Source organism: Cypionkella sp. PAMC25878 (assembly GCF_058135695.1).
Map to the genome: position 1 here is coordinate 1,547,634 of NZ_CM176871.1, position 56,093 is coordinate 1,603,726.

Consider the following 56,093-nt stretch of genomic DNA (forward strand, 5'->3'; position numbering starts at 1 on the left):
CAGCGCAGCCAAGTGGAGGGCACGTCCCATGCCGGGCGGGCGGCTTCGGTTGCGGCTTGGCGCGGCGTGATGCCGATATCGGCCAGCATATTGTCGTCAAGGCGGGCCAGTTGGGCGCGCTGACGGCGGGCGGTCATCGCCAAACGCAGACGTTTGGTGAGATCAGCAAGAGTGCCGCGCGACTGCACATGAGCAACAGCCAATGTGGAGGTGTGGAGCGAGGCGAACATGGTGGTATCCTTTCAGAGTTCATCGGCGTCGGTGATGTGAGTCGTTTGTTTCATCACAACACTTGATCCTTATGCCCGAATAGGTGACATTATGAAAATGAATGGTTTTGACTTCACGCATCAAGGATTGTGATATGTCTCGGAATCTCGACCTCACTTCATTGCGCTCTTTCGTGGCGATTGCTGATGCGGGCGGCGTCACCCGCGCGGCGGGGTTTTTGAACCTGACGCAATCAGCGGTGTCGATGCAGATCAAGCGGCTGGAGGAGATGCTGGACACCCAGCTTCTGGATCGCTCGGCGCGGCAGGTGGGGTTGACCGCCTCGGGCGAGCAGTTGCTGGGCTATGCGCGGCGGATGCTGGCGCTGAATGATGAGGTGTTCGGGCGGTTGACGCAGGATCAGCACGAGGGCGAGATCGTGCTGGGGGTGCCGCATGATATTGTCTATCCGGCTATTCCCCAGGTGCTGCGGCGGTTTGCCAAAGAATATCCGAAGATGAAGGTGTCGCTGACATCGTCGTTTACGCGGGTGTTGAAGGCGCAGTTCGCGCGTGGCGAATGTGATGTGATCCTGACCACCGAGGAATCGGTCGATCCAGATGGGCAGACTTTGGCGGAATTGCCGTTGGTTTGGGTGGGGGCACCAGATGGCGCGGCGTGGAAGGGGCGGCCGTTGCGGTTGGCCTTCGCGCATAACTGCATCTTCCGCCAAGGCGTGCAGGCAGCGTTGAACGCAGCGGGGATGCCGTGGGAGATGGCGGTGGAAAGCGATGACACGCGCGGAATTGAGGCTTCGGTCTCGGCGGACCTCGCGGTACATGCGGTGCTGGCGGGATCAGAGCCGCCGTTTGTGGAACGCATCGCGCATGGTGGGACGCTGCCGGAACTGGCGGTGATCAAGGTCAATATGTATGTCGCCGATCCGGTACATTCCGAGGCGGTCTCGGCACTGGCGGCGATGATCCGGCAGGTGTATCTGTCGCGCGCGATTAGGTCGGCGGCGTGACCCCATTCTCCTCGCCGCCCCGGCTCAAGGCCGGGGCGGCGAGGAGTGGGTGCTAAAGGGTGATCACAACTTTTCCGGTGGCGGCGCGGGTGCGCAGGAGGTCTAGTCCTTTGGGGTAATCCTCGAAAGGGAGTTCGTGGCTGATGTGGGGGCGCAGGCCACCTTCCGCGAACCATTGGAATAGAATGCGCAGGCTGTCGGTCAGCACTTGCGGCGCGAAAGTCAGATAGCCGCCCCAATACAGGCCCATCACGCTGAGGTTTTTCACCAGCAGGTGATTGGCGGGGATCTCGGGCAACTGACCCGAGGCGAAACCGATGGTCAGCAGGCGGCCTTCGGGGCGGCAAGCCGAGAGCGCGGCGGTGAAGGCGGGGCCACCGACCGGATCATAGACCACATCGACGCCGCCCAAGGCTTTGAGGGCGGCTTTCAGATCAGGCGTCTCGCTGTCGAGGGTGATATCGGCTCCGGCTGCGCGGGCGATGGCCAGCTTTTCGGGGCCACGGGCGCAGGCGATCACCTTTGCCCCCATGCGTTTGCCGATTTCCACTGCCGTCAGGCCGACGCCTCCGGCAGCACCAAACACCAACAGAGTCTCGCCGGGTTGCAGGCGGGCTTTGTGCGACAGAGCAAGGTGGGAGGTGCCATAGGCGATCTGGAAGGCGGCGGCTTGCTGGAAGCTCATGCTGTCGGGTAGGGGGATCAGCTGGGCGGCGGCGGCGGTGAGGTATTCGGCCAAAGCGCCGTGGCTGGCAAAGCCTGCAACGCGGGCACCGGGTTTGAGCGTGGTGGATGTGTCGGGGTGCAGGGCGTCAAGGATGCCGGCAAACTCCATCCCCGGAATGAAGGGCATGGCCGGGTGCTCTTGATACTTGCCCTCGGCCATCAATAGATCGGCAAAATTTAACCCGACGGCGGCGATTTTCAACCGGGCCTGTCCCGGTTCGGGTGTAGGCAGCGGATGCTCTGCCTGATGTGCTGGGGTGCCCAAAGCTGCGACTTTCCAAACCTGCATCTTCTGTCTCCGATTGCTGAGCAGGTGGTGTCAGATTTTTTTGGAAACGCCAAGAAAATTGGCTGAATTGCCTATCGGGCTACAATTTCATGGCATGGAAACGATCCCATTCGAACTGGAAACGATGCCATGCGGATGTATTATAGCAATATGCAACTTTTGAGTGTATTTAATTGCAAAATGCAATGCAAAATGGGATACACGTTCAGGGAGAGTTGACTGACAAGCGTAAACGCATGGGGGTGTAGCCCACATCCGGGGGCTGTTTCTTCTCCGCCTGTATAATTGGACATATCCAAAAAGACAGGTTTTCAGAAAGCTTTCGGGGAATCTGAGGAGAAAATCAGTTTTGGCAAAGTTGGCACGGAAATTGCTTTGTATGAGGGTGTTAGGTAGCATTGAAAGTGGAGACTGTTATGAAGCACCCCGTTGACGCTCATGTCGGCAAGCGCATCCGCCATCGTCGGTGGATGATCGGTATGACGCAGCAACAGCTTGCGGATAAGGTGGGCATCAAGTTCCAACAGATCCAGAAGTATGAAACCGGGATGAACCGGGTTTCTGCCTCGCGGCTGTGGGATATTGCAGATGCGCTTGGGGTGACGATTGCATTCTTCTTTGAAGGTCTGGCGGATGGCGCACAAGCCGCACAAGCTGGCCACGATATGATGGCGGATAAAGAAGCACTGGAACTGGTGCGGTCTTATTACGCGATCCCCGAAGCACAGCGGCGGCGCCTGTTCGATCTGGCGCGTGTATTGAGTGAAGCTGCGTAACCGCTGAGCACATAGCTTTGTAGCCCGGCGTGAATTGCCCCCAATTGCGCTGGTTACAAAGCTTGACCGCTCGCCCGCAAGTGCTTAGCCAAGGCTAGACACTTGTGGGCGACGGGCGGTTTAGGCCCCGGTGATGGGGCGAGATATGACGACATTTTCAGACATTGAAGCGCAGGATATCATCCGCACGGCGGCGCTGCTGGCGGATGCGGCGCGGGCGGCGACCTTGCAGCATTTTCGCAGCGATGGTCTGACGGCAGATAACAAGGAAGCGGTGCGGTTTGATCCGGTGACGGTGGCGGATCGCTTGTCTGAGCAGCGGATGCGGGAGATTCTTGCGCAGGCGCGGCCTGAGGATGGGATTCTGGGTGAGGAATTTGCGCCGGTGGTCGGGTCTTCGGGGCTGACTTGGGTGTTGGACCCGATTGATGGCACACGCGGGTATTTGTCGGGTACGCCGACTTGGGGGGTGCTGATCTCGGTCCGCGATGCGTCTGGCGTGATTTATGGCGTGATTGATCAGCCTTATATTGGCGAACGGTTTGAGGGAGGGTTGGGGCGCGCGGAAGTGAACGGGCCGATGGGGCGCAAGGTTTTGCGCACGCGTGAGGCGCGGCCTTTGTCGGAGGCGATTTTGTTCTCGACCTTCCCGGAGGTTGGGACGCCTGATGAGGGTGCTGCGTTCCGCCGGGTGGCGCCAAAGGCGAAGCTGGTGCGCTATGGCATGGATTGCTATGCCTATGGCCTGATCGCAGCGGGGCAGATTGATCTGGTGATCGAGGCGGGCTTGCAGGCCTATGACGTGCAAGCGCCAATCGCGGTGATTGAAGCGGCGGGCGGGATTGTCACCGATTGGTCGGGGCGGCCTTGTCTGGAGGGTGGGCGGGTGTTGGCTGCGGCGAATGCGGCGATCCATGCCGAGGCTTTGACTTTGCTGAACGCGTAGCCGATTTTTGAGAAAAATCGTGGGGGCTGTCTGCCCCCAAGGCAGCTTGGCGCTGCCAATCTGCCTTCCCCCGAGGATATTTGCACCAATGTGAAAGCACTTGGCGCTTGCGCTTGGCTTTGGTAGGTTTGGCGGCGCGAGTCCTTAACTCCCCCTTCTGTCGCGCATTCCCTGATCCACCGAAGGGGGTGGTGCTAAGGGGAAATCATGTCCGAAATTCTGATCAAGAACGCTGATGTCGTGGTGACGATGGATGGCGCGCGCCGCGAGATTGCGCGGGGTGATGTGTTGCTGCGCGGTGGGGTGATTGCGGCGGTGGGGCAGGGATTGGCGACGACAGGCGCGATGGTGGAGGCGCGCGGCTGCGTGGTCACACCCGGTTTGGTGAACACGCATCATCATCTCTATCAGACCCTGACGCGGGCGGTGCCGGGCGGGCAGGATGCCTTGCTGTTTGGCTGGTTGCAGACGCTTTATCCGATCTGGGGGAAGTTTGGGCCGGAGGAGATGTTTGTCTCGGCGCAAGTCGGGTTGGCGGAGCTGGCTTTGTCGGGCTGTTCTTTGACCTCGGATCATCTCTACCTGTTCCCGAATGGCGCGCGGTTGGATGATACGATTGCGGCGGCGGGCGAGGTGGGGCTGCGGTTTCATCCGACGCGTGGGGCCATGAGTATTGGTGTTTCGGATGGAGGCTTGCCGCCGGATGCTTTGGTGGAGCGCGAGGCTTTGATCCTTGAGGATTGCATCCGGGTGGTGGACCGCTTTCACGACAAGGCCGAGGGCGCGATGGTGCGGGTGGGGATTGCGCCGTGTTCGCCGTTCTCGGTTTCGCGCGATCTGATGCGCGAAGCAGCGGTTTTGGCGCGTGATAAGGGCGTGATGTTGCACACGCATCTGGCCGAGAATGAGGAGGATATCGCCTATTCGCTGGCAAAGTTTGGCTGCCGTCCGGGGCAATATGCCGAGGATCTGGGCTGGACGGGCGACGACGTCTGGCACGCGCATTGCGTGAAGTTGGACGCGGGTGAGATTGATCTGTTTGCAAGGTCTGGCACTGGGGTGGCGCATTGCCCATGCTCGAATTGTCGGTTGGGGTCGGGGATTGCGCCGGTGCGGGCGATGCGTGACGCGGGGGTGAAGGTGGGGCTGGGGGTGGATGGCTCGGCCAGCAATGACGCCGGCAATCTGATCCTTGAGGCGCGGCAGGCGCTTTTGTTGCAGCGGGTGTCGCGCGGCGCGGATGCGATGGCGGCGCGTGAGGCGTTGGAGATCGCCACTTTGGGCGGCGCGAAGGTGTTGGGGCGCGGCGATTGCGGGTCGATTGAGGTCGACAAGCGGGCGGATATTGCGATCTGGGATGTGTCGGGGATTGAGGCGGCTGGATCTTGGGACCCGGTGGCGAGTTTGATCCTGTGCGGGCCGACACGGGTGCGGGATTTGTTTGTCGAGGGGAGCGCGGTGGTGCGGGATGGCCGGATGGTGACGATTGATTTGGCCCGCGTGATCGCGCGGCAAAATCAGATGGCGCTGCGGTTGGTCGGCTGACCCCTGCTGCGGGACAATTTGACGCGGCCCGATCTGAGCCTGATTCGTCGTCTGGCTGCGCCTTGGTGTTGGCGGAAACTCGGCCTAAAGGTTTGTTTTTGAAGAAATTTACAGCTTGAGATTGCGTGGCTTGACCGGCCCGCTGAAAGCACCGGATTGACTCGGCGCTGAGGCTGAAAATCCAATTCCCAGCGTGTAATTGCTGCCTTTATCCTACTATGGATCCCGGTTTTTGTTGTTGTTCCAGATCATGGCTCGTCATCGCATTCAAGGATCAGAATGCGAGTGTTAGGGAAAACTCTGGAGAATATTATGGCAATTACCGGAACTCCGACGACAATCGGGGATGACATCGTCACGGTCACGCCGACAGGGTCGTATTCGATCGACGCGCAGGCGGGGAACGACAAACTGGTGCTGGATTTCTCGTCTTTGGGCGGGGATATCGGCTACACTTATGTCGGCAGCGGCTATTACCGCTACACGGATGGCGTGCGCACCACGGTCGATTTTCTGAACTTTGAACGCTATGATATCACGGGTGGCGCGGGCGCTGACCTGCTGGTCGGTGGCGCTTTGGCCGACCGTTTGGTGGGCAACGCGGGCAATGACCGTTTTGAGGGCGGACTGGGGGCCGATACGATCATCGGCGGCACTGGGATGGACCGTTGGGTCGCGGATTATTCCACCTTTGCCAGTGCCGTGAGCCTTGACCTGCTGGGCGTCGGGGTTTCGACAGTGGTCGGCAGCGGCGTGACGCTGAGCGGGGTGGAGGCGATCTCGCTGAGCACGGGGGCGGGGGCGGATGTGATCAACACCGCAGCCTACAGCGCCAATGATGATGTGTCGACCGGTGCGGGCAACGACTATGTGGCGCTTGGCCGTGGCGTCGATAGCGCGCATGGCGGTGACGATATCGACACGTTGCGGATGGATTGGTCGGGTATGACCGACCCGAATGCGGGCATCAGCAATGTCTATGTTGGCAGCGGATGGTATCGCTATGGCAATGGCGCGGATCGGTTGGATTATCAGGGCTTTGAGCGCTATGACTTGATCGGCGGCGCGGGCGGTGATGTGCTTTATGGGGCTGCGCTGAACGACACGCTGACGGGCAATGCTGGCAACGACCTGTTGGCCTCGGGCGGCGGTGTGGACAATGTCAGCGGCGGCGACGGCATTGATATCTGGCGGGTCGATACCTCGGCCCGGTCGACCGCCACGCAGATCAACCTGCAAACGCAGACCACCAACTATGGCGCGGTTCTTGCCGGGATCGAGCGTATCGAGTTCACTGGCGGCAATGGCGCTGATCAAGTCACGGCGCTGGCTGGGGTTTACAACGACTCGATTTCGACCGGCAACGGCAACGATCTGGTGTCAACCGGGCGCGGTGTGGACGGCGCTGACGGCGGTGCTGGCACCGTTGACAAGTTGGTGATGGATTGGAGCGCGATCAGCGATCCGCGTCAGGGCATCAGCCTGAGCTATATCGGTTCGGATTGGTGGCGTTATCAGGCGACAAGTGGCGACCGCTTGGATTTCCGTTACTTCGAGACCTATGACCTGCGCGGTGGTGCGGGGGATGACGCGCTGACCGGAGGGGCGCTGAACGACACGCTGATCGGTAACGGCGGCGATGATACGCTGAACGGCGGCATCGGTGACGGCACATTTGATGGCGGTGCAGGCAATGATCTGTGGACGGCCGATCTGTCGGCCCAAGGCATTGCCTTGTTCAACGCCGTGACCAGCCAGACCGCTGCGCAGATGACGGGCCTTGGGCTTTCGGTCAGTGCAATCGAGCGGCTGAGCCTGACCACCGGCAACTTTGCCGATGTGATCAGCACCGAAGGCTTTGCGCTGAACGACTACATCGGCACCTCGGGTGGCAATGACAAACTGAACGGTGGCTTGGGCTTTGACACGCTGGATGGCGGCAGCGGCAATGACATCATGACGGTGAATTATGCCACGGCGACCAGTGCTGTCAGCAATATCTACGTTGGAAGTGGGTTTAACCGCTACCAAATGGCCGACGGCACGGCGAGCGTGGATTGGATCAACATGGAAAGGTTCGCACTGACCGGTGGGCTTGGCAATGACTCGCTCAATGGGGGTGCCTCGGGCGATACGTTGATCGGCAACAACGGCGATGATGTTCTTAACGGCAATCGCGGGATGGACAGCATCGTCGGTGGCAATGGCCGTGATACCTATATTGGCGATTATTCCAACCTTGCCACGGCGGTCACGTTGACGCTGACGGCGGCAGGGGCGGGCACCATTGGCGGCGCGGGCACAAAGCTGGTCACGGTTGAGAACATCAACCTGAGCACAGGGGCCGGGGCTGACGTGATCAATCTCGGCGCGGCGACTGGCAGCGATACGCTTGCCACCGGCAACGGCGATGATGTGGTGAACTTGGGGCGCGGCATCTATGAAAGCGTAGATCTTGGGCTTGGCACCGACACGCTGACACTGGATGCGTCGCTGGCAACGGCGGGCCTGCGCGAGTGGTATATCGGCAGCGGCTATACCCGTATCCAAGCCACCGACAGCAGCTATACCGCCGATATGGCCGGTGTGGATCATCTGAACGTGGCGGGGTCGGCCTATAGCGATCACATCTACGGCTTTGATTTGTCGGATACGCTGAACGGCAAGGCGGGCACCGACTTCCTTGACGGCGGCAAGGGGGATGACATCCTGACCGGCGGCACCGGGGCTGACCTGTTCATCTTCAGCGATCTTTACAACGCGGGGCATGATCTGATCTCGGATTTCGACGACGGTGATCTGATCCGTCTGACGGGCTATACTGTCACCGGATCGGTTGGGGCTGGCGATGGCAGCACGCTTCTGACCGGCGGGGTACAGGTTTCCAGCGCGGGCGGCGTCAGCACGCTGCATATCGGGCTGGATGCCACTGCGGGGGCGGATCTGAACATCGACCTCACCGGCAGCTTCGTTGGCGCGGACTTCCTGCTGTCAGGCAGCGACATCCTGTTCGTCTGATCCCCGCTAAACCACGAACGCACAGGGCCGGGGTGATCCCGGCCCTATGGCATTTTTGCGGGGGGCATTTTTCCGGCGCGGGTCATCGTTTCGCAGGTTTTGATTTACAGCCCTGCGGGTTTCGGCTAATCCCCAGATCATGATCACCCGGACCGCCCTTATTGCCCGTCCCCGACGCCTGCGCTGAAAAGCTTAGGCGTTTGATCCGCTTTGGCCCGGCGAAATGGGCCTTCCCTCGTTGACTTCCCATACAGTCCTTGGCTACGCCTAGGCTTTCCCGTGAAAGGCCCTGCCCATGATCACCGCTGTTTTGCCCACTTATAACCGCGCGCCGATGGCTTTCGTCAAAGGCGAAGGCTCTTGGCTGACGGCGGAGGATGGCAGCCGATATCTGGATTTGGGCGCGGGGATTGCGGTGAATTCCTTGGGCCATGCCAATCCGGCGTTGGTGGCGGCTTTGACCGAGCAGGCGGGGCAGTTGTGGCATGTCTCGAATCTGTATCGCATTCCGCAGCAGGAAAAGCTGGCGCAGATGTTGGTGGACAAGACCTTCGCCGACACAGTGTTCTTTACCAATTCCGGCACCGAAGCCTGCGAATTGGCGGTGAAAATGGCCCGGAAATATCACTATGACAATGATATGGCCGACCGGGTCGATATCATTGCCTTTGAGGGCGCGTTCCATGGACGCTCGACGGCGGCGATTGCGGCATCGGGGTCTGAGAAGATGGTCAAGGGCTTCGGCCCGCTGATGCCGGGGTTTCGCCAGTTGAAATGGGGCGATGAAGATGCGATCCGGGCGGCAATCACCACCCGGACCTGTGCGGTGATCATCGAGCCGGTGCAGGGCGAGGGTGGGATTCGGGTCGCCACCGACGGCTATTTGCAGCTGCTGCGCGATCTCTGCGATGAGACGGGCACGCTGCTGATCTTCGATGAGGTGCAATGTGGGGTGGGCCGGACTGGCAAGCTGTTCGCGCATGAATGGGCGGGCGTCACACCCGACATTATGATGGTCGCCAAGGGCATTGGCGGCGGCTTTCCTTTGGGCGCGGTTCTGGCCACCGAAAATGCGGCAAGCGGCATGGTCGCGGGCACACATGGCTCGACCTATGGCGGCAATCCGTTGGGCTGTGCGGTGGGGGCGAAGGTGATGGAGATTGTCGCTGATGACGCGTTTCTTGACGCGGTGTCGCGCAAGGCGGCGCAGTTCCGGCAGGGCCTCGAAGGCTTGGTCGCTTCGCACCCAACCGTGTTTGAAGCGGTGCGCGGGCAAGGGTTGATCTTGGGGTTGAAGTGCACGGCGCTGAACTCTGATATCGTCAAAGCCGCCTATGCCGAACATCTGCTGACCGTGCCTGCGGCGGATAATGTGCTGCGGCTGCTACCGGCCTTGAACATCCCCGAGGCGGATATTGCCGAGGCTTTGGCGCGGCTGGATCGCACTGCGCTTCGGATCGAGGCAGCATAATGCGACTGATCCACCCCAGCGCCGAAGCAGCACTTTGTGCATCCCGACGAGTCTTTGGCTGACCCTTTGGTCATCCTCTGTGTTCAAATATCCTCGGGGGTCCGGGGGCGGAAAGCCCTCGGCGCTCTCAACCAAAGAGACGCTTCATGAAACATTTCCTCGATATCCACAAAACCGACGCCAGCGAGTTGCGGGCGATGATCAACTCGGCGCTGGCGATGAAAACCGCGCGCAACAATCGCCCGAAAGGCACGCCGGATGATGACCAGCCCCTGGCCGGGCGGATGGTGGCGCTGATTTTCGAGAAACCCTCCACGCGGACGCGGGTGTCGTTTGATGTCGGGGTGCGGCAGTTGGGCGGGCAGACCATGGTGCTTTCCGGCAAGGAAATGCAGTTGGGCCATGGTGAGACGATTGCCGATACCGCGCGGGTTTTATCGCGCTATGTCGATCTGATCATGATCCGCACCTTTGAAGAGGCCACGCTGCTGGAGATGGCTGAGCATGCCACGGTGCCGGTGATCAATGGGCTGACCAACCGCACGCATCCCTGTCAGATCATGGCGGATGTGATGACTTATGAAGAACATCGCGGGCCGATTGCGGGCAAAAAGGTGGTTTGGGCCGGGGATGGCAACAACGTCTGCGGCAGCTTCCTGCATGCGGCGGGGCAGTTTGGCTTTGATTTCACCTTCACCGGGCCGGAGACTTTGGAGCCGGAGGGTAAGTTCATCGGGTTTGCCCGCGAGAAGGGCAGCCGGGTGACGATTGAGCGCGATCCAGCCAAGGCGGTCACGGGGGCGGATTTGGTCGTGACCGATACTTGGGTGTCGATGCACGACCCGGAGTCGGCCAAGGAACGGCGGCACAATCAGTTGCGGCCTTATCAGGTCAACGAGGCTTTGATGGCCCGGGCCAAGCCGGATGCTTTGTTTATGCATTGCTTGCCCGCGCATCGCAATGATGAGGCGACTTCTGCGGTGATGGACGGGCCGCATTCGGTGATTTTTGATGAGGCGGAAAATCGGCTGCATGCTCAAAAGGCGGTGATGCGCTGGTGTTTGGGGGTTTGAGGTTTTGGCTGTCCACGCGTGGACAGGGGTGCTGATTCATAAGAATCAATGAGTTACCCGGCGCTGGTTTACATTTTGTTAACCAGCGCCGGATTGAGGGGAGCGATAGCCCCCCTTGCATATTTGGGCTTTGTGCGGCCATCTGTTGGGGATAAATTATCACCCGAAAGGCCTCTCCCATGCAAAATCCGGTTCCGTTCTTCACCCATTCCCTCACCGCGTTGTCGAAGATCCTTGATAAAGCCGAGGCTTTTGCCGAAGCCAAGAAGATCAAGCCTGAGGTGATCCCGCAGTTGCGGTTGATCGCGGATATGTTGCCGCTGTGGCGGCAGGTGACGATTGCCTGTGATCACGCCAAAGGCGCGCCTGCGCGGCTGGCGGGGGTTGAGGTGCCGAGCTTTGCCGATACCGAAACCACGCTGGCTGAATTGAAAGAGCGGATCGCCAAGACCATCGCGTTCCTCGCCACCATCCCGGCAGAGGCGTTTGACGAGGCCGAGGCGCGCACCATCAGCGTTAAGGCGGGGCCGCGCGAGTTGTCGTTTCCGGCGGTGAAGTATTACCACGGCTATGCGGTGCCGAATTTCTATTTCCACATGGCGACAGCCTATAACATCCTGCGCGCCAATGGCGTGGATGTGGGCAAGACCGATTTCTTGGGGGCATAACCATGTCCACGGCTTTGCTGGTGATCGACGTGCAGATGGCCTTTGTGGCGCGGCGTGAGGCGGGCTTTGTCTGGGGCAATCCTGACGCCGACACCGGTATTGCGACCCTGTTGGCCGCCTTTCGCGACAAGGGCTTGCCGGTGCTGCATGTGCATCACAACGACCCGAACCCCGGCGATAGCTTTCATGCCGATCAGCCGGGATCGGCGGTGCAGCCGTTGGCTGCTCCGCTGGCGGACGAGGCGGTGTTTATCAAGCAGGGCTCGTCTGGGTTTATTGGCACTGGGCTGGCGGATCATCTGACCGCTGAGGGCATCACCGGCTTGGTGATTGTCGGCGGGGCGGCGAATTACTGTGTGGAATCCACCGCGCGGATGGCGGGGAATCTGGGCTATGCGACCACGGTGGTCGGCGATGCGCTGATCAATTTCCGCCAGCGTTTGCGCGATGGCCACGAAATGGCGGCGGGCGATGTGCTGGCGCTGACCTTGGCCAATCTGGATGGCGAGTTCGCGCATATCGCCTCGGTGAATGAGATTCTGACTCAGGTGGCGAGCTGACCCACCGCGATTGCAACTGTTAAAGCGGTTTCAGACCATCGGCGGCGGCGGTGCGATGGGCCAGCGCCGTGACGATCAGCAGCACGACGGCGAGAGCGGCGTAGGTGGCGCGAAAGCCGATGTGGTCGGCGATGAAACCGATGCTGGACGGGGCCACCAGAATGCCCGCATAGCCGACCATGGTGACGGTGGAAATTGCGGCTCCGGCGGTCATGCCGGGGTGGTTGCCTGCGGCGGAGAACAGGATCGGCACCATGTTGGCGACGCCTAGCCCTGCAAAGGTAAAGCTGGCGATGGCTATGATGTCATTCGGGGCCAGCGCGCCGCCCAGCAGGCCAGCGGCAGAGATAAGCCCCGAAATTTGTAGGGTTTTTACCGCGCCAAAGCGATTGCGCAAACGATCACCTACAAAGCGCATCGCAGCCATCGCCGCAGCGAATCCGGCAAAGCCAAGGCCCGAGCGGAACAAATCCGAGCCAAGTTCTCGGCTGAGGTAGATCGCGGCCCAGTCCAGCACCGCGCCTTCTGGGACCATGCAGAACAGCGCCATGAAGCCCAAAATCCACAGGCTGGCATCACGGGGCAGCAGGGCGTGCGGTTTGGGTTTGGTCTCGACGGGATGGGGGGCGTCGGCGATCAGTTTTGGGCTTGCCAGCAGCACTGTGACCAGAGCGATACAGGCGACGATCAGGGCTTGGGTCTCGGCCCCCCACTGTGCGATGATGTAGCTGCCGCCAAGGCCGCCGATGAATCCGCCCAGGCTCCAGAAGCCGTGGCTGGAGGACATGATGGCGCGGCCCATCCGGCGTTCGACCTCGACCGCGTTGGCGTTCATCGCCACATCCATCGAGCCGAGCACTGCGCCCATCAAAGCCATGGCGGGGGTCAGCAGCCAGAGGTTCGGTGCCAGCACCACCAGTGGCAAGGTGGGGGCGGCGGCAAGGCCGAAGGCGCGGGCGATGCGGCGCGAGCCATGGCTTTGGATCAGGCGACCGGCGAACAGCATGGCGCCGACCGCGCCAAGGCCAAGCGCGAGGATCAACAGGCCCAGAGTGGTGGCGCTGATATTATGGCGGGTCAGCAGCAGCGGGATTTGCGGCGCCCATGCGCCCATCACGAAGCCATTGGTGGCGAACATCGCCGCCACTGGCCAGCGTCCGGTTTGTGTTTGCTGCATCTGATCCTCCCGTTAGCGCTGACAGGATTAGGGTTTGGCGCGCGGGAGGGAAAGGGGCAGGGTCGCACCTTTTGTTTCAACTGTTTCAGCAGCACTGTCCGTCGCGCAAGCTTCCTAGGCTGATTTTAGGGGTGTGGATGGTTATCGCCTGCGGTGAAGCGCCATTCGGTAATCTGGGTCAGGGTTTCACCTTTAGCCAAGGTGATCGGCGGGAAGCCGGGCTTGTTTGGGGCATCGGGCCAGCCTTGGGCTTCGATCGCGAGGCCTTTGTAGGCGTCATGACGGCAGTCGTAGATCTGGATGCCGGGTTCGGTGGTGGCGACGGTCATTTTGGTGCCGGTGCGGCCTGTCAGGATGAGGACATCGCGCAGGGGGTGCTGAGTTTGGTCGAGACAAAAGCAATTATCAAGGTCGGGGGAGTGGGGCGCGACGGGCTTGGCTTTGCGGAAATCGAACATATCGCTGGTGGGACGGATTTCTCCGGTCGGGATGAATTCATCGGTGGCGGGGAGGTAGTGGTCGGCTTTGATCTGCAGGCTGTGGCCGGTGAAATCGGATGTGCCGTCGAGGTTCCAATAGCTGTGGTTGGTGGCGTTCAGCAGGGTGTCGGCATCTGTTGTGGTGGTGATGGTCAGGCGCAGGTTGGCGGGGGCTGCGACCTGAAACAGCGCGGTGATGCGGCGGGTGCCGGGGAAGCCGCCTTCATTGTGGGGGAGGGTGAGGGCGAGGAGGCACTCGGTTTCAGTCGCGTGGATGAGGTGCCAGACTTTTAGGTGGGTGCCTGCATCGCCGGAATGTAGGGTGTGTTGGCCGTTGAAATTGACTTGGAAGGCTAGGGTTTCGTCGTTGAGGGGGGCTTGGGCGTTGGTCAGGCGGTTGACAACGGGGGCGATGATGGAGCCGTGATAGCGTAAAGGGCCTTCGTAGTCGGCGAGGGCTTCGGAGCCTAGGGTGAGGTCATAGGGGATATTTTTTAGGCGGACGGATTGGATTACAGCGCCCCAAGTCAGGATTGCGACGGTGAGATCGCCCGCGGTGAGGGTGATTTTCTCAACCGCTTCGCCTGTGGTGGTGGTGCCGAAATGTGCCATCTGTGCCTGCTGTTTTGATCCTAGCCTGCGGCGATGAAGCTGTATCATCGCCGCGAGGTCAAGCGGGTTTGGCGGTGGCGTTTGCGCGCGTCAGCCGTTCAGGCAATCGGTCAGGGCTTTGGCAATGCTGCGCATCAGAGTGTCATAGGCGTCGGGGCCGAAGGGGAGCGAGGAGCCGACGGGATCGAGGGCTGCGCCAAGTTTGGTGGCGGTGCCCCGCATCAGTTGCGTCAGCATCGCCGGGTCGTGTTGCACTTCGGGGAAAGCGCAAGTGTAGGCGCCGGATTTTAGCTCGGCTTGCAGTTCGGTCAGTTTGGCAGCACCGGGGGTGGAGGCATCGCCCAAGGCCAGAGAACCGTGATGGGCAAGGCCGTAATGGGCGGCGAAATAGCCGTAGGCGGCGTGGAAGGTGACAAAAGGTTTGTCTTTGATTGCGGATAGTTGCGCGGTGATCTCGGCATCCATCGCGGCGATGCGGGCCTTGGTCGCGGCGGCGTTGGCGGCGTAGGTGGTGGCGTGTTCGGGGTCGAGGGTGGAGAGGTCGGCGGCGATCAGATCTGTCCAGATCGCGGCATTGGCGGGATTCATCCAGACATGGGGGTCGGTGCCGTCATGGGCGTGGCTGTGTTCGGCGTCGGTGGTGTCGGACTCGTCGTGGGCGTCTTCTTCCTCGCCTTGGCCTGCGGGATAGGCTTGGGTTTCGGTGCCTTTCGCATCCAGCAGGGCCAGCGAAACTGCCTTGCTGTCGGTCATCGCGCGGTCAAGCCATGGCGTCAGCTCGGGGCCGATCCAGATCACGGTGTCGGCGTCGGCTATGCTTTGCATCTGGCTGGGGCGGAGCTGGAAATCATGCTCATCCGCGCCTTTTTCCAGCAGCAAAACAGGGGTGCCGAGGTCGCCCATCACTTGCGCCACAAGGGCGTGAACCGGGGGGATGTCGGTGACAACTTTGGGGACTTCTGCGAGGGCAAGCGTTGGCAGACTGGCAAGCGCGAGTGATATGACATAACGCATCGGTAGGGCCTTTTGTTTGGCGACAAGGGGCGGTATGATTGTTATAGTATAACATGTCAAGGGGGCCGCATGGCGCATCTTCATTCTGACGCTTGCCCCGGCTGCGAGGTGCCGGATCTGGCCTTTGCGGCGCATGACCACGCGCATTGCAGTGCGGATGCGCTGGCACGGGCTGAGGCTTTGGTGGCTGAAAAGGGCCTGCGGCTGACACCGGTGCGCCGGAGGGTGCTGGAGATTTTGCTGGAGGAGCATCGGGCGCTTGGGGCCTATGATGTGCTGACACGGCTGGCCGCCGAGGGCTTTGGCAATCAGCCGCCCGTGGCCTATCGAGCGCTGGACTTTCTGGAAGAACAAGGACTTGCGCATCGCATTCGGCGTTTGAACGCCTTCACCGCCTGTATGCATCCGGGCGAGGCGCATGCGCCTGCTTTTCTGATTTGCCGGGGCTGTAATGTGGTGGCCGAAGCCCCCGCAGCGCCTGTGATGGCGGCTTTGCAGGCGGCAGCGGGGCAGAGTGGGTTCGTGATTGAACGCTCCACCATCGAGGCTTTGGGGCTGTGCCCAAGCTGTCAGGTGGCAGCATGAGCCTGCTTGCGGCGCAAGGAATCACGGTGCGGTTTGGCGGCGAGGCGGTGCTGTCGGATGTGTCCTTGGCGATTGAGCCGGGGGAGATTGTGACGATTCTGGGGCCGAATGGCTCGGGCAAATCGACGTTGTTGCGGGCTTTGCTGGGGATTTTGCCGCTGGCTGCGGGGGTTGTGACGCGGGCTGCCGGGCTGCGTTTGGGCTATGTGCCGCAGAAGTTGAGCATTGATCGCTCGATGCCGATGACGGTGCGGCGGTTTTTGTCGCTTCCGGTGCGGGTGGGGGACGTTGAGGCCACGTTGGCGCTGGCGCGGGTGGGTCTGCCGGGGCTGGAGCAGCGGCAGATGGCGGGGCTGTCGGGCGGGCAGTTTCAGCGGGTGCTGTTGGCGCGGGCGTTGTTGTCTGCGCCGCAACTGCTGCTCTTGGACGAGCCGACGCAGGGTCTGGATCAGCCCGGTGAGGCCGGGTTTTATCGGCTGATTGAGGAAGTGCGGCGTGAGACCGGGGCGGCGATTTTGATGGTCAGCCACGATTTGCATGTGGTGATGGCGGCGTCGGATCGGGTGATTTGTCTGAACGGCCATATCTGCTGTCAGGGCTCGCCCGTGGTGGTCTCAAACGCGCCGGAATATCGCGCGCTGTTTGGGCTGGGATCGCAAGGCGCGCTGGCTTTGTATCAGCACCAGCATGATCACAGCCACGAGCCGGATTTGGTTGATGCCCATGGCCGCGCGCCGTCGGACCCGCATCATGGACATAATCATGCTTGATAACCTGCTGGGGCTTGACGATTTTCTGGTGCGGGCGGCTTTGGCCGGTCTGGGCTTGGCGCTGGCGACCGGACCTCTGGGGTCATTCGTGGTCTGGCGGCGGATGGCGTATTTTGGCGATGCGACCAGCCATGCGGCGATTTTGGGCGTGGCTTTGGCGCTGGCGTTGCAGTTGCCGATTGGGGTGGGCACGCTGCTGGTGGCGCTGGCGATGGCGGGGACGGTTTCGACCTTGGCCGCGCGCGGTTGGGCGATGGATACGACGTTGGGCGTACTGGCCCATTCGGCTTTGGCGTTTGGTCTGGTGGCGATTTCCTATGTGCCTGGGGTGCGGGCCGATCTTTCGACTTATCTGTTTGGCGATATTCTGGCGGTGTCCAAGGCCGATCTGGGGTTTATCTGGGCCGGGTCTTTGGGGGTGGTGGCGCTGCTGGTCTGGCGTTGGCAGGCGCTGCTGACTGCCACGCTGAATGAAGATCTCGCCCATGCTTCTGGCCTGAACCCGGATCGCGAGCGGTTGGTCTTGACGCTGGCCTTGGCTTTGGTGGTGGCGGTGGCGTTGAAGATCGTCGGGGCTTTGCTGATCGCGGCGATGCTGATCATCCCGGCGGCGGCGGCGCGGGGGCTGGCGCGGACGCCGGAAAGCATGGCGGCTTATGCGACGGGGTTTGGCGGGCTGGCCTGTTTGGTCGGGCTGCGGCTGTCGTTGTGGCAGGATACACCTGCGGGGCCGTCGATTGTCAGTGCGGCTGCGGTGATTTTTGCGCTGGTGGCGGTGTTTGGCAGGATGCGACGCGCGTAGACCCGGGCCACGATTTTTCTCAAAAATCGTCTCGGTTGCGCGCGCAGCAATGCCGCTTTCTGGCGACTATGTCGTTTTCGTCTGTCGAATGTCGGCTGCCCTAGCTCGCCAGAGCGTGCTTGCGGCACATATGGGTGCAAATCCCATTCGGAGAGACTCGATGAAGACTCATGTCAAAGCGCTGGTTGTTGGCGGTGGTGCGGTCGGCAATGGCATTGCCTATCATCTGGCGAAGGCCGGATGGGATACCATGCTGGTGGAGCGGGATGAGTTGACGAGCGGGTCAACTTGGCACGCGGCGGGGCTGCTGCCTTTGTTCAACATGGGCTATGCGACGACGCATATTCACAAGTATTCGGTGGATTTCTACAAATCGCTGGAGGCGGAAACCGGGCTGAACGCCGGGTTCGCGGTGGTGGGCAACCTGCGGATGGCGCAGCATCAGGAGCGGATGGATGAGTATATGCTCTATTCATCGGTGGCCGAGACGGCGGGGGTTTATCACGAGTTTCTTAGCCCTGCGCAGATGAAAGAGCGTTGGCCGTTGTTGCGCACCGATGATCTGGTCGGCGCGCTGTATCACCCGCAGGACGGCTATATTAACCCGGCGGATGTGACTCAGGCGATGGCCAAGGGGGCGCGTCAGCATGGCGTGACGATTGAGCGTAAGGTGCAGGTGGACGGTTATAAGTGGACCGGAAGCGAGTGGATCGTGTCCTGCACGCGGATGGTTGAGCAGGGCGGCAATCTGGTCGCCTCGGACGACAAGTTTGAAATTCGGGCCGAGCATGTGGTCACCGCCACCGGCAACCATGCGCAGCGCACGGCGCGGTTGTTGGGGATCAAGATCCCGGCGATCCCGGTGGAGCATCAGTTCATCGTCACCGAGCCCGATCCGATGTTGGTCGAGTATCGCAAAAACAACCCGGAACACCCGGTTCTGCGCGATGCGGATGCGAAGTGGTATGTGCGCGAAGAACGTGGCGGCTGGATCCTTGGCCCTTATGAAAAGGGTGCGCCGGCGCGGTTTGAATATTCGGTGCCCGATAGCTTCCGCGCCGACCTGTTCCCGCTGGATTTGGAGCGGATCGAGGCCGAATATATGGCGATGATCCACCGCTTGCCGTCGTCGGAAGTGGTTGGTTTGAAAGACGATTTCAACGGCCCGATCTGTTATACGCCGGATGGCAACCCGCTGGTTGGCCCGGTTCCGGGGCTGCGCAATATGTGGATCGCCGAGGGCTTCTCGTTTGGCATCACGGCGGCGGGCGGCACGGGGTATTATCTGGCGCAAATGATGGTGAATGGCGAGGCTGAGATCGACATGGCTTCGCTCGATCCGCGCCGGTATGGCTCGTGGATCACCACCGAATACGCTGCGCGCAAGAATGAGGAATGCTACGACCATGTGTTCGTGCTGCATCACCCGGATGAGGAGCGTGAGGCGTGCCGTCCGTTGCGCACCGCGCCGGTTTATGATCGCCAGAAGGCGTTGGGCGCGCAGTTTGGGCAGGTGAATGGCTGGGAGCGGCCGATTTACTATGGTCCGCTGGATGCGCCAGAGGATTTCGACCATAAATCGCGGTCGTTCCGGCGTGGGGCTTGGTGGCAATATGCGGTGGATGAGGCCAAGGCCATTCGCGAAACCGCTGGTTTGATTGATGCAACTGCGTTCACCAAGCATGTGGTGAAGGGGCCGGGGGCGACGGCGTTCCTCGACTGGTTCACCTGCAACGCTTTGCCGAAGGTTGGCCGGATCAATCTGACCTATGCGCTGACCCCTGCGGGTACGACGCGGACGGAATATACCATCGTGCGCAATGGCGAGGATGATTATTATCTGGTCAGCGCCGGGGCCTGGACGGCCTATGACGCGGATTATCTGCGCAAATGTGCCGAGGATAAAGCGCCGGAGTTCGGCTATATCGAGATCCATGATGTGACGACGCAGTGGGGGGTGTTCGCGATTGCGGGACCGAAGGCGCGGGCGATTTTGGCCGAGCTGATCAAGGATGAAAACCCGGCGACGGCTTTGTCGAACAAGCGCTTCCCGTGGCTGTCGGCGCGGCGGATTGAACTGGGGATGTGCCCAGTCAATGCGATCCGGGTGGCTTACACTGGCGAATTGGGCTGGGAATTGCACCATCCGATCGAGATGCAGCGCTATTTGTGGGATCAGTTGATCGCCGCTGGGGCCAAGCATGGCATGAAGCTGGTCGGCGCGCGGGCGCAGAACTGGCTGCGGCAGGAGAAATCGTATCGGGCGTTCGGCAACGAATTGGGCCGCGATGCGACGCCGTTGGAGGCGGCTTTGGATCGGTTTGTTGATCTGAAGAAGGACTTTCAGGGCAAGCAGGCGATGCTGGATGTGGGTATTCGCTCGAAGTGCTGTACGCTGTTGATTGATGGGCCGTCGGATACCGATCCTTGGGGTAAAGAGGCGTTGTTGCTGGATGGCGTGAAGATCGGGCGGCTGACTTCGGGTGGCTATTCGGTGGCGTTCGGCAAGCAGATCGGCATGGGCTATGTGCGGCCTGATCTGGCGGAAGTTGGCACCAAGCTGAAGGTTCGGATGAACCGCGAGCTATGGGATTGTGTCGTGGTCGAGGATTCGCCGTTTGATCCAAGCAACGCTCGGATTCGGGTGGATGGCTGATTTGTCCGCGCGTGGGCGCTGGGGCTAGTCTTTTAGGATCAAAGGGTTAGGTTTCGGTGTTTGCGAATTGTTAAGGATTGGGGGCGGTGGGACTAATCCTGCCGCCCTTGGCTTTTGTTGCTGGTCGCCGGGGTTTCACACCCCGGACCCCGTGGGATATTTGAGCCAATGTGAAATTAGAGAGCCGCGTGTGTAGGGCAGGGAAAATTTTAGGCAAATTGTTGGGGTTTGAGGGTGGGACTGTATCGGTCAAGTTGAGGGGCGCAGTAGATACCGCGCGGGGTGCAAGATCATGTCGCGTCTTCTCGCGCGCCTTCCAGCACGATATCCAACTCGCCATCGGGAAGGGCGTGTTGCAGGTGCAGCGCTTGTTTGATCGGAGCTGTCAGCCAGAGGCGGCATTCCTCGGGGCGTAGCAGGATGACAGGCATTGCCTTGGGGAGAATGCCTGCGACCTCGCGATTTGGTTCGCAGGTGAGGAAGGCGAAGGCCTCCACCGTGACCTCGCCCTCTTTCAGCTTGCGGGTCGAGGTCCATTCGGTACGAATGCCTGCGAAGAAGGCCAGCGGACGATCCGCGCCAAGAGCGAACCAAACTGGCTTACCTTTGTTCGGGCCGGATCGGCTGTCCGGCTCTGCAAAGCTGGTGAAGGGCACCAGGCAGCGATGTTCGACCCCCAGCCATCTTTGCCAATGCGGGGAGGCAAGGTTGCGGATATTCGTCACCCCCGGATCGGTGCGTTTGCCGTGTAGAAACTGCGGCGGCGTTGGCAGGCCTCAGCGGGCCATCGACAACTGCCAACCGCCAGTGGCAGCGGGGCGGAGGATTGGCGCGGCATAGTCGGGGTAGATGCCTGACAGAGGCGGTAGATTGCCGGTAAAATCTTCGATCACGTCATCGTCTTCGGCGATCTCTTTGGAGGCTTGATGTACCTCGTCTTGGCTTTTGGTCTGCGAGTAGAGATTGCACATTTGTGTTGCCGGGAATGAGAAGGCTGCCAAAGTGGGAACACTTTGGCAGCTTGTCCAGTGCTGGATGTGCTTTGAGAGTCTTTCCGGGGTTACTCGGCAGCAATCCGTGTATCCGTGACGATCAGCGCGCAGGTGGCGCAGGCTTTCGGGCCGGTTTGAGCGAACCAGCGGCAACTGGCGCGGATGGTGCAGGGGGGCAGGTCGGGAGTTGCATGGGCTTGCAGGGCTTCCATCGCGCGGTCGATCACGCCGCAGCGGCTGCCTGTCCATTGGACGCACGCCGAGGTTTGGCAGGTGCCTGAGAAGCGCATGCGGGCTTCGGGTGGGCCTGCGGCTTTCGCGGCGTTCAGGAAATCTGCGTCGACCGTCATCGGTGTACGCAGGTTGTGGATGCGACCGTCCGGGCCCAACACGCCGATGAGACCAGCGCCCGCGTTCGCGGGGGCGCTGGGGCAGGTGTAGGGCGCGCGGGCGGTGGGGGGATCACCGCCCGCAGCACTCATAATCCGGCCCTTGCGGTGACAAAGGCGCGGTTGAGTTGTTTTTCAGCGTCAAACAGCATGTCGAAATCATGCCGGGCGACCAGCCCCCACCAATCGCGGGGGAATTTGGTCACGAAAGGTTGGTCGTAGCGGATGCCCGCCAAATGGCCGAGCACCAGCTTTTGCATGTCACCACTGATGGCGGCCTGCGTTTCTTTCGACAGGGCAATATCGCCCAGATCAACCACAAAACGGGTCATTGGAGCCTCCTGAAAATCGCGATGCGCTTGAAATATGCGGCGCAGGGTCAGGCTAGCTGAGAATCGCCTTTAGGGCGAGTCTGTGGCAGGTATGGAATTCCTTGGGGTGTCAGGGGCGTCAGTGCTGGCTGGCGGCCAGCCATGCTTGCCAATCGCGGGCGTTGCCCGCGAAGGCGTTCAGGTCAACTTTTCCTGTGATACCGGGAACTTGACCGGTGCCGCTGTATTGCCAGAAGGTCCAGCGCTGGCCCGCGTAAAGGTCGCGCGGATGGGCTGCGACCGAGCGCAGCCAGAAATCGGCGCCTTGGACTTTCCACATCTGGTTGTCTTCAAAGAAGTCGATGGCGGTGTAGACGATCGGGCGCTGGCCGTAGTGCGATTGCAGGGCGCGGATGAAGATTTGCGCCTCGGCGCGGATGTGTTCGGGGCTGTTGCGGATGCGGCAGGTGGGGGAAGTCGGGGTCCATTCCATGTCGAGGACCGGGGGGAGCGCTCCGGGCGTGCGGGGGACATGGGCGATGAACCAGCGCGCCTGCTCGATGGCGGGGCGGCAGTGGTAAAAGAAATGGTAAGCGCCGCGCGGGATTCCGGCGCGGGCGGAGCCTTGCCAGTGTTGATCAAACAGCGGATCGGCTTGATCGCCGCCTTCGGTCGCCTTGATGAAGGCAAAGCTGACGCCGTTGGCTTGCGCGGTTTGCCAATCAACGGCGGTCTGGAATTTCGAGACGTCGATGCCGTGGATGCGGTGGTCTTGCGGCGCGACTGAGCCGAAATCTTGCGGATGGGCATCGCCGAAATTGGCGCGGCTGGGGGTGGCGGTGGGCGAGCTGGTGGATTGGAAGGTTTCGCGCGGACGCCCGCCGCAGGCGGCGAGGGTGAGGATCAGGGCGAGGGTTATGACGTGGCGCATCGGGTCAAAATGCCAGAGCCTGCGGGCTTTGTCAGTGGGGGAAATTTCGCGGTCGGCGGGAATCCCCCGGCTTTAGCTGAAGCGGGCGGGCGAGAGGGCGGCGATCAAAGCGGCGCTGGCGCTGGGCGGGGTGCCGGTGATCAGATCGGCGGCGAGTTGGCTGGCAGCGGGGCTGGATTGAAAGCCATAGCCGCCTTGGCCTGCGAGCCAGAAGAAGCTGGGATCGGTGGCGTCGGGGCCGATCACTAAGACGCGATCGGGGCTGAAGGTGCGCAGGCCGGCCCAGTTCGACAGCAGCTTGGTCACGGGTTCGGTGACGAATTCTTCGTAGCGGGCGAGCCCCTCGGCCAGCACCATGTCATCGGCCCAAGCGTCGTGCGGCTCCATCGGGTGTTCTTCGGCGGGCGAGACGATCAGCGCGCCTGCGTCGGGCTTGGCATACCATGTCTCACCACAGCCGAACATCATCGGCCAGTTTGTCACGTCATGGCCGCCGGGGGCGGGGATGCGGGCCATCGAGCGGCGGTTCGGTTGGAAGCCTAAGGGGGTGATGCCTGCCATTGCGGCGGTTTGGTCGACCCAAGCACCGGAGGCGTTGATCAGGATTGCGGCTTCGTAAGTGCCGTTGGCGGTGGTGACGTGCCAGCCTTTGGCGGTTTTCTGAATGGCGGTGGCGCGGGCGTTGAGGTGGAATTCGGCGCCATTGTTGCGGGCTTCGCGGGCGAAGTTTTGGAGGAGCAGGTCGGTGTCGATATCCCATGCGTGCGAGGCGAGGGCAGCGCGGGTGACGGTTTCGGGGTTGAGGATGGGGACGATGGCGCGGGCCTGATCGAAGGGGATTTCGGGCAGGTGCATGTCGGCGATGTCGTGATCGAAGGCGGCATCCTCACCGGGGCGACCCAGGATCATGATGCCGCGCGGCGACAAGACATTGGCCGATTCGCGGAAGAAATCACCCGAGGCGAGGGAGAGTTCAACCACGGGGGCGAGGCCGTAGCGGGGTTCATAAAGCGCGGCAGAACGGCCAGAGGCGTGGTGGGCGAGGTTGGATTCGGCCTCAAGCAGGGTGACTTTGCCGTGTTGTGACAGGCGGGCTGCGGCGGAAACGCCTGCGATGCCGCCGCCGATGATCAGGAAATCTGTCTGCATATCCGCCCCCGTGATTTTGCGCGATTGGTTGGTATTGGGGGGCGGAATGCAAGGGGGCGGCGGCGAAATGGTGTGGGATTTCGGCGATATGGCGGGTGCGGCGAAGTGAGCTGTGGCGAAGTGCGGGTTGAGTCCGCGCAGTTTGAGTATTTGAGAAAGAGCAATTCTGTGTTGGTTCGGTTTGGGGGCGGGGCGGAGCGGTCAGCCGCGTCGGGCGGCGTCGATTTTGGCGACATCGATCTTTTGCATCGTCATCATGGCGGCAAAGGCGCGCTGGGCTTCCGCGCCGCCTGCGGTCATCGCGTCGGTCAGGGTGCGCGGGGTGATTTGCCAGTTGATGCCCCATTTGTCTTTGCACCAGCCGCATTCGCTTTCCCGCCCGCCGTTGCCGACGATGGCGTTCCAGTAGCGGTCGGTTTCGGCTTGGTCATCGGTGGCGATCTGCATGGAGAAGGCTTCGGTGTGTTTGAACGCAGGGCCGCCGTTCAGGCCGATGCAGGGGATGCCGCAGACGGTGAAATCGACAGTGAGGACATCGCCTTTTCGGCCCGAGGGGTAGTCGCCGGGGGCGTGGAAGACGGCGTTTACTTTGGTGTCGGGGAAGACGGAAGCGTAGAAGTTTGCGGCGGCTTCGGCGTCTTTGTCATACCAGATGCAGATGGTATTTTTGGCGATCTTTGCCATTGGGCGGTCCTTTCGGTCTGCGGGGATGCGCTCAGTTTTCCACCTGAACGGACGTGTGGCAAGCAAAAGGCCCGCGCGGCGTGCGCGGGCCTTCTTTGGTGGCAGAGATTGGCTTAGGACGCGCTTTCGACGCCTTTGACGAACCAATCAATGCTGGCGAGTTGCTCCAGCGTCATGATCTCGCCTGCTTTGACCTTTTCCACCCCGTCTTGGTCGAAAATCGGGCCAGTGAAGATGTCGTAGCTGCCGTCTTTGTAGCCCGCTTGCACGCCGTCGGCCAAGGCCACCACGTCGGCGGGAACGGCGGCGTTGTAGGGGGCGATCACCACGGTGCCCTCTTTCATGCCATCCCAAGTGTCGGTCGAAGTCCAGGTGCCGTCCACAATCGCCTGCGCGCGGGCGACGTAATAGGGCCCCCAGATGTCCTCAATCGCGGTGAGGTGGGCGGTCGGTGCAAAGGCCGACATATCAGCGCCTTGGCCAAAGCCGTAGAGGCCTTTCTGCTCAAGGATTTGCAGCGGGCCGGGGCTGTCGGTGTGGGTGGTGACGATATCGCAGCCGAGGTTGATCAAGGTTTCGGTCGCGGCGGCTTCTTTCGGTGGGTCAAACCATGAGTCGATCAGCACCAATTTGACGGTCGCAGCGGGGTTTTGCTTTTGCGCGGCGAGGGCGAAGGCGTTCACGCCCAAGACGACCTCGGGAACCTTGTAGGAGCCGAGATAGCCCAGAGTGCCGGATTTAGACATTTTGCCCGCGATGGTGCCCAGAACGGCGCGGCCTTCGTGGAATTTCGAATTATAGGTCGCCACGTTGTCGGTGCGCTTGAAGCCCGTGCAATGTTCAAACTTCACATCGGGGAATTCGGCTGCGACGGCAAGGGTTTGGTCCATGTAGCCGTAAGAGCAGGTGAAGATCAGCTTGCAGCCTTGTTGGGCCAGATCGCGGATCAGCGGGATGGCAGAGGCGTCTTCCATGACGTTTTCGACATAGATCGTCTCGACCTTATCGCCAAGGGCGGCGTCCACCGCCTCGCGGCCTTTGTTGTGGGCCCATGTCCAGCCATAGTCGCCAATCGGGCCAAGGAAGATGAAGCCGATTTTGATCTTGTCATCGGCACGGGCTGCGGTGCCGACCAGCGAAAGCGTGGCAGCAGCGCCTGCGGCTTTCATCAGGCTGCGACGGTTGAGTGTCGTCATTTTAGTCTCCCTGTTGGTGTTTTAGGTAGAGGGTAGGAATGGTTTGCCGAGGCAGGCGGGGGCAGAGGCCCCGACATTGCCACGGGACGAAATCAGGGTCAGGGCCACCACTGTCATAACGTATGGCATAGCCGCCCAGAATTGCGAGGGAATCGCTTGGACAAACGGCAGGCTGTTGCCAAAGCCATTGGCCTTGGCGAACAATTCCAGCCACATCAGGAAGCCGAAGAAATACGCCCCCGCCAGCAAGCGCCCGGTGCGCCATCCGGCGAAGACCACCAGCGCCAGCGCGATCCAGCCACGCCCGGCGGTCATTTTCTCGGCCCACATTGGGGTGATCACCATGCTGAAATACGCGCCGCCGATGCCTGCCATAGCACCACCGAAAGCGATTGCGGCGTAGCGGACTCCGGTCACGGAATAGCCGATGGAATGGGCAGAATGGTCGTTTTCGCCCACCGCGCGCAGGATCAGGCCGGCGCGGGTGGATTTGAGGAACCATGCGGTGAGCGGCACCATGACAAGGGCGAAATAGACCAGCGGCGAGTAGCCGAAAAACAATTTCAGGATCGGGTCTTTCGCGAGCGCATCGGGGAAGATTGAGCCGAACTGCGGCACGATGCGGCCAGTGAACGAAACGCCGATCAGCGAGGACAGGCCAGTGCCGAAGATCGACAGCGCAAGGCCGGTGGCGACTTGGTTGGAGTTGAGTTGCAGCACGAGGACGGCAAACAGCATCGACGACAGCGCGCCACCTGCGGCTGCTCCGATGACGCCAAGCCACGGATTGAACGTCAGGGCGGTGATGACGAAGCCCGAAATCGCCCCCATCAGCATCATGCCTTCGACGCCGAGGTTCAGCACACCGGACTTCTCGGTGATCAACTCGCCCAAGCCCGCCAGCAGGATCGGCGTGGTGAGGCCGATGATGGTGACAATGGAGGCGATGACGAATTCCGGGCTCATGTGCGCGCTTCCGTTGAGTTGGCGGGTTTTTTGGCGATGAAGCGGATGCGGTAGCGGATCAGGATGTCTGAGGCGAGGATGAAGAACAGCATCATGGCTTGGAAGATGCCCGCGGTGGAATTCGGGATATGCACGGTGGTTTGCGCGACTTGGCCGCCGACATAGGTGACGGCCAGCACAAAGCCCGCGATCAGGCAGCCGATGGGATTGAGGCGGCCGAGGAAGGCGACGATGATCGCGGTGAAGCCGTAGCCGGAGGGGAAGCCGAGGTTGATGGCTTTCAGGCTTCCGGTGAATTCTAACGCGCCTGCAAGGCCTGCCATGCCGCCGCCGATCAAGAGGGCCATCCAGATGGTTTGCTTGGCGTCAAAACCGCCGTGGCGGGCGGCGTGCGGAGCGGAGCCGACGACGCGGATCTGGAAGCCGAAGACGGATTTGGACATCAGCACCCAGAAGACGAAGGGCAGGATCAAAGCGATGGCGACGCCAAGGTGGACAGTGGTGCCTTGGAACAGGATCGGCAGAGTGAGGCTTTCAGGCAGGGGTGCTGTGGCGGGGAAGTTGCGACCGTTCGGGTCTTTCCACGGGCCGCCGACGAGATAGCCCAAGACTTGGAATGAGACGTAGGTGAGCATCAGCGAGGTGAGGATTTCGTTCACATCCCAGCGTGTTTTCAGAAACGCCGGGATGGCTGCCCAAGCCGCACCGCCGACGATGCCGGCGAGGATCATTAAGATCAGGGTGAAGGGGCCGCCCGTTGGGCCTGCGGCAATGCCGACGCCCGCCGCAAACAGCGCGCCCAGCACATATTGGCCCTCGGCACCGATGTTCCAGATTTGCGCCCGGTTGCCGATGGAGAGCCCAAGCGCGATGATGATCAGGGGGGCGGCTTTGACGGCGACGTCCTGCCATTTGTAGCTGGCGAGGATCGGGGTCAGGAAAATGTCGATCACCGCACGTTCGCCCTCGATGCCAATGGCGTCGAACACGATGACGCCGATCAGCATGGTTAATAACACCGAAGCGATGGGCGTGGCGATCAGCATGAAGGTGCTGGGGGCCGGGCGTTTTTCCAGCTTAATACGCATGGGCGACCTCGCTGGAGATATGGGTGGGCGCATTGGGATCGCCGTGGACGCCGCCCATCAGCAGGCCGATTTCCTCGATATTGGCACCCGCGACAGGCATCGGTTTTGAGAGGTTGCCTTCGTTGATCACCGCGAGGGTATCGCAGAGCGAGAGCAGCTCATCCAGATCTTGGGAGATCACCACGATAGCCGATCCGGTGGCGGCAAGGTCTACCAGCGCCTGATGGATGGCGGCGGCAGCCCCGGCATCGACGCCCCAGGTCGGCTGGCTGACCACCAGAACCTGCGGCTTTTGCATGATCTCGCGGCCCATGATGAATTTTTGCAGATTGCCGCCGGAAAGGCTGTCGGCCATCGCACCGGGGCCGGTGGCTTTGACTGAGAAGGCGGCGATCACCTCGCCTGCGTAGGTGCGGGCGGATCGGGCGTTGACCATACCGCCTGACACCATGCCCATGCGGTCGCGCGCGGTGAGGATGGCGTTGTCGGACAGGCTGAAATCGGGCACGGCGGCGTGGCCGTTGCGTTCCTCGGGGACAGACGCCATGCCAGCGAGGCGGCGTTGTTTGGCGGTGAGGGCGGCGATTTTGCTGCCGTCGATCTGGATGGCGTCGGGTTTTAGCGACGGGGTTTCACCTGAAAGAGCGAGCAGCAGGGCGTTCTGGCCATTGCCCGCGACGCCTGCGATGCCGAAGATTTCGCCTGCCTTCACCGAAAAGGAGATGTCTTTCAGCGCGATACCGAAGGGGCCGTCTTTCGGGATGCTGAGGTTTTGGACTGTTAGCTTGGCAGTCCCCAAGGCGCGACCTTCGCCGCGTTGAATGTCCTTCAGGCTGCCGCCGATCATTTTCTCTGCCATCGAGCGGGAAGTTTCCTTCGCCGGATCGCAGGTATCGACCAATTTGCCGCCGCGCAGGATAGTGGCGGTGTCGCACAGGGCTTTGATTTCATGGAGTTTATGCGAGATATAAAGGATCGAGCAGCCTTCCTTGGCCAGTTGCCGCAAGACGATGAACAGCTGTTCGACCTCTTGCGGCGTCAGCACCGAGGTCGGCTCGTCCATGATCAGAAGGTTGGGGTTCAAGAGCAGGGCGCGGACGATCTCAATCCGTTGACGCTCACCTACGGAAAGCGTCGAAACGATGCGGTGAGGCTCAAGTTTCAGCCCATACTGCTGCATCACAGCGACGATTTTTGCCTCAAGATCGCGGGCGGGGATTTTGGCGTCCATGCCAAGCGCGATGTTTTCCAGCACCGTCATCGCCTCAAACAGCGAAAAATGCTGGAACACCATGCCGATGCCAAGTTTGCGGGCGGCTTTGGGGTTGGCGATGGTGATGCGCGCGCCGTTCCACGCGATCTCGCCCGCGTCGGGCTGCATGATGCCGTAGATCATCTTTACCAGCGTCGACTTGCCCGCGCCATTTTCGCCGAGCAGCGCGTGAATTTCGCCGGGTTGCACCGCAAAGCTGACCTGATCATTGGCGAGCACGCCAGGGAAGCGTTTGGTGATGCCCGAAAGATCAAGGCGGGGCGGGGTTTGCATCGGGCGCTTGGTCCTTAAGGCTGGGACGTAGTGGCGTAGTGGACACTGTGACAGGCTTGGGTGGCTATGCGGATTGAGGTTGAAAGACTTTCAAGGTTTCTCTGGGTAATGGCCTTGGTTTTTCTTGAAAGCGGCATGGTTTTTTGGGTTTCCCAACGGACGGCAGATGCCCGATTTTTGCGCAGATGGGCTGAGTGAGGTTAGACCGGATGCGCGCAGGCTCGCAAGCGTTGGCTCGGGGGATGGGTGAGAATTATGACAGAGGCGCAGGTAGAGATATTCGATATATATCAATGGTGTAGATGGTATTTTGTGCAGTTTCGGTCCGGGTGGCCGCGAGGGCGCGCTTGATTATCAGGCGAAGACAGAAGCAGTTGCGGATTTTTGATGCAGTTTCAGGGTGAAACTTGACTTGATTGACGGTTGGGATGGCGCGACTCTGTCGCCAACAGATTGGGCGGAAAAGGAGCAAGCGATGGCGGAATTGGATCATGTGGCACTGCTGCGGCTGGCGATTGCGGAGTCGGAGAAAGCCAAACGGACGGGGGTGCATCCGTTTGCGTCCATTTTGGTCGGGCCGGATGGCGCGGTGCTGATGACGCAGCACAACGCCTTCATGCCAGATCACGATATGACCGGCCATGCCGAGCGGGTTTTGATGACGCGGGCCTCGACATCGCTGCCGATCGCATTGCTGCGCGAGTGTACGATTTACACCTCGGCCGAACCCTGCGCGATGTGCGCGGGGGCAATTTATTGGACCGGGCTGAAGCGGGTTGTCTACGGCATGTCAGAGCATCAGTTGAAGCAGATCACTGGCAATCACCCCGAGAATCCGACCTTGGATTTGCCTTGCCGGGTGGTGTTTGACGCCGGGCAGCGGCAGGTCGAGGTGATTGGGCCGATGCTAGAGGATGAAGCGGCTTTGGTGCATGAAGGGGTCTGGGGATAGCGATTTATGAAGCCATAAATCGGAGGGGCTGTCAGCCCCCCCCAGCTTCGCCTCACCCCCTGCGCGTATTTCGGAAAGAGCAACTGCTTGAGAGAATTGCTCTTTTTGAAATACTCCCGCCGGAGGCTTGCATAGGCGGCGCAAGCGCGGCGCTAGTAATCTGGTGCGAAGTCAATCGCGGGGTCGATTGCAGACGGGCGACCTTCTAGGAACAGCGCTCCCACACGCGGGGCGGTGCGGGCGATGATTTTACCTGCTTTGATCACCAGCAGTTTGGTGGCTTTCAGGCGCAGGGCCTCGGCGGGGTCGCGGGCTTGCAGCAGAATCAGGTCGGCGTTGCGGCCTTTCTCCAGCCCATAATTTTCCAAGCCCATGGTTTTGGCTGAGTTCACCGTCAGGGCGTTGAAGATCTTGGTTTTGTCTTCCAGAGAGCCCATCTGGGCACTGTGGATGGCCATATGGCCGACCTCCAGCATGTCGCCAGAACCCATCGCATACCACGGGTCCATCACGCAATCATGGCCGAACGAGACGTTGACACCAGCGGCCATCAGTTCCGGCACCCGGGTCATGCCACGGCGCTTGGGGTAGCTGTCGTGGCGGCCTTGCAGCATGATGTTGATCAGCGGGTTGGGGATGACGTTCATCTGGGATTCCGCGATCAGCGGGATCAGTTTTGAGACGTAGTAATTGTCCATCGAATGCATCGAGGTCAGGTGCGAGCCCGCAACGCGGCCTTGTAATCCGTGGCGGATGGTTTGCTGTGCGAGGGTTTCGACGTGGCGTGACATTGGGTCGTCGGTTTCGTCACAATGCATGTCGACCGGCAGGCCGCGCTCGGCGGCGAGGCGGCAGAGGGCTTCGACGCTGGCTTGGCCTTCGGCCATTGTGCGCTCGAAATGCGGGATGCCACCGACGATATCGACGCCCATGTCGAGGGCGCGGGTGAGGGATTTCACCCCTTCGGACGCGCGGTAGTAGCCGTCTTGCGGGAAAGCCACCAGTTGCAGGTCGATGTAGGGGGCAACGCGGCGTTTGACCTCCAGCATCGCCTCAACGGTGGTGAGTTTGGGGTCAGAGGTGTCGACATGGGTGCGGATCGCCAGCAGGCCTTGGGTGACGGCAAGGTCACAGTAGCGCAGGGCGCGGGTGACGAGGGCGTCGATGGTCAGTGTCGGGCGGAGTTCGCCCCATAGGACGATGCCTTCTAGCAGGGTGCCAGAGCGGTTCATCCGGGGCAGGCCGAGCGACAGGGTGGCGTCCATATGGAAATGCGGGTCGACGAAGGGCGGCGAGGCGAGGCGGCCTGTGGCGTCGATGTCTTCACGGGCGGCGGCTTGGATGTGGGGGGCGATTTCGGCGATTTTGTTGGCCAAGATGGCGATGTCTTGGCCTTTGCGGCCATCGGGGAGGTTGGCGTTTCTTAGGATCAGATCGAACATGGGCGCCCCTTGGAGGTTTGCGGCAGGGTTGAGGGTTTTCGCTTTGGCGTCAAGCGGTCCGGCTGGGGGCGGTTAGGCTGTAGCCAGCCTGTGCGGTGGGGCGCAACACGTGGGCGGCGACGCCGATGGCGATGGCATTTGGGTGTTTGCCAAGGCTGGGGTCGCCGATCGGGCAGGTGATTTTGGCGATGGTTTGGGGGGCGTGGCCGAGGGCTTTCAGGCGGCTTTGGAAGCGGGCCCATTTGGTTTGTGATCCGATCAGGCCCAGCGATTGGAAGCCGTGCAGCAGCAGGCGGTGGCAGAGGTCTAAGTCTAGGGCGTGGGAATAGGTGAGGACCAGATGCTCGGCACCATGGGGGGCGAGGGCGACGGCGTTGGCGGGGTTTTCGACGGGGAGGGCGGTGGCGTTGTGGGGGACGGCGTCGGGGAAGCGGCTGGGGGCTACGTCGATCCAAGTGATGTGGAGGTCAGGCAGCGGGGCGAGGGTGTGGACGAGGGCGCGGCCGACATGGCCTGCGCCCCAGATCCAGAGTTCGCGCATCGGGCGGGCGAGGGGCTCGATCATCCAGCCTTGCAGCAGGTGGGGGCTGGGGAGTGTGCCTTGGTTACGGGCGTTTGCCAGCAGGCGTTTGACGGCGAGCGGCATCGGCTGGTCGGTGGTGGGGCGGGCGATCAGCGGGCTGGGTTCGGGCAGGGTTTCGCTGGTGAAGACTTCGGTGAACAGGGTGACCGCGCCACCGCAGCATTGGTTTAGTTTTGGGCCGAGGGCGGTGTGGGTGAGGGATTTTTCTTGGGTTTGCAGCAGGGTGCGGGCGTGTTGGGTGGCTTGATGCTCTAGCGCGCCGCCGCCGACGGTGCCGGATTGGCCCGTGGACCAGACCAGCATGGATGCACCGACTTCGCGGGGGGAGGAGCCCTGATGCGCGGCGATGACGATGCGGGCGGTGGGGCCGTGTTGGGTGACGGTTTGGCTGAGGCTGGCAAGGTCAAACATGGCGGGGCCGGGGGCAGGCACGTGCAGCCGCCAAAGGGGTGGGGCGGTGGCTTGCGCTTATTGGTTTCGCGCAGTGGAAAGGATGTGATGCGGTGGCTGGGCCATGACAAGCCGCGCTTTGCGACAGAGCGACGTGGCGCACAATCTGCAAGCCCGGGCCACGATTTTTCTCAAAAATCGGCTGCGGGCGGGTCATGCGCGTTGACCTTGCACGGCGGCGAGAATGCGTTCGGGGGTGGCGGGGGCGTCGAGGTTTGGGTAGCGCGTACCGTCTCCGCAGGCGGCTATCGCGTCGGATAGGGCGAGGAAGGCGGAAATGCCGAGGTTGAAGGGGGGTTCTCCGACGGCTTTGGATTTGCCGACGGTGTTTTCTCGGTTGGGACTATCCCACAAAGCGACATTGAAGATTGGCGGGCGATCCGAGCAGGCGGGGATTTTGTAGGTGCTGGGGGCGTGGGTGGTGAGTGCGCCTTTGGCGTTCCAGACCAGTTCTTCGGTGGTCAGCCATCCGACACCTTGAACGTAAGCGCCTTCGACTTGGCCGATGTCGAGCGCGGGGTTCAGGCTGGTTCCGGCGTCGTGCAGAATGTCGGTGCGCAGGATGCGGTTTTCGCCGGTGAGGGTGTCGATGACGACTTCTGTGATGGCGGCTCCGTAGGCGAAATACAGGAAGGGGCGGCCTTTGCCTTTGACGCGGTCCCAGTTGATTTTGGGGGTGGCGTAGAAGCCGGTGGAGCTGAGCGAGATGCGGGCTTGGTAGGCCCATGCGACGACTTGGGCGAAGGGGTAGGATTCACCGCCTGCGCGCACGGTTCCGTTCTCAAACCGGACTTCGTTGGGGTGGGTGCCAAGCTTGTCGGCGAGGAAATCGGCCATGCGGGCGCGGATGATCTCGCAGGCGTTTTGCGCGGCCATGCCGTTCATATCAGCCCCGGATGATGCGGCGGTGGCGGAGGTGTTGGGGACTTTTGCGGTATCGGTGGCGGTGATTTTTACTTGGGATGTGTCGACGCCGAACACCGAGGCTGCGACTTGCGCGACCTTTTGGTTCAGGCCTTGACCCATCTCGGTGCCGCCGTGGTTGAGGTGAATCGAGCCGTCTTGATAGACATGCACCAAGGCTCCCGCTTGGTTTAGCCAAGTGAGGGTGAAGGAGATGCCGAATTTGACCGGGGTGAACGCGAGGCCACGTTTCAGGATCGGGTTTGTGCTATTCCAAGCGGTAATTTCAGCACGGCGGGACTGGTAATTGCTTGATTTTTCTAAGGTGTCGTGGATGTCTTGGCCGATGAAGTCTTCGACTTCCATGAAATAAGGGGTGGTTTGTGGGGCGGAGTTCGCGGGGGAATAGGTTGAACCAATCCGGTGGCCGGTGCCGGGTCCGGTGGGGCCAGCGGCGCGGTAATAGTTAAGTTTGCGGATATCGTTGGGGTATTTTTTCAGCGTGTGGGCGATGTGGTCGATCACTCGCTCAATCCCGATGATGCCCTGCGGGCCGCCGAAGCCGCGGTAGGCGGTGGCGGATTGGGTGTTGGTTTTCAGGCGGTGTGACTCGATGCGAATGTCGGGCAAATGGTAGCAGTTGTCGGCGTGCAGCATGGCGCGGTCGGCAACGGCAAGCGACAGGTCTTGCGCCCAACCGCAGCGGACGAGATGGGTGAAATCCATGCCAAGGATGCGGCCTTCGGCGTCAATTCCGGCGCGATAGGTGATGCGCAGATCGTGGCGTTTGCCGGTGATCATCATATCGTCGTCGCGGTCGTAGCGCATTTTGCAGGGCTTGTTCAGGTCTCGGGCGGCGATGGCGCAGGCGATGGCGAGGGCGTTGCCTTGGCTTTCCTTACCGCCGAAACCGCCGCCCATGCGGCGGGTTTCTACGCGGACGGCAGACATCGGCAGGTGCAGGGCGTGCGCGACTTTGTGTTGGATTTCCGTGGGGTGCTGGGTGGAGGAATAGATATGTATGCCGTCTTCTTGCGGGACTGCGGCGGCTATTTGGCCTTCGAGGTAGAAGTGTTCTTGGCCGCCGACTTCTAGCGTGCCTTCGATGATCTGGGCGGCGGTGGCGATGGCTTTGGCGGCGTCGCCTTTGGCCCAGATGATCGGGCCTTGCTCGAAGCGGGAGTTGGCTTTGAGGGCGTCGTCTACCGTCAGCAGGGCGGGGAGGTCGGCGTAGGTGATTTGGCCCAAGCGCGCGGCTTTGCGGGCGTTGAGATGGGTGTCGGCGATGACGAGGAAAACGGGTTGGCCGAAGTAGTGGACTTTATCCACGGCGAGCAGGGGCTCGTCGTGGGTGGAGGGCGAGCAATCCGGCATCTCTGCGAAGTCGGCAGTGCTATAGACTTTGATCACGCCGGGGGCGGCGCGGACTGCGGAAAGGTCGATGGCGGTGATGCTGCCGTGGGCGCAGATGGAGAGGCCGAAGGCGGCGTGCAGGGTGCCTGCGGGCAGCGGAATGTCGTCAAGATAGCGGGCTTGGCCTGTGACGTGCAGGGGGGCTGAATCGTGTGGAAGGGGTTTGCCCATGGTCATAGCGCGACCTCCAAAACGTTTGTCGCGGTACCGTTGAGGTCGTGGAAATAGCGGATCAGCAGGTTTTGTGCGGTGGTGAGGCGGTAGGTGGACGAAGCGCGCATGTCGGTGAGGGGTTGAAAATCTTTGACGAATTCGGGGAGGGCGGTTTGCAGGGTTTCTAGGGTGAAGGGTTTGTTTAGGACGGCGGTTTCGACATGGCTGGCGCGTTTGGGGATGCCTGCCATGCCGCCGAAGGCGATGCGGGCTTGGGTGATTTGGTTGGCCTCAACGGTGATGTTGAAGCAACCGAGCACGGCGGAAATGTCTTGATCGAAGCGTTTGGTGAGTTTGTAGCAGCGTAGGGCGGGGGCGTTTGAGGGGATGGATATGCCTGCGACGAACTCGCCGGGGTGGCGGTCTTGTTTGCGGTATTCGATGAAGAAGGATTCGAGGGGGATCGAGCGGAGGTCGTGGCCTTTGCGCAGGTGCAGCGTGGCACCGAGGGCGATCAGGGCGGGCGGGCCGTCGCCGATCGGCGAGCCATTGGCGATGTTGCCGCCGATGGTGGCGGCGTTGCGGACTTGTTCGGAAGCATAGCGGCGCAGCAGTTCGGCGAAGGAGGGGTGGTGCGGCAGCAGGGCCTCGCGCAGCTGATTAACGGTGACGCCCGCGCCGATGTGGAGCTGGCCGGGGGAGTGTTCGATCTGTTGCAGGTCGGTGACGGCGTTCAGGAAGGCCACCGGGCCGAGGTCGCGCAGTTGTTTGGTAACCCAGAGACCGACATCGGTGGCCCCGGCGATCAGGGTGGCATTGGGGTTTTGCTGATACCAGTCTGCGAGATCATCGCTGTTGGTGGGGCGGAACGCGCCGGGGAGGCTATGCGCCTCCCCCGTCCCCACCGTGTCGGGCAGGCTGTGCTGGTCGGATTGCATCCAGTCGGGGATCGGGGCGGATTCGGCGGCTTTTGCGGCGCGGATGATCGGGGCGTAGCCGGTGCAGCGGCAGAGGTTTCCGGCGAGGGTGGTGTCGTGGTCGGTGCGGTTCAGGGTGTGGGCGGTGGCCATTGAGGCGATGAAACCCGGGGTGCAAAAGCCGCATTGGCTGCCGTGGTGGGCGATCATCTCGGCTTGGACAGGATGGAGGGTGCCGTTCGGGCCAGAGATGCCCTCGACGGTGCGGACGGCTTTACCGTGCAGTTGTGGTAGGAACAGGATGCAGGCGTTCAGGGCTTTCGGGCCATTGGCATCGGTGACCATGACAGTGCAGGCGCCGCAATCGCCTTCATTGCAGCCCTCTTTGGTGCCGCAAAGGGATTTATCTTCGCGCAGGTATTCCAGCAGGGTGCGCGTCGGACTGCCGCCTGCGATGCGCACCGGCGTTCCGTTCAAGAGAAACGCTGTCTCGGTCATGGTCTATCCTGCCGCTGTCTGTCTCAACTGGGCCTTGTGCGCGCCCGCCCGATGCGGCGTAAAGCGGGTCGCGCGACCTTAAGATTGGTCCGTGTCAGGATTTATCAAGCCTGCACCGACATCGTTTGGCAAGCATTACCTTTTTGGCGCTGAGGATAGCAGTTTCAGGATTTGCCTGCGAATAGGGCGGGCTTTTGTTCCGGGCGCCGGTTGGTTAGGCTAGGCCCATGTCAGCACCTCGATTCATCCATCTGCGCACCCATACCGAACATTCACTGTTGGAGGGTGCTGTGCCTGTGAAGGCGCTTTTGAAGCTTTGTGCCAAGCATGAGATGCCTGCGGTGGCGGTCACCGACAGCAATAACATGTTCGCGGCGCTGGAGTTTTCGGTTTACGCGAAAGACGCCGGAGTGCAGCCGATTGTGGGCTGTCAGGTGTCTGTCGCTTATGATCCGGGGGCGGCGGGGGAGAAGCTGAAGGCGGCGGCTTCGGTTGTGCTGCTGGCGCAGAACGAAGCGGGTTACATGAACCTGATGAAGCTGAACTCTTGTCTTTATATCGACAAGGGTGGGGCTTTGCCTGAGGTGACGGTTGGTGATCTGGAGCGGTATTCGGATGGGCTGATCTGTTTGACGGGCGGGGCGGATGGGCCTTTGGGGCGGTTGGTGCAGACGGCGCAGCTGCCGAAAGCGCGGGTGTTGTTGGAGCGGTTGGCGGCGGCTTATCCGGGGCGGCTTTATGTGGAATTGCAGCGGCATCCGGGCGAGGGTGGGCGGCTGACAGATGCCGAGGCGGGCACCGAGCGCTGGTTTATTGAGACGGCTTACGAGTTGGACCTACCTCTGGTGGCGACCAATGACGTCTATTTCCCGGCGGCGACGATGTATGAGGCGCATGACGCGCTGATTTGCATTGCCGAGGGGGCTTATGTGGATCAGCAGCAGCCTCGTAGGCGCTTGACGCCACAGCATTATTTTAAAACCGAAGCCGAGATGGTGACTTTGTTCGCCGATCTGCCGGAGGCGGTCGAGAACACGGTAGAGATCGCGCGGCGCTGTGCGTTTGCGGCGTTCAAGCGCGCGCCGATCCTGCCGAAGTTCGCCGATGATGAGGTGAATGAATTGCGGCGGCAGGCCAATGCGGGCTTGCAGGCGCGGTTGGCGATTATTCCGCATGCGGTTTCGCTGGAAGAATATCAGGCGCGGTTGGATTTTGAGCTGGGCATCATCGAGAAGATGGGGTTTCCGGGCTATTTCCTGATTGTGGCGGATTTTATTGGCTGGGCGAAGAAAAAAGGGATTCCGGTGGGGCCGGGGCGGGGATCGGGGGCTGGCTCGCTGGTCGCCTATGCACTGACGATCACCGATCTGGATCCTTTGCGCTATGCCTTGCTGTTTGAGCGGTTTTTGAACCCCGAGCGGGTGTCGATGCCCGACTTCGATATCGACTTCTGCATGGATCGCCGGGGCGAGGTTATTCAATACGTTCAGGGCAAGTATGGCCGCGACAAGGTCGGGCAGATCATCACCTTCGGTGCGCTATTGTCGAAGGCTGCGGTGCGCGACGTGGGTCGGGTGTTGCAGATGTCTTATGGGCAGGTGGACCGGCTGTCGAAGATGATCCCGGTGGAGGGGGTGAAGCCGGTCTCAATCACCAAGGCTTTGGCGGATGAGCCTCGGTTGCGGGAAGCGGCCAAGGAGGAGGTTGTCGCGCGGCTGTTGGACTATGGCGCGCAGATTGAGGGGCTGTATCGCAATGCCTCGACCCATGCCGCCGGGGTGGTGATTGGCGACCGTCCGCTGGATGAGTTGGTGCCGCTCTATCAAGACCCCAAGTCGGACATGCCTGCGACGCAGTTCAATATGAAATGGGTGGAACAGGCCGGGCTGGTGAAGTTCGACTTTCTGGGGCTGAAGACCCTGACGGTGATCCAGAACGCGATTGATCAGATCAACAATGGCGGGCGGGCTTTGAATCAGGCTGCCGATGGCCGGGTTTTGTATGAGGCGAAACCGGGGGCGGAGAACGATATCGGGCTGATCCCGTTGGACGATAAGGCCTCGTATGAGCTTTATGCGGCGGCGAAGACGGTTGCGGTGTTTCAGGTTGAAAGCTCGGGCATGATGGATGCTTTGCGGCGGATGAAGCCGACCTGCATCGAGGATATTGTGGCGCTGGTGGCTTTGTATCGGCCGGGCCCGATGGAGAATATCCCGACCTATTGCGAGGTGAAGAACGGGCTGAAGGATCTGGAGTCTATTCACCCGACGATTGATCATATTCTGGCCGAGACGCAGGGGATTATCGTTTACCAAGAGCAGGTTATGCAGATCGCTCAGGTGATGGCGGGGTATTCGTTGGGCGGCGCGGATTTGCTGCGCCGCGCGATGGGGAAAAAGATCGCCGAGGAGATGGCGAAGGAGCGGCCGAAGTTCGTTGAGGGCGCGAAGAAGACCCATAATGTCGATGTGAAAAAGGCGGGTGAAGTCTTTGACCTGCTGGAGAAATTCGCCAACTACGGCTTTAACAAATCTCACGCGGCGGCTTATGCGGTGGTGTCTTATCAGACCGCTTGGCTGAAGGCGAACCATCCGGTTGAATTCATGGCCGGGGTGATGAACTGCGATATTCATCTGACCGACAAGCTGGCGGTGTATAAGCGCGAAGTCGGCAAGCTGGGGATCAAGACGATTGCGCCCTGCGTGAATGCGTCTTTGGCGACGTTCACGGTGCGCGATGGGGCGGTGGTCTATGCGTTGGGTGCGTTGAAGGGCGTGGGCGCAGATGCGATGGGCTTGATCGTGACCGCGCGCGGGGGCAAGCCGTTCGCGACATTGTTCGATTTCGCGCGGCGGGTGGATATGAAGCGGGTCGGCAAGCGGCCATTGGAGATGCTGGCGCGGGCCGGGGCGTTTGACGTTTTGGACGGCAACCGGGCGCGGGTGTTTGAGGCTTTGGATGCGCTGGTGGCCTATTCGGCGGCGATCCATGAGGCGCAAAACTCCAATCAGGTCAGCCTGTTTGGCGAGGCTGGGGCGGATATTCCGGAGCCTCGGCTGGCGTACCGGGACGATTGGCTGCCGGTAGAGCGGTTGACGCAAGAGCATCTGGCGATTGGGTTTTATCTGTCGGGGCATCCGCTGGATGACTATATGTCGGCGTTGAAACGGCGGGACGTGTTGACCCTGACGGAAGTGACGCTGAAAGCCGAGCGTGGGATGTGCATTGCCAAGATTGCGGGCTCGGTGGCCAGCAAGCAGGAGCGCAAATCGGCGAAGGGCAACCGCTTTGCTTTCGTCTCGTTGTCCGATCCGACCGGGCTTTATGAGGTCACGGTGTTTTCCGACACGCTGGAAGCCGCGCGCGATCTTTTGGAGCCGGGGATGAATGTGGTGCTGACGGTGAAGGCGGAGCTGGAGGGCGAGACGCTGAAGCTTCTGGCCAATGCGGTGCAGCCGATTGATCAGGTTGCCGATGCGGCAGGCGCGCAGGCGTTGCGGATCCATCTGAACCGGGCAGAGGCGGCGGTGTCGATTGCCATGCTGCTGGCCAAAGTGGAGGGCCGTAACAAGGCACAAATTACCCTCTGTGTGCCCGATGATCAGGGTCGCGAGATTGATTTGACCCTGCCGCAAAGCTACCCGGTGACGGCGCAAATCAAGGGCGCGATCAAGGCGATGCAGGGCGTGGTGATGGTCGAGGAAGTGTGACGCCGCCACGTCTAGCCACCGACAACCCCCGCCCTAGGTTGTGCGAAACCTCGCCGATGATGACGCTTTTGTGAGCAGAAGGGTCGAATCTCTGCCAAATTCCTGCAAAAGAGAAAAAAATAGTTGTTTGCTGGGCTTAATCAGTAAATATCTACGGGAATTGTCGTAATTAAGGGGCGAAATCTGCATGGACAGCATCTGGGACTACATGCTCATCGGGTTTATTGCGCAGTTGATTGATGGATCATTGGGCATGGGCTTTGGGGTGATCTCGTCCGCCGTGCTGCTGGCGCAAGGTGTTCCGCCGCCGTTGGTCTCTGCCTCGGTCAATGCCGCGAAACTGCCGACGGGGGGGACGGCGGCGCTGTCGAACCTGTATCATCGCAATATTGACTGGCGGATTGTGGGGGCTTTGGCGCTGTTTGGCTCGATTGGAGGCATCCTTGGGGCGACGCTGTTGTCGGGGTTGAAGGGCCATGCTTTGCAATATCTGGTGAACGGCTATCTGGTGCTGATGGGCAGCTATATCGTTTATCGCGGCATCTATGGCATCGCCGTCAAAGTGGTGAAAACCCGGCGGTTTCAGGCGATTGGCTTTGCGGGCGGGGTGATTGAGGGCATCGGCGGATCGTGGGGGCCGATTGTGAACACCGGGCTGTTGGGGTCTGGGGTCGAGTCGCGCTATGCGATTGGATCGACGAATTTCTCGGAATTTATCGTCAGTTTTGTGGTGTTTACCGCGCTGGGCGTGGCCTATTATTTCGGCTGGTGGGGCGAGGAAACCGACTGGAGCCAAGTGCGGATGACGGTGTTTGGCTTGGCCTTGGGTGGGCTACCTGCGGCGTTCTTCGGCGGCTATCTGGCGAAGATGGCCCCACGCAGGCCGCTGACGATTGCGGTGGGGCTGTTTGCACTGGGCGTGGCGGTTTACCGTTTGGCTTCGATGTAATCACCAATGCGGCGGGCGGACGTTGGCCTCGGGCGCTTGGCCGGGGCCTTCGCGTTCCGCCTCTCGTTCGGCCAGAAGTTGCGTCAGGCGCAGCAGGCGGTCCAGGTCTTTCGATTGCCGCGCGACCACGTCCGACAGGTCTTCGACGGCGCGGGTCAGATGGGCGATGCGTTCTTCGAGGGCTTCGGTGCGGTCCATCTTCGTCCCCTGCTTGCTGCGGATGCCCCCATCCGTTACACGGAGCGCGAGAAAAAGCGAAGGCTGTAAGCTATGGCAAATGACAAAACCCCGGCCCCGAAAGCGGCACGTCGCCCGCGCGCGGAAACCCCCAAGGGCTTTCGCGATTACTTTGGCGCGGAAGTCACCGCCCGCAAGGCGATGCTGGACAAGATTGCCGAGGTTTACCATCGCTATGGCTTTGATCCTTTGGAGACTTCGGCGGTGGAGACGGTCGAGGCTTTGGGCAAGTTTCTGCCCGATGTGGATCGCCCGAATGAAGGCGTGTTTGGCTGGCAGGATGAAGACGCCGACTGGCTGGCTTTGCGCTATGATCTGACAGCACCACTGGCGCGGGTGGCAGCGCAGTATCGCAACGATTTGCCCTCGCCCTATCGGCGGTTCGCGATGGGTCCGGTCTGGCGCAATGAGAAACCGGGTCCGGGGCGGTTCCGGCAGTTTTATCAGTGCGATGCGGATACGGTGGGGTCGGCGAGTGTGGCGGCGGACGCTGAGATTTGCGCGATGCTGTCGGATGCGTTGGAAGTCGTGGGGATTCCGCGCGGCGATTATGTGGTGAAGGTCAACAACCGGAAGGTGCTGAACGGGGTGATGGAAGTCGCTGGTTTGGCGGGCGAAGACAAAGAAGCCGAGCGCGGCATCGTGCTGCGGGCGATTGATAAGATTGATCGTTTGGGAGACGCTGGCGTGCGGGCTTTGCTGGGTGCTGGTCGCAAGGATGAGAGCGGTGATTTCACCAAGGGCGCTGGGTTGAGCGAGGCTCAAGCGGATGTGGTGATGAAGTTTGTACAAGCAAACGCAGAAATAGACCGACGACTTGCCAACGTAGCGCAAATAGAGGTCACGTCCGAGAATCTGCCGTGGAAAGCGTTCGAAGCAGTTGTTGCATCCGACCCTCAAGTGGCAGCACGCTTGCCTGCTTCTGCTAGTCAGACAAGAAATGAGTTTACCTGCCACTATCTCAGAGAAATAGTTGAGAACTCAGTGGTCGGTCTTGAAGGCGTTAGTGAGCTTGAAACAATCGCTGAGTTGCTGAATATTCAAGGTTATGACGCTAAACGGATCAAAATTGATCCCTCAGTGGTCCGTGGTCTCGGCTACTACACCGGCCCGGTTTATGAGGCTGAACTGACCTTTGAAATCCTCGACGAGAAGGGTCGCAAGCGGTCTTTTGGCTCGGTGGCGGGCGGCGGGCGGTATGATGATTTGGTCAAGCGCTTCACGGGGCAGGCGGTGCCTGCGACGGGGGTTTCGATAGGGGTGGATCGGTTGCTGGCGGCACTGGCTGCCAAGGGGCGGTTGGCGGGCGATACGGCGGGGCCTGTCGTGGTGACGGTGATGGATCGCGACCGGATGGCGGATTATATGGGGATGGTGGGGGAGTTGCGCTCGGTTGGTATTCGGGCGGAGGTTTATCTCGGCAACCCCAAGCAATTCGGCAACCAGTTGAAATATGCCGATAAGCGGCAGTCTCCGATTGCGGTTATTCAGGGTGGGAACGAGGCCGAAAAGGGCGTTGTGATCCTGAAGGATCTGATTCTGGGTGCCAAGATTGCGCAATCTGCGACGCTGGAGGAATGGAAAGACCAGCCCGCGCAGGTGGAAGTGCCGCGCGCCGATCTGGTGGCGGCGGTGCGGAAGATGTTGGGGCAATGAGCAAGGCGGGGAGCCCGCCGGGCAACAAGGCGGCAATCCGGGCTGAGGCCGAGCGGCTGTTTGCGGCGTTTCAGGCGGCGGGGGCTTTGCCGGTTGAGGCCGATTTGCTGCTGCCAGCCGAGACTCTGCTGGATTTGTATGGCGAGGATATTCGGGCGCGGGCTTATGTCACCACCGACCCTTTGCGCGGTGAGATGATGCTGCGGCCTGACTTCACCGTGCCGGTGGTGCAGGCGCATATGACGGATGGCGCGGACCCGGCGCGGTATTGCTATATGGGCGAGGTGTTTCGCAAGCAGGAACACTTGGGCAACCGCGCCAGCGAGTATTTGCAGGTTGGGTTCGAGGTATTCGACCGCGCGGCTCCCGAGGCGGCGGATGCAGAGGTGTTTGCGCTGTTCGCAGGTTTGGTCAGCGGTCTACCGCTGCGGGCGGTGACGGGCGACATTGGCATTCTGATGGCGGCGGTGCGGGGCTTGGAGACGACCGAGCGGCGGCGGGCGGCTTTGCTGCGCCATATCTGGCGGCCAAAGCGGTTCCGGGCTTTGCTGGATCGGTTTGCGGGTCGGGCGGCGGTGCCTGCCGGGCGGGTGGCGTTGTTGGAGCGGTTGGCGGGCGGTGCGCCGGATGCGTTGATCGAAGCTGCCGGGACTTTCATCGGGCTGCGTGCGCCGGAAGATATTGCGGCGCGGGCGCAGGCGTTGATTGAGGATGCTCAGGCTGCGCCAATCAAGGCTCCTGAGGCGGCGTTGCTGTATGATTTGCTGGGGTTGCAGGCCCCGGCCGGGGCGGCTTTGGGGCATTTGCGCGGGATTACCCCGATGCTTCCGGCGATTGCGCCTGCAGTGGATCGGTTTGCACAAAGGTTAGAGGCGTTGCGGGCGCGGGGTGTGGCGGTGGACACGCTGGCGTTTGAGGCGAGCCTTGGGCGGACCTCGATGGAGTATTACGACGGCTTTGTGTTCTCGTTCCATGCCGAGGGCTTGCCTGCAGTGGCGACGGGCGGGCGTTATGATGCGCTGACGGCGGTGCTGGGGGCTGGGCGGTCTATTCCGGCGGTGGGGGGGATCATTCGCCCCCACTTGGTGGCGGCATTGAAGGGGGCGATCTCATGTTGAAGATCGGGGTGCCCTCGAAGGGCCGGTTGATGGAAAAGACCTTTGAATGGTTCGGAAGCCGCGGTGTGGTGATGCGGCAAACCGGGGCGGAGCGGGAGTATTCCGGCGCTGTCGAGGGCATCGACGGGGTGGAATTGGTGATGCTGTCGGCGGGGGAAATTCCGCGCGAATTGGCGGCGGGGCGGATTCATCTCGGGGTCACCGGCAGCGATTTGGTGCGGGATAAGCTGGCGGATTGGGATGTGCAGGTGGCGGAACTTGCCGCCTTGGGCTTTGGCCATGCCGATCTGATCATCGCGGTGCCTGCGTGCTGGATTGATGTCGATACGGTGGATGATCTCGATGCGGCGGCGGCGGCATTTCGTGCGGCGCATGGCTTTCGGTTGCGGATTGCGACGAAATATCATCGCTTGGTGCGTGAGTTTCTGACCGCGCAGGGCGTGGCGGATTATCAGCTGGTCGACAGTCAGGGCGCGACTGAGGGCACGGTGAAGAACCTGACGGCTGAAGCGATTGCAGACATTACGTCGTCGGGCGAGACTCTGCGGGCGAACCATTTGAAAGTCCTGTCGGATTCGTTGATTTTGCAAAGTCAGGCGGTGCTATTCGCCAGCCGTGGGGCCGATTGGTCGCATGCGCGCGGCGTGCTAGAGCGGTTGGCGATGAAGCTGGGGCTGACGCTGCCCGCGATCTGACGGCGCTTGAAGCGGCTTGACCTTGCGGGGCGAAGGGTTAACTCTGGCGGCAACCGAGGAGGCCCACCGTGCGCTATATTCTGCCGCTGATGCTGCTCGCGACACCCGTTGTGGCGGCCGATCTGGCGACGGGTGATGCGATTCGTTCTGCACTGGTTGGCAATACCGTGACCGGCAGCATGGCGGCCTCCGGGGCTTATGCCGAGTTTTACGCCCCTGATGGCAGCCTACACGCGGCGGATTACACCGGAGCTTGGGCGGTGAAGGGCGACAAGATGTGCTTCACCTATGGCCAAGACCCGGAAGTGTGCTGGTCGGTTGCGATTTCGGGCGCGCAGGTGATCTGGATGAGCGAAGCGGGCGAAGAAGGCCATGGCAAGATAAAATCGGGCAATCCCGGCGGCTGGTGATCAGAGTTTTGCAGCGGGTTTTCGGCTCACCAAAGCCACCCCCAGACCCGCCAATGCCATGCCTGCCCATGCCAAGGGCGGCATTGCCTCACCCAGCAGCGGCCATGCGAACAGGGCTGACAGGGCTGGGACAAGGTAGAACAGCGCCGAGACGCGGGCGACTTCGCCGACGCGGATCATTGCCAGCAAAAGGCTGATCGCGAGGATGGAGTTGCCGATCACCAAATAGCCCAAGATCAGCAGGAATGCGGGCGACCAGTGCACCGCCATGCCTTCGGTCAGGTAGGCGGCGGGTAGGGTGAAGATGGCTCCAGTGGCGTATTGGATCAGGTTGGCGGTGATCGGGTGCTGATGGGTGCCGAAGCGCTTTTCGTAGAGCGTGCCACCGGTGATCCCCAACAATCCGCCGAACGCCAGCAGAATGCCCCATGGGTTTTCGGCCTGTAGGCTGGAGCGCGACAGGATGGCGATGGCAGCGCCTGCGAGGCCAAGAGCGAGGCCGATCCAGCCAAGGCGGGAAGTGGCTTCACCCACGGTATAGGGCGCGGCGAGGGCAACGAGAATCGGTTGTAGGCAGACGATGATGGCGACGCCTCCGGCGGAAACACCTGCCTTGAAGGCGATGTAGCAGAGGCCGAAATAGACGACTTGGATCAGAAAGCCGGTGATGGCGATGTCGGCCCAAGCGCGTTTGGTTTTCGGCAAGGGCGGCCGGATGATCAGCGCGAGCGGCAGCAAGAGGGCCAGCACGCAGGTGTAGCGTAAGGCCAGCAGCGTGAGGGGTTCGGCATGTTGTAGGCCGAGTTTGGCGATGCCGAAGCCGCCGGACCACAGCAGCAGGAACAGGACGGGAGCGGCGGCAAGCCAGAGCGGGCGTTTGATCATATTTGGGTTGTGGCGCGGATTTTGGGGGAAGGGAAGGGTGGATGCTGCGCATTGGGGGCTTGCCCCCAAACCCCGAGGATATTTGAGCACAGAGGATGACAATTTTAGCTAAGTTTTAAGGGTCAGCGCAGGCCGATTTCTGCGAGGGCTGCGGCGAGGGCCGGGGGCAGGGTATCGTCCTGCGCGCGGGTTTTCGGCAGGTCACGCGGCGATTCGGTGGGATCGAGGTAGCGCCAGCCTTGGAACGGGCGGCGCGGCGCGTTTTCGGTGCGGATCAACTCGGCGTCCAGCACAAGGGCGCAGCGCAGGATGCCGTCTTGGCCGCGGCGCTCGGCCAGCCCCACAAGGCGCTGGCGGGCTTGGATCACGCCTTTGATCACCCAATAGAGCGAACCGCCGTTGAGGATTTCCTCCTCGCGTTTCGGCCACATCCGGGTGACATGTTCGGTGGTGCCGGGTGCCCAGATATGCGCGTGCGCGCGGTGCCATTGGGTGAGGTCATCGACTGATTCCGTCCCGACGCTGAGTTTTAGGATGTTAAGCGTCATGAGTCCCTCGTGGCATAGAGGACATAGAATAGACCTAAATCTGGTATGCTCAAGGGTTGCTCGCGCAGGAAGTTGCGAGTATCCTGTCGGCGTGCCCGTGGCCGCTTTTGCTGTCGTGGGCTTTTGCATTTTGCCCCCTATCAAGATAAGTGAGAACGCCTGATGTCGCGCTTCGCCGCCCCTATCGCCGAGCAAATCTGGGACATGAAATACCGCCTGAAGGCGCAGGATGGCACGCCGATTGATGGCTCGGTCGAAGACAGCTGGCGGCGAATCGCGCGGGCTTTGGCTGAGGTCGAGGCCGAGCCTGCGGTTTGGGAGGAGCGATTCTACAAGGCGCTCGAAGGCTTCAAATATCTGCCGGCGGGTCGGATCACGGCGGGCGCTGGCACGGGCCGCAATGTGACGATGTTCAACTGCTTTGTCATGGGCACTGTGCCTGATTCGATGGGCGGGATTTTTGATGCGCTGAAAGAGGCCGCGCTGACGATGCAGCAGGGTGGCGGCATTGGCTATGATTTCTCGACCATTCGCCCGCGTGGCGCCGAAGTGAAGGGTGTGGCGGCGGATGCCTCGGGGCCTTTGAGCTTCATGGATGTGTGGGATGCGATGTGCCGCACCATCATGTCGGCGGGGTCGCGTCGCGGGGCGATGATGGCGACGATGCGCTGCGATCACCCGGATGTGGAAGCGTTTATCGAGGCCAAGAAGGATGCAGCCCGGCTGCGGATGTTCAACCTTTCGGTGCTGATCACTGATCCGTTCATGGATGCGGTGAAGGCCGATGCGTCTTGGGATCTGGTGTTTGAGGGCAGGGTGTTCCGCACCCTGCAAGCGCGCGATCTGTGGAACAAGATCATGCGCAACACCTATGATTTTGCCGAACCCGGCGTGATTTTCATTGATCGCATCAACAAGGCCAACAACCTGGGCTATTGCGAGACGATTGCCGCGACCAATCCTTGCGGCGAGCAGCCCTTGCCGCCTTACGGGGCATGTCTGCTGGGGTCGATCAACATGCCGACGCTGGTGGCGGGGGCGTTCACCAACGGCGCGAAGCTGGATCTGGTGGCGCTGGATGATCTGGTGCGGTTGGCCGTGCGGATGATGGATAACGTGGTCGATGCCTCGCGCTTCCCGTTGCCGGAGCAGCAAGCTGAGGCCAAGGCGAAGCGGCGGATTGGGCTTGGCGTGACCGGGCTGGCAGATGCTTTGCTGATGGTCGGCCTCCGCTACGGCTCGGTTGAGGCGGCGAAGCAGACCGAGGATTGGATGCATGCGATCGCGCGGGCGTCTTACTTGGCATCGGTTGATCTGGCGAAGGAAAAGGGCGCGTTTCCGTTGTTTGAGGCGGAGGGGTATCTGGCTTCGGGCAATATGATGCAGATGGATGATGATGTGCGCGACGCGATCCGCACGCATGGGATTCGCAATGCGCTGCTGACCTCGATTGCGCCGACGGGGACGATTTCTTTGTATGCGGGGAACGTGTCTTCGGGCATTGAACCGGTGTTTGCTTATGCCTACACCCGGAAAGTGCTGCAAAAGGATGGCTCGCGGACCGAGGAAGAAGTTGTTGATTATGCGGTGCGGCTGTGGCGTGAATTGAAGGGCGATGCGGCACTGCCGGATTACTTTGTGAATGCGCAGACTTTGCCTCCGCTGGACCATGTGCGGATGCAGGCGGCGGCGCAGAAGTGGATTGATAGTTCCATTTCCAAGACCATCAACTGCCCCGAGGATATCAGCTTTGAGGCGTTCAAAGAGGTCTATATGGCCGCTTGGGATCAAGGTTGCAAAGGCTGCACCACCTACCGGCCCAATGCGGTGACCGGCTCGGTGCTGACGGTTTCGGAAAGCACGGATAAGGTTCCGGCGGAAGCCCCGGCAATGGTGGCGGGGGGCGAGGTGGTCTACCTGACCGATCCGCTCGACCGCCCTGCGGCGCTGGAGGGGCAGACCTATAAGGTCAAATGGCCGGGCAGCGAACACGCGCTGTATATCACCATCAATGACATCATCATTGCTGGGCATCGCCGTCCGTTTGAAGTGTTCATCAACTCGAAGAATATGGAGCATTTCGCTTGGACCGTGGCGCTGACCCGGATGATCTCGGCGGTGTTCCGGCGTGGTGGGGATATCTCGTTTGTCGTCGAGGAGCTGAAAGCGGTGTTCGATCCGCGCGGCGGGGCTTGGATGGAGGGGCGGTATATTCCCTCGATCCTGGCCGCGATTGGCGGGGTGATTGAGCGGCATCTTGTCTCGATCGGCTTTATCGCGGGCGAGGGGATGGGGCTGAAATCTGACCCTCATGCGCAGGTGATGGCGGTGGGCGAGGCTCCGCGGGGCAAGGCTTGTCCCTCTTGCGGCAGCTATGCGTTGCAGATGAAAGAGGGCTGCATGACCTGCAATGATTGCGGGCATTCTAAATGTGGGTGAGGGGTGTTGAGCCTGCCTTCCAGCGGTGCTAGAAGGCAGCTGCGCGGGCGTTGTGTAATGGTAAGACCTTAGCCTTCCAAGCTAAAGACGCGGGTTCGATTCCCGCCGCCCGCTCCAAAAATTCTGGATTGAAAAGTGAAGGTCCCAACTCGGGACCTTTTTATTTTGTGCGTTTCCAAGGGCTTGGGGGTGCGCCGTTAAGGGGAATTTAACGATTTGGCGCGATGCACGGCGCCGGGGCTGAATTTCTGTTTCAGAAATTTGCACGGATTTTTCTGCAAAATCCGGTTTCGCTGACGCTAAAACAGGCTTTGCACGAACTGAGCGGCACCCAAATACAGCGCGCCTGCAGTGGAGAGGTAAGCGGCCAGCGCCACCCATGCGGTGGATTTGCGCATCGGGCGTTGCAGTTCGATCAGCTGTTCGGATTGGATCAGGCCTTGCCAACCGAGCAGCACGAAGAACAACAGGATGTAGGAATGGGTTGCTACACAGAGCGCGGCGGCGGCGGCGGACATCAGGATCGACACCGCGCGGGTGGCTTTGGGGAAGAAGGTGTAGGTCAGCAATCGCACGATTTTGCCGCCGTCCAAGGGCCAGAATGGCAGCAGGTTGAACAGGTTAAGGCCGCCGAGGACGAGGCCTTGGATGTAGAGAAAGCTTGCCACGGCGGGGGCTTGTGGGAAGATCAACTGCGCCACCGCAAAGCACAGGGCCATTGGGCCGAGGCAGATCGCTGGGCCCATCAGGCTGATGAACAGGTCACGGTCATGGCTGGCGGGCAGGCTGCGGGATACTGCGACGCCGCCGAACAATGGGATCAGCCGGAACTGCGCGTCTTTGTGGCCGCAGACCCGGAAGGCGGCTACATGGCCGATCTCGTGGATCATGATGGCTGCGATGAAGGCCGCGCCATATTGCCAACCGAAAAACCAGATCGCGGCGGCGACAGCGACGGCGGACAGGCCCAAAGCGTTGACATCAAAGCCGACGCGATTCCAGCCCGCACCAGCAAAGCCGCCGCGCAGGGCAAGGCCGGTGACGGCGATCAGGCCGAGGGAGAGGACAAGGGCAAGCACCTGAGCTTACAGGTTTTCCTGCTGCGGCATCCCCAGCACATGATAGCCGGAATCGACGTGGATGATCTCGCCAGAGGTGCAAGCGCCGAAGTCGGAGCAGAGGTAGACGGCGGTGCCGCCGATGGCCTCTAGCGTCGCGTTGGTGCGCATCGGGGCGTTGGCCTCGGTATGGCGGAAGGTGGCGCGGGCGCCACCGATGGCTGCGCCGGCGAGGGTTTTCATCGGGCCGGGGCTGATGGCGTTGACGCGGATTTGCTGCGGGCCAAGGTCATTCGCCAGATAGCGGGTGGCGGATTCGAGGGCGGCTTTGGCGACGCCCATCACGTTGTAATTCGGCGTCACGCGGTTGGAGCCGCCATAGGTCAGGGTGATCAGGCTGCCGCCGTTTGGCATCAACTCCGAAGCGCGGCCTGCGACGTCGATGAAGCTATAGCAAGAGATGCACATCGAGTTTTTGAAATTCTCGCGGCTGGTGTTGATGAAACGCCCGGTCAACTCGTTCTTGTCAGAGAAGGCGATGGCGTGGATCAGGAAATCCATCGTGCCCCATTTTTCCTTCAGCGTGGCAAAGCAGGCATCCAAGGAGTCGTCGTTGGTGACATCAACATCGACCATCACATCGCTGTTCACGGTGGCGGCGAGGGGGGCAAGGCGTTTGCCGAAAGCGTCGCCTTGGTAGGAAAATGCCAGTTCGGCCCCTTCAGCGGCCAGCGCTTTGGCGATACCCCAAGCGATGGACCGCTCATTCGCGACGCCCATGACAAGCCCGCGCTTGCCCTTCATCAGATCAGCCATACTGGCACTCCTTTTAGTGGCGGATTAGGCCAGATACTTGCTCATCAGAAGGGTCGCATTGGTGCCGCCGAAGCCGAAAGAGTTCGACAGGACGGAGTCGAGTTTGACGCCCTCGCGCAGGGTCATCACGATTTCGGATGGGTCTAGGGCAGGGTCTAGGGTGGTGATGTTGGCGGAAGCGGCGATGAAATCACCGTTCATCATCAGCAGGCTGTAGATCGCTTCGTGGACGCCGGTGGCACCGAGGCTGTGGCCGGTCAGCGATTTGGTCGAGGCGACGGGCGGGGTGTGGCCTTTGCCCCAGACGCGGCGGATCGCTTCCATCTCGGTCACATCACCCACCACGGTCGAGGTGCCGTGGGAGTTGATGTAATCCACGCTGCGGCCTTCGGGTAGGGTGGCGATGGCGAGTTTCATCGAGCGTTCACCGCCTTCACCCGAGGGGGCGACCATGTCGTAGCCATCCGAGGTGGCACCATATCCGGTGACTTCGCCGTAGATTTTCGCACCGCGCGCAAGCGCGTGGGAAAGTTCTTCGAGCACGACAACGCCGCCGCCACCTGCGATGACAAAGCCGTCACGGGTGGCGTCATAGGTACGCGAGGCGGTTTCGGGGGTGTCGTTATACTTGCTGCTCATCGCGCCCATCGCGTCGAACAAGCAAGACAGCGTCCAGTCGAGTTCTTCGCCGCCGCCTGCGAACACCACGTCTTGCTTGCCCATTTGGATCAGTTCCACGCCATTGCCGATGCAATGCGCCGAGGTCGAGCAGGCCGAGGTGATCGAATAGTTCACGCCCTTGATCTTGAACGGAGTGGCGAGGCAGGCGGAATTGGTCGAGGACATGCAGCGGGTGACCATGAACGGGCCCATCTTTTTGGGCGCGCCCTTGTTGATCACCGCATCAAATGCGAGGAAGAAGTTTGAGGTCGAGGGGCCGCCGGACCCCATGATCAGGCCAGAGCGTTCGTTCGACACGTCGGATTCTTCTAGGCCAGAGTCGGCGATGGCCTGCTGCATGGCGAGGAAGTTATAGGCGGCACCGGGGCCCATGAAGCGCAGATCGCGCTTGTCGATGTGATCGGCAAGGGTGATCTGCGGCATGCCGTGGACTTGGCTGCGGAAACCATGCTCGGCATATTCGGGCGCGAACACGATGCCGGATTTGCCTGCGCGCAAAGATGCTTCGACCTCGGTGGCATTGTTGCCGATCGAGGAAATGATGCCGATCCCGGTGATGACGACGCGACGCATGGGCTATCTCCTTTGGTGTCGTAAGCGCCATCAGACTACGAATCTGAGCGCCGATTTTGTCAGATTAATTCTCTGACAGGGCAACTTTCATATCTTTGACGAGGTAGATGGTTTCGCCATCAGCCTCGACCCGGCCATCTGCGACGCCCATAGTCAGGCGGCGGGTTTGGATGGCTTTGGTGAAATCAACATAATAGGTCAGGCGCTTGCGGTCTGGGCGGACCATTCCGGTCAGCTTAACTTCGCCGACGCCCAGAGCATAGCCGCGCCCCTGCCAGCCGCGCCAGCCGAGGTTGAAGCCGGTGAGCTGCCAGAGGCCGTCAAGGCCAAGGCAGCCGGGCATGATCGGGTTGCCGGGGAAGTGGCATTCGAAGAACCACAGGTCAGGCGTGATGTCGAATTCAGCGACGATATGGCCCTTGCCATGTGCGCCGCCATCGGCGGAGACTTCGGTGATGCGGTCCATCATCAGCATCGGCGGGGCGGGCAGTTGTGCGTTGCCGGGGCCGAACAGCTCTCCGCGCGCGCATTTCAGCAGGTCGTCCTTGTCGAACGAAGTTGGAAAACCGCTCATGCCCTCGAAATCCCCCCAGTGGCTGGCCTTTTTCCCCATGTAACACCCAGCGAGAGGGCGAACAAGTGTGGGGCGGCGGGGCTGGGCAGGGGAGTTTGGGGTTTTCGTTTGAAACGCACGGCTTTTACACTCTATATAGGGGGCTAGGATGGATGCGGGCTATGGCCTGCCTTGGAAAGTGGCGATGGGTTTGAGCGAACAACAGCGCAGCACGACATGGTTGGCGAGGGGCGGATTGCGCCCGACGCGGCAGCGGTTGGCTTTGGCGGGGTTGTTGGTCGGCGATGGCATGAACCGGCATGTCACGGCGGAGAGCCTCTATGCGGCGGTCGGGGTGTCTGGCGCGAAGGTGAGTTTGGCCACGGTCTACAACACGCTCAGGGCGTTTTGTGAGGCGGGGTTGCTGAACGAGGTCGTGGTGGACGGCGCGCGCAGCTATTTCGACACACGGTTGGATGATCACCCGCATTTCTACTGGGAAGACACGCACGCCTTGACCGATGCGCCTGCGGAGGAGTTGGTGATTGCGGGTCTGCCAGAGGCACCCGAGGGCATGGCGGTGAGCCGTGTCGATGTGGTGATCCGGTTGAAGCGGGCTTGAGCCTGCCCCGACTGATCTTGTCAGCCTGATCCTGCCACCAGCGGTTTTCAAATTGCGCGGCAAGCACCGCATTATTTTAGGTCGCCTGCGCGGCGTGCCGCCGCTTGTCTCCGCCGGGATGTGGCACGAGGCTCGGTTTTGCATAACAAAAGGCGCGATCTGCCCGGGGGCAGACCGCGCCATATGGCCAGCACGGGAGGAGAACTGTGCTGGCCTGTCACTGGTTACAAACTTGTGCGACTGGTTACTTCGGTAGCAAAACTTTGTTCACGACTTGGATCACGCCATTCGACTGTTCCACGTCGGAAATGGTGACTTTGCCCGCGGCGCCGGATTCGTCGTAGATATAGAGACTACCGCCCTTCATCTTGGCCGAGAGATGATCGCCCGACAGGGTGGTCATGTTGAAATAACCGTCTTTCGAGGCTTTGGCTTTCTTCGCCATCTGCGCGGTGGTGTAATGGCCTGCGACCACATGCGCGGTGAGGATTTTTGTCAGCATGGCTTTGTTTTCGGGCTTCAGCAGCGTGTCAACCGTGCCTGCGGGAAGCGCTGCGAAGGCGTCATTGACCGGGGCAAACACTGTGAACGGGCCAGCCCCTTGCAGCGCATCGACCAGACCTGCGGCTTTGACGGCGGCGACGAGGGTGGTGTGATCTTTTGAGTTCACTGCATTTTCGACGATGTTTTTATTTTCATACATCGCAGCGCCGCCGACCATCGGGTTTTCCGCGAGTGCGGGGCCAGAGATCAACGCGAAGGCAAGGACGAGAGCAGAGGTTTTCGCAGAGGTTTTCATGGCAGCTTCCCTTTCAATCGGCCGGTTGATTCCGTGCCGTATGAAAGGGAAACGAGGGTGCGGGCCGGGAAGTTTCAGCCGTCCCGGTGCGTTCACGCTTTCGTGATCTTAGTTAGCCCCGGCCTTACTGGCCGAGCTTCTTGATGCGGCCCTCGACTACGGGTTTCACCGTGCCGAGTTTTTCGACATAGCGCATGACATCTGTGGCGACGAGATTGCCCGCCCCGGTGTCGGTGATCAGACGACCCCCACCTAGGCTGCTGTAGCCATCGCCACCGCCGAGAATGTAGTCGTTGACCGCGACTTTGTAGAGCGCATCGGGGTTCAGGGCGGTGCCATTTACCATCACCTCAGAGACCCGGGCACCGGGTTCGGCGGAGGCGTCATAGCTGAAGGTCACGCCCGAGACCTGCGCAAAACGGCCTGCGCCTTTTTCGACCTGTGACACGGCATTTTCCAGCGCACCAAGCAACTGGCTGCCCGGCAGCTCGGTCAGCACGGTGACATTGCCGAACGGCAGTTCGGTCAGAATGTCGCGGCGGGTCAGTTTGCTGCCTGCGTCATAGGTGCGATCAGCCCGAATGCCGCCGCTGTTCATGATCGCTACATCTGCGCCGGTGGCGTCGCGCATCGCATCGGCGATCAGGTTGCCCATCGCGGATTCCTCGGCCCGCACCACGTTGCGGCGGCTGTCGAGCGGGGTTTCGGTGGTGCCGATCTCGACGTTCAGGGTTTCATCAAGGCCAGCGGAGAGTTTATCGACCATGGCCTGCGTCTCGGGATCAGGGGCGACGGTGGCGGTGTCGATGAAGCGGAAGGCCGGGGTCCAGGCGATGGTGCGCTTGCCGTCTTTCTCGCCCACCTCAACCGTCAGATCGACGGGGCTTAGGAACTGGCCGTCCAGTGAGGTTTCGACATAGACGGTGACGCCATCATAGGCGGTGGCATAGGAATGGTCGTCGCCCGACAGGATCACATCGAAGACGTGCGATTTCAGCAGCTTGCGGTCATTGTCCATATCTGTCTGCACCACACCGACCACGATATCGGCCCCATCCGCGCGGGCGGCTTTGGCGGCTTTGATCGCGGTATCGACGGTGGGCAGGAATTTCAGATCCTCGGTTGAGGCGACCGAGGGCGAGGTGTCTTGCGCCACCGGGATCAGGGCGACTTTCAGCCCTGCGATGTCCTTGACCGTCACCCCGCCGACGCCTTCCAAGCCTGAGCCATCCGCATTGGTGATGTTGATCGCGGCCCATGGGTATTTTGAGGCTTTGACCTTTTCAAGGAAGTTCGCCGGGCCAAAGTCAAATTCATGATTGCCGGGAACCGCCAGATTGAAGGGCACGATATTGGTCAGATCAATGGTGTTTTGGC

51 protein-coding genes and 1 tRNA gene (2 of these 52 cut by a window edge) are annotated in these 56,093 nt (G+C 61.0%); 23 read left to right on the top strand and 29 right to left on the bottom strand.

Annotated features, from left to right (window positions below; genetic code table 11):
- Positions 1-230, bottom strand: partial view of a DUF1127 domain-containing protein gene (locus ACS5RD_RS07275; RefSeq protein WP_054005712.1) — the 5' portion only. 1 nt of this gene lie to the left of the window's left edge; only the first 230 of its 231 coding nucleotides appear in the window; it begins with the start codon at positions 228-230; only part of the stop codon is in view: it crosses the left edge, with 2 bases visible at positions 1-2.
- Between the two features lie 134 nt (positions 231-364).
- Between ACS5RD_RS07275 and ACS5RD_RS07280 the strand changes: the two genes are divergently transcribed.
- A complete protein-coding gene (locus ACS5RD_RS07280; protein ID WP_489930621.1) occupies positions 365-1,237 on the top strand; it encodes a LysR family transcriptional regulator in 873 nt (290 codons plus the stop codon).
- 52 nt (positions 1,238-1,289) lie between these two features.
- On the opposite strand, the gene ACS5RD_RS07285 is transcribed toward ACS5RD_RS07280, so the two are convergent.
- Positions 1,290-2,252: an NADPH:quinone oxidoreductase family protein gene (locus tag ACS5RD_RS07285; protein WP_489930622.1), complete on the bottom strand. Its 963-nt coding sequence runs from the start codon at positions 2,250-2,252 to the stop codon at positions 1,290-1,292.
- A gap of 416 nt (positions 2,253-2,668) precedes the next feature.
- Here ACS5RD_RS07285 and ACS5RD_RS07290 point away from each other — a divergent pair, with 416 nt between their 5' ends.
- The 8 genes from ACS5RD_RS07290 to ACS5RD_RS07325 all read left to right on the top strand — a co-directional run bounded on the left by ACS5RD_RS07290 (position 2,669) and on the right by ACS5RD_RS07325 (position 12,309).
- Positions 2,669-3,028: a helix-turn-helix domain-containing protein gene (locus ACS5RD_RS07290; RefSeq protein WP_489930623.1), complete on the top strand. Its 360-nt coding sequence runs from the start codon at positions 2,669-2,671 to the stop codon at positions 3,026-3,028.
- A 145-nt stretch (positions 3,029-3,173) separates the two neighbouring features.
- A complete protein-coding gene (locus ACS5RD_RS07295) occupies positions 3,174-3,974 on the top strand; it encodes an inositol monophosphatase family protein (RefSeq protein WP_489930624.1) in 801 nt (266 codons plus the stop codon).
- Positions 3,975-4,181: 207 nt separating this feature from the next.
- Positions 4,182-5,519, top strand: coding sequence for an 8-oxoguanine deaminase (locus ACS5RD_RS07300; RefSeq protein WP_489930625.1), 1,338 nt, complete (start codon positions 4,182-4,184; stop codon positions 5,517-5,519).
- A gap of 312 nt (positions 5,520-5,831) precedes the next feature.
- The gene (locus tag ACS5RD_RS07305; RefSeq protein WP_489930626.1) at positions 5,832-8,537 is read left to right on the top strand and encodes a beta strand repeat-containing protein; all 2,706 of its coding nucleotides are present in this window, start codon (positions 5,832-5,834) and stop codon (positions 8,535-8,537) included.
- Positions 8,538-8,832: 295 nt separating this feature from the next.
- A complete protein-coding gene (locus ACS5RD_RS07310) occupies positions 8,833-10,008 on the top strand; it encodes an aspartate aminotransferase family protein (protein WP_489930627.1) in 1,176 nt (391 codons plus the stop codon).
- 146 nt (positions 10,009-10,154) lie between these two features.
- A complete protein-coding gene (gene argF / locus ACS5RD_RS07315; protein ID WP_489930628.1) occupies positions 10,155-11,081 on the top strand; it encodes an ornithine carbamoyltransferase in 927 nt (308 codons plus the stop codon).
- A 179-nt stretch (positions 11,082-11,260) separates the two neighbouring features.
- A complete protein-coding gene (locus ACS5RD_RS07320; protein ID WP_054005720.1) occupies positions 11,261-11,749 on the top strand; it encodes a DUF1993 domain-containing protein in 489 nt (162 codons plus the stop codon).
- 2 nt (positions 11,750-11,751) lie between these two features.
- Positions 11,752-12,309, top strand: coding sequence for an isochorismatase family protein (locus tag ACS5RD_RS07325; protein ID WP_489930629.1), 558 nt, complete (start codon positions 11,752-11,754; stop codon positions 12,307-12,309).
- Positions 12,310-12,328: 19 nt separating this feature from the next.
- Here ACS5RD_RS07325 and ACS5RD_RS07330 read toward each other — a convergent pair whose 3' ends face one another.
- The 3 genes from ACS5RD_RS07330 to ACS5RD_RS07340 form a co-directional block, all read right to left on the bottom strand.
- Positions 12,329-13,486, bottom strand: a complete 1,158-nt coding sequence (locus ACS5RD_RS07330) for an MFS transporter (RefSeq protein WP_489930630.1) — start codon at positions 13,484-13,486, stop codon at positions 12,329-12,331.
- Between the two features lie 125 nt (positions 13,487-13,611).
- Positions 13,612-14,577, bottom strand: coding sequence for an aldose epimerase family protein (locus ACS5RD_RS07335; protein ID WP_489930631.1), 966 nt, complete (start codon positions 14,575-14,577; stop codon positions 13,612-13,614).
- A 90-nt stretch (positions 14,578-14,667) separates the two neighbouring features.
- Positions 14,668-15,591 (bottom strand): zinc ABC transporter substrate-binding protein, encoded by a 924-nt coding sequence (locus ACS5RD_RS07340; protein ID WP_489930632.1) that lies wholly within the window; start codon positions 15,589-15,591, stop codon positions 14,668-14,670.
- Positions 15,592-15,660: 69 nt separating this feature from the next.
- Here ACS5RD_RS07340 and ACS5RD_RS07345 point away from each other — a divergent pair, with 69 nt between their 5' ends.
- The 4 genes from ACS5RD_RS07345 to ACS5RD_RS07360 all read left to right on the top strand — a co-directional run bounded on the left by ACS5RD_RS07345 (position 15,661) and on the right by ACS5RD_RS07360 (position 20,404).
- On the top strand, positions 15,661-16,176 hold the full coding sequence (locus tag ACS5RD_RS07345) for a Fur family transcriptional regulator (RefSeq protein WP_489930633.1): 516 nt from the start codon (positions 15,661-15,663) through the stop codon (positions 16,174-16,176).
- Positions 16,173-16,946 carry an ATP-binding cassette domain-containing protein gene (locus ACS5RD_RS07350; protein WP_489930634.1) on the top strand — a complete coding sequence of 258 codons (774 nt, stop codon included), beginning with the start codon at positions 16,173-16,175 and terminating at the stop codon, positions 16,944-16,946. Before ACS5RD_RS07345 ends, ACS5RD_RS07350 begins: the two co-directional genes overlap by 4 nt.
- Positions 16,939-17,748 (top strand): metal ABC transporter permease, encoded by an 810-nt coding sequence (locus ACS5RD_RS07355; RefSeq protein WP_489930635.1) that lies wholly within the window; start codon positions 16,939-16,941, stop codon positions 17,746-17,748. The genes ACS5RD_RS07350 and ACS5RD_RS07355 overlap by 8 nt, the downstream gene beginning before the upstream one ends.
- Positions 17,749-17,908: 160 nt before the next feature.
- The gene (locus tag ACS5RD_RS07360; protein WP_489930636.1) at positions 17,909-20,404 is read left to right on the top strand and encodes a GcvT family protein; all 2,496 of its coding nucleotides are present in this window, start codon (positions 17,909-17,911) and stop codon (positions 20,402-20,404) included.
- A gap of 290 nt (positions 20,405-20,694) precedes the next feature.
- Here the strand turns inward: ACS5RD_RS07360 and ACS5RD_RS07365 are convergent, their stop codons facing one another.
- The 11 genes from ACS5RD_RS07365 to ACS5RD_RS07415 all read right to left on the bottom strand — a co-directional run bounded on the left by ACS5RD_RS07365 (position 20,695) and on the right by ACS5RD_RS07415 (position 29,656).
- Positions 20,695-21,129, bottom strand: a complete 435-nt coding sequence (locus ACS5RD_RS07365; protein ID WP_489930637.1) for an SOS response-associated peptidase family protein — start codon at positions 21,127-21,129, stop codon at positions 20,695-20,697.
- 51 nt (positions 21,130-21,180) lie between these two features.
- Positions 21,181-21,375, bottom strand: a complete 195-nt coding sequence (locus tag ACS5RD_RS07370; protein ID WP_489930638.1) for a hypothetical protein — start codon at positions 21,373-21,375, stop codon at positions 21,181-21,183.
- Positions 21,376-21,464: 89 nt separating this feature from the next.
- Positions 21,465-21,878 (bottom strand): hypothetical protein, encoded by a 414-nt coding sequence (locus ACS5RD_RS07375; RefSeq protein WP_054005730.1) that lies wholly within the window; start codon positions 21,876-21,878, stop codon positions 21,465-21,467.
- Positions 21,875-22,117: a hypothetical protein gene (locus tag ACS5RD_RS07380; RefSeq protein ID WP_054005731.1), complete on the bottom strand. Its 243-nt coding sequence runs from the start codon at positions 22,115-22,117 to the stop codon at positions 21,875-21,877. The genes ACS5RD_RS07375 and ACS5RD_RS07380 overlap by 4 nt, the downstream gene beginning before the upstream one ends.
- A gap of 118 nt (positions 22,118-22,235) precedes the next feature.
- Complete coding sequence (locus ACS5RD_RS07385) at positions 22,236-23,027, bottom strand: glycoside hydrolase family 25 protein (RefSeq protein ID WP_489930639.1); 792 nt, start codon at positions 23,025-23,027, stop codon at positions 22,236-22,238.
- A 72-nt stretch (positions 23,028-23,099) separates the two neighbouring features.
- On the bottom strand, positions 23,100-24,176 hold the full coding sequence (locus ACS5RD_RS07390) for an NAD(P)/FAD-dependent oxidoreductase (RefSeq protein ID WP_489930640.1): 1,077 nt from the start codon (positions 24,174-24,176) through the stop codon (positions 23,100-23,102).
- 201 nt (positions 24,177-24,377) lie between these two features.
- Positions 24,378-24,860 carry a VOC family protein gene (locus ACS5RD_RS07395; RefSeq protein WP_489930641.1) on the bottom strand — a complete coding sequence of 161 codons (483 nt, stop codon included), beginning with the start codon at positions 24,858-24,860 and terminating at the stop codon, positions 24,378-24,380.
- A gap of 113 nt (positions 24,861-24,973) precedes the next feature.
- Entirely contained in the window at positions 24,974-26,056 is a 1,083-nt protein-coding gene (locus ACS5RD_RS07400; RefSeq protein ID WP_054005734.1) for a BMP family ABC transporter substrate-binding protein, read from the bottom strand.
- A 21-nt stretch (positions 26,057-26,077) separates the two neighbouring features.
- The gene (locus tag ACS5RD_RS07405; RefSeq protein WP_489930642.1) at positions 26,078-27,022 is read right to left on the bottom strand and encodes an ABC transporter permease; all 945 of its coding nucleotides are present in this window, start codon (positions 27,020-27,022) and stop codon (positions 26,078-26,080) included.
- Positions 27,019-28,110 (bottom strand): ABC transporter permease, encoded by a 1,092-nt coding sequence (locus ACS5RD_RS07410; protein WP_489930643.1) that lies wholly within the window; start codon positions 28,108-28,110, stop codon positions 27,019-27,021. Before ACS5RD_RS07410 ends, ACS5RD_RS07405 begins: the two co-directional genes overlap by 4 nt.
- Positions 28,100-29,656: an ABC transporter ATP-binding protein gene (locus ACS5RD_RS07415; RefSeq protein ID WP_489930644.1), complete on the bottom strand. Its 1,557-nt coding sequence runs from the start codon at positions 29,654-29,656 to the stop codon at positions 28,100-28,102. The genes ACS5RD_RS07410 and ACS5RD_RS07415 overlap by 11 nt, the downstream gene beginning before the upstream one ends.
- A 475-nt stretch (positions 29,657-30,131) precedes the next feature.
- On the opposite strand from ACS5RD_RS07415, the gene ACS5RD_RS07420 reads away from it, so the two are divergent.
- On the top strand, positions 30,132-30,608 hold the full coding sequence (locus tag ACS5RD_RS07420; RefSeq protein WP_489930645.1) for a nucleoside deaminase: 477 nt from the start codon (positions 30,132-30,134) through the stop codon (positions 30,606-30,608).
- A gap of 152 nt (positions 30,609-30,760) precedes the next feature.
- On the opposite strand, the gene ACS5RD_RS07425 is transcribed toward ACS5RD_RS07420, so the two are convergent.
- From ACS5RD_RS07425 to xdhA, 4 genes are all read right to left on the bottom strand, one after another.
- The gene (locus tag ACS5RD_RS07425; RefSeq protein ID WP_489930646.1) at positions 30,761-32,050 is read right to left on the bottom strand and encodes an amidohydrolase family protein; all 1,290 of its coding nucleotides are present in this window, start codon (positions 32,048-32,050) and stop codon (positions 30,761-30,763) included.
- Between the two features lie 49 nt (positions 32,051-32,099).
- Positions 32,100-33,044: a xanthine dehydrogenase accessory protein XdhC gene (gene xdhC / locus ACS5RD_RS07430; RefSeq protein ID WP_489931348.1), complete on the bottom strand. Its 945-nt coding sequence runs from the start codon at positions 33,042-33,044 to the stop codon at positions 32,100-32,102.
- 192 nt (positions 33,045-33,236) lie between these two features.
- Entirely contained in the window at positions 33,237-35,576 is a 2,340-nt protein-coding gene (gene xdhB / locus ACS5RD_RS07435; RefSeq protein WP_489930647.1) for a xanthine dehydrogenase molybdopterin binding subunit, read from the bottom strand.
- Complete coding sequence (gene xdhA, locus ACS5RD_RS07440) at positions 35,573-36,967, bottom strand: xanthine dehydrogenase small subunit (RefSeq protein ID WP_489930648.1); 1,395 nt, start codon at positions 36,965-36,967, stop codon at positions 35,573-35,575. The genes xdhB and xdhA overlap by 4 nt, the downstream gene beginning before the upstream one ends.
- Positions 36,968-37,194: 227 nt before the next feature.
- On the opposite strand from xdhA, the gene dnaE reads away from it, so the two are divergent.
- Together dnaE and ACS5RD_RS07450 are read left to right on the top strand one after the other, a co-directional pair.
- Entirely contained in the window at positions 37,195-40,677 is a 3,483-nt protein-coding gene (gene dnaE / locus ACS5RD_RS07445) for a DNA polymerase III subunit alpha (protein WP_489930649.1), read from the top strand.
- Positions 40,678-40,864: 187 nt separating this feature from the next.
- The gene (locus tag ACS5RD_RS07450; RefSeq protein ID WP_489930650.1) at positions 40,865-41,626 is read left to right on the top strand and encodes a sulfite exporter TauE/SafE family protein; all 762 of its coding nucleotides are present in this window, start codon (positions 40,865-40,867) and stop codon (positions 41,624-41,626) included.
- Here the strand turns inward: ACS5RD_RS07450 and ACS5RD_RS07455 are convergent, their stop codons facing one another.
- A complete protein-coding gene (locus ACS5RD_RS07455; protein ID WP_054005744.1) occupies positions 41,627-41,824 on the bottom strand; it encodes a SlyX family protein in 198 nt (65 codons plus the stop codon). It lies immediately after the preceding gene.
- A gap of 72 nt (positions 41,825-41,896) precedes the next feature.
- Between ACS5RD_RS07455 and hisS the strand changes: the two genes are divergently transcribed.
- The 4 genes from hisS (at position 41,897) to ACS5RD_RS07475 (ending at position 45,742) form a co-directional block, all read left to right on the top strand.
- Complete coding sequence (gene hisS, locus ACS5RD_RS07460; protein WP_489930651.1) at positions 41,897-43,519, top strand: histidine--tRNA ligase; 1,623 nt, start codon at positions 41,897-41,899, stop codon at positions 43,517-43,519.
- Positions 43,516-44,637, top strand: coding sequence for an ATP phosphoribosyltransferase regulatory subunit (locus ACS5RD_RS07465; protein WP_489930652.1), 1,122 nt, complete (start codon positions 43,516-43,518; stop codon positions 44,635-44,637). The genes hisS and ACS5RD_RS07465 overlap by 4 nt, the downstream gene beginning before the upstream one ends.
- Positions 44,631-45,332: an ATP phosphoribosyltransferase gene (gene hisG, locus ACS5RD_RS07470; protein WP_489930653.1), complete on the top strand. Its 702-nt coding sequence runs from the start codon at positions 44,631-44,633 to the stop codon at positions 45,330-45,332. The genes ACS5RD_RS07465 and hisG overlap by 7 nt, the downstream gene beginning before the upstream one ends.
- Positions 45,333-45,400: 68 nt before the next feature.
- Positions 45,401-45,742, top strand: a complete 342-nt coding sequence (locus ACS5RD_RS07475; protein WP_489930654.1) for a hypothetical protein — start codon at positions 45,401-45,403, stop codon at positions 45,740-45,742.
- Here ACS5RD_RS07475 and ACS5RD_RS07480 read toward each other — a convergent pair whose 3' ends face one another.
- Positions 45,743-46,627, bottom strand: coding sequence for a DMT family transporter (locus ACS5RD_RS07480; RefSeq protein ID WP_489930655.1), 885 nt, complete (start codon positions 46,625-46,627; stop codon positions 45,743-45,745).
- A gap of 122 nt (positions 46,628-46,749) precedes the next feature.
- Entirely contained in the window at positions 46,750-47,175 is a 426-nt protein-coding gene (locus ACS5RD_RS07485; protein ID WP_489930656.1) for a DUF1489 family protein, read from the bottom strand.
- Positions 47,176-47,337: 162 nt separating this feature from the next.
- On the opposite strand from ACS5RD_RS07485, the gene ACS5RD_RS07490 reads away from it, so the two are divergent.
- Both ACS5RD_RS07490 and ACS5RD_RS07495 read left to right on the top strand, forming a co-directional pair.
- Positions 47,338-49,614 carry an adenosylcobalamin-dependent ribonucleoside-diphosphate reductase gene (locus tag ACS5RD_RS07490; RefSeq protein WP_489930657.1) on the top strand — a complete coding sequence of 759 codons (2,277 nt, stop codon included), beginning with the start codon at positions 47,338-47,340 and terminating at the stop codon, positions 49,612-49,614.
- Positions 49,615-49,657: 43 nt separating this feature from the next.
- Positions 49,658-49,731, top strand: a tRNA-Gly gene (locus ACS5RD_RS07495).
- A gap of 182 nt (positions 49,732-49,913) precedes the next feature.
- Here ACS5RD_RS07495 and ACS5RD_RS07500 read toward each other — a convergent pair.
- From ACS5RD_RS07500 to fabA, 4 genes are all read right to left on the bottom strand, one after another.
- Positions 49,914-50,693 (bottom strand): site-2 protease family protein, encoded by a 780-nt coding sequence (locus ACS5RD_RS07500; protein WP_489930658.1) that lies wholly within the window; start codon positions 50,691-50,693, stop codon positions 49,914-49,916.
- A gap of 6 nt (positions 50,694-50,699) precedes the next feature.
- Positions 50,700-51,488 (bottom strand): enoyl-ACP reductase FabI, encoded by a 789-nt coding sequence (locus ACS5RD_RS07505; RefSeq protein WP_054005753.1) that lies wholly within the window; start codon positions 51,486-51,488, stop codon positions 50,700-50,702.
- Positions 51,489-51,512: 24 nt separating this feature from the next.
- Positions 51,513-52,742: a beta-ketoacyl-ACP synthase I gene (gene fabB, locus ACS5RD_RS07510; RefSeq protein WP_489930659.1), complete on the bottom strand. Its 1,230-nt coding sequence runs from the start codon at positions 52,740-52,742 to the stop codon at positions 51,513-51,515.
- A 64-nt stretch (positions 52,743-52,806) separates the two neighbouring features.
- On the bottom strand, positions 52,807-53,316 hold the full coding sequence (gene fabA / locus ACS5RD_RS07515; RefSeq protein WP_054005755.1) for a bifunctional 3-hydroxydecanoyl-ACP dehydratase/trans-2-decenoyl-ACP isomerase: 510 nt from the start codon (positions 53,314-53,316) through the stop codon (positions 52,807-52,809).
- A 148-nt stretch (positions 53,317-53,464) separates the two neighbouring features.
- Between fabA and irrA the strand changes: the two genes are divergently transcribed.
- Entirely contained in the window at positions 53,465-53,917 is a 453-nt protein-coding gene (gene irrA, locus ACS5RD_RS07520; protein WP_489930660.1) for an iron response transcriptional regulator IrrA, read from the top strand.
- A 244-nt stretch (positions 53,918-54,161) separates the two neighbouring features.
- On the opposite strand, the gene ACS5RD_RS07525 is transcribed toward irrA, so the two are convergent.
- Together ACS5RD_RS07525 and ACS5RD_RS07530 are read right to left on the bottom strand one after the other, a co-directional pair.
- On the bottom strand, positions 54,162-54,716 hold the full coding sequence (locus ACS5RD_RS07525) for a fasciclin domain-containing protein (RefSeq protein WP_489930661.1): 555 nt from the start codon (positions 54,714-54,716) through the stop codon (positions 54,162-54,164).
- Between the two features lie 124 nt (positions 54,717-54,840).
- On the bottom strand, positions 54,841-56,093 hold the 3' portion of the coding sequence (locus ACS5RD_RS07530) for a bifunctional metallophosphatase/5'-nucleotidase (RefSeq protein WP_489930662.1). 256 nt of this gene lie beyond the right edge of the window; only the last 1,253 of its 1,509 coding nucleotides appear in the window; the start codon falls outside the window, past its right edge; the stop codon is at positions 54,841-54,843.

Bases quoted from the DNA above. Each gene is read 5' to 3' on its own strand.
- ACS5RD_RS07280 (WP_489930621.1), top strand. From the start codon at position 365: ATGTCTCGGAATCTCGACCTCACTTCATTGCGCTCTTTCGTGGCGATT.
- ACS5RD_RS07285 (WP_489930622.1), bottom strand. From the start codon at position 2,252: ATGCAGGTTTGGAAAGTCGCAGCTTTGGGCACCCCAGCACATCAGGCA.
- ACS5RD_RS07290 (WP_489930623.1), top strand. From the start codon at position 2,669: ATGAAGCACCCCGTTGACGCTCATGTCGGCAAGCGCATCCGCCATCGT.
- ACS5RD_RS07295 (WP_489930624.1), top strand. From the start codon at position 3,174: ATGACGACATTTTCAGACATTGAAGCGCAGGATATCATCCGCACGGCG.
- ACS5RD_RS07300 (WP_489930625.1), top strand. From the start codon at position 4,182: ATGTCCGAAATTCTGATCAAGAACGCTGATGTCGTGGTGACGATGGAT.
- ACS5RD_RS07305 (WP_489930626.1), top strand. From the start codon at position 5,832: ATGGCAATTACCGGAACTCCGACGACAATCGGGGATGACATCGTCACG.
- ACS5RD_RS07310 (WP_489930627.1), top strand. From the start codon at position 8,833: ATGATCACCGCTGTTTTGCCCACTTATAACCGCGCGCCGATGGCTTTC.
- argF (WP_489930628.1), top strand. From the start codon at position 10,155: ATGAAACATTTCCTCGATATCCACAAAACCGACGCCAGCGAGTTGCGG.
- ACS5RD_RS07320 (WP_054005720.1), top strand. From the start codon at position 11,261: ATGCAAAATCCGGTTCCGTTCTTCACCCATTCCCTCACCGCGTTGTCG.
- ACS5RD_RS07325 (WP_489930629.1), top strand. From the start codon at position 11,752: ATGTCCACGGCTTTGCTGGTGATCGACGTGCAGATGGCCTTTGTGGCG.
- ACS5RD_RS07330 (WP_489930630.1), bottom strand. From the start codon at position 13,486: ATGCAGCAAACACAAACCGGACGCTGGCCAGTGGCGGCGATGTTCGCC.
- ACS5RD_RS07335 (WP_489930631.1), bottom strand. From the start codon at position 14,577: ATGGCACATTTCGGCACCACCACCACAGGCGAAGCGGTTGAGAAAATC.
- ACS5RD_RS07340 (WP_489930632.1), bottom strand. From the start codon at position 15,591: ATGCGTTATGTCATATCACTCGCGCTTGCCAGTCTGCCAACGCTTGCC.
- ACS5RD_RS07345 (WP_489930633.1), top strand. From the start codon at position 15,661: ATGGCGCATCTTCATTCTGACGCTTGCCCCGGCTGCGAGGTGCCGGAT.
- ACS5RD_RS07350 (WP_489930634.1), top strand. From the start codon at position 16,173: ATGAGCCTGCTTGCGGCGCAAGGAATCACGGTGCGGTTTGGCGGCGAG.
- ACS5RD_RS07355 (WP_489930635.1), top strand. From the start codon at position 16,939: ATGCTTGATAACCTGCTGGGGCTTGACGATTTTCTGGTGCGGGCGGCT.
- ACS5RD_RS07360 (WP_489930636.1), top strand. From the start codon at position 17,909: ATGAAGACTCATGTCAAAGCGCTGGTTGTTGGCGGTGGTGCGGTCGGC.
- ACS5RD_RS07370 (WP_489930638.1), bottom strand. From the start codon at position 21,375: ATGTGCAATCTCTACTCGCAGACCAAAAGCCAAGACGAGGTACATCAA.
- ACS5RD_RS07375 (WP_054005730.1), bottom strand. From the start codon at position 21,878: ATGAGTGCTGCGGGCGGTGATCCCCCCACCGCCCGCGCGCCCTACACC.
- ACS5RD_RS07380 (WP_054005731.1), bottom strand. From the start codon at position 22,117: ATGACCCGTTTTGTGGTTGATCTGGGCGATATTGCCCTGTCGAAAGAA.
- ACS5RD_RS07385 (WP_489930639.1), bottom strand. From the start codon at position 23,027: ATGCGCCACGTCATAACCCTCGCCCTGATCCTCACCCTCGCCGCCTGC.
- ACS5RD_RS07390 (WP_489930640.1), bottom strand. From the start codon at position 24,176: ATGCAGACAGATTTCCTGATCATCGGCGGCGGCATCGCAGGCGTTTCC.
- ACS5RD_RS07395 (WP_489930641.1), bottom strand. From the start codon at position 24,860: ATGGCAAAGATCGCCAAAAATACCATCTGCATCTGGTATGACAAAGAC.
- ACS5RD_RS07400 (WP_054005734.1), bottom strand. From the start codon at position 26,056: ATGACGACACTCAACCGTCGCAGCCTGATGAAAGCCGCAGGCGCTGCT.
- ACS5RD_RS07405 (WP_489930642.1), bottom strand. From the start codon at position 27,022: ATGAGCCCGGAATTCGTCATCGCCTCCATTGTCACCATCATCGGCCTC.
- ACS5RD_RS07410 (WP_489930643.1), bottom strand. From the start codon at position 28,110: ATGCGTATTAAGCTGGAAAAACGCCCGGCCCCCAGCACCTTCATGCTG.
- ACS5RD_RS07415 (WP_489930644.1), bottom strand. From the start codon at position 29,656: ATGCAAACCCCGCCCCGCCTTGATCTTTCGGGCATCACCAAACGCTTC.
- ACS5RD_RS07420 (WP_489930645.1), top strand. From the start codon at position 30,132: ATGGCGGAATTGGATCATGTGGCACTGCTGCGGCTGGCGATTGCGGAG.
- ACS5RD_RS07425 (WP_489930646.1), bottom strand. From the start codon at position 32,050: ATGTTCGATCTGATCCTAAGAAACGCCAACCTCCCCGATGGCCGCAAA.
- xdhC (WP_489931348.1), bottom strand. From the start codon at position 33,044: ATGTTTGACCTTGCCAGCCTCAGCCAAACCGTCACCCAACACGGCCCC.
- xdhB (WP_489930647.1), bottom strand. From the start codon at position 35,576: ATGACCATGGGCAAACCCCTTCCACACGATTCAGCCCCCCTGCACGTC.
- xdhA (WP_489930648.1), bottom strand. From the start codon at position 36,967: ATGACCGAGACAGCGTTTCTCTTGAACGGAACGCCGGTGCGCATCGCA.
- dnaE (WP_489930649.1), top strand. From the start codon at position 37,195: ATGTCAGCACCTCGATTCATCCATCTGCGCACCCATACCGAACATTCA.
- ACS5RD_RS07450 (WP_489930650.1), top strand. From the start codon at position 40,865: ATGGACAGCATCTGGGACTACATGCTCATCGGGTTTATTGCGCAGTTG.
- ACS5RD_RS07455 (WP_054005744.1), bottom strand. From the start codon at position 41,824: ATGGACCGCACCGAAGCCCTCGAAGAACGCATCGCCCATCTGACCCGC.
- hisS (WP_489930651.1), top strand. From the start codon at position 41,897: ATGGCAAATGACAAAACCCCGGCCCCGAAAGCGGCACGTCGCCCGCGC.
- ACS5RD_RS07465 (WP_489930652.1), top strand. From the start codon at position 43,516: ATGAGCAAGGCGGGGAGCCCGCCGGGCAACAAGGCGGCAATCCGGGCT.
- hisG (WP_489930653.1), top strand. From the start codon at position 44,631: ATGTTGAAGATCGGGGTGCCCTCGAAGGGCCGGTTGATGGAAAAGACC.
- ACS5RD_RS07480 (WP_489930655.1), bottom strand. From the start codon at position 46,627: ATGATCAAACGCCCGCTCTGGCTTGCCGCCGCTCCCGTCCTGTTCCTG.
- ACS5RD_RS07485 (WP_489930656.1), bottom strand. From the start codon at position 47,175: ATGACGCTTAACATCCTAAAACTCAGCGTCGGGACGGAATCAGTCGAT.
- ACS5RD_RS07490 (WP_489930657.1), top strand. From the start codon at position 47,338: ATGTCGCGCTTCGCCGCCCCTATCGCCGAGCAAATCTGGGACATGAAA.
- ACS5RD_RS07505 (WP_054005753.1), bottom strand. From the start codon at position 51,488: ATGGCTGATCTGATGAAGGGCAAGCGCGGGCTTGTCATGGGCGTCGCG.
- fabB (WP_489930659.1), bottom strand. From the start codon at position 52,742: ATGCGTCGCGTCGTCATCACCGGGATCGGCATCATTTCCTCGATCGGC.
- fabA (WP_054005755.1), bottom strand. From the start codon at position 53,316: ATGAGCGGTTTTCCAACTTCGTTCGACAAGGACGACCTGCTGAAATGC.
- irrA (WP_489930660.1), top strand. From the start codon at position 53,465: ATGGATGCGGGCTATGGCCTGCCTTGGAAAGTGGCGATGGGTTTGAGC.
- ACS5RD_RS07525 (WP_489930661.1), bottom strand. From the start codon at position 54,716: ATGAAAACCTCTGCGAAAACCTCTGCTCTCGTCCTTGCCTTCGCGTTG.